Here is a 52,558-nt window from a genome sequence, read left to right as displayed (position 1 = left end):
TCACCGCCCCCGACGGCGCGACCGCCAGCGGCAAGTTCAACTGATCCACCCGTTCGATCCCGACCCAAGAAGGAAACGCACCATGGCCACCTCGACCACCACGACCCTGTTCGCCGCCCTCGTCTCCCTCGGGCTCGCCGGTCCGGCCATCGCCCAAGCCACGCACGACCACGGTTCCATGCCGGGCATGGGTGCCGGGGACTCGATGAAGCCCGACCCGAAGGACAACGCCTCGACCAAGGAATTCAAGGCTGCCGACATGACGATGATGAAGGACATGGACGTGGCCTACACGGGCGACACGGACGTCGACTTCCGCACGCACATGATCCCGCACCACAAGGGTGCGATGGCCATGGCCGAGGTGGCGCTGAGGCACGCCAAGGACCCGGCGACCAAGGCGATGGCCCAGAAAATCATCGATGACCAGAAGAAGGAGGTTGCAGATATGGAGGCATGGCTGAAGAAGAATGCCAAGTGACCGCATGCAAAAATAGGGATCAATTATCGTTGAGTTCTATTTCGACGGAATAATTGAACCTTAGTCGGAGTGCTTGGTTGTGATACTAACAAGATCAGGTGTCTAATGTGCTTGATATTGTTAGTCAATGACATCATTTTGCCAATTGATGGAGTGGATATCATGCACAACATGTCGAGCGAGATGCAGTCGTGCATCGATGAGTGCCTACGCTGTTATCAAACCTGCCTCGGGATGGCCTCAAACCACTGCCTGCCGGCCGGGGGCAAGCACGTTGAGCCGGAGCATCTTCGCCTGATGCTGGCCTGCGCGGAGATCTGTCGGACCTCCGCCCACTTCATGCTGCTCGGGACCCCCGAGCACAGGCACACCTGCCGGGCCTGCGCGGAGGTCTGCGAGGCCTGCGCGAAGAGTTGCGAGCAGGTGGGCGACATGCAGGACTGCGTCGAGCAGTGCCGCCGCTGCGCCGAGAGCTGCCGCAAGATGGCGGCCTGAGCCCCGGGGACGGCCTCCGGGGCCGTTCCTCACGTTTCCGAACCACCCAGGAGAAAACGATGAAGCAGATGATGTTGGCCGCGGCCGCGATGCTCGCCCTCTCGCTGACCCCGGCCCTGGCGGCCGGGTGCTGCGGAAAGGGCGCCAAAGGAATGTGCGCCAAGCCGATGGCCTCGATGTCGATGAAAAGCGGGAAGAAGGGCTGCTGCTGCGACGGCATGGGCAAGAAGGTGGCCATGTGATGCGGCGCGCCGGGCGTCGGGAGCGACCGATCCGTTCGCTTCAGCGCTTGGCGACGGCCTTCCTGCGAGGTGTGGGAGGCCGCGCCGGCCCCGGGGACGCGCCCGGACGGCTGGCTGAGACGTCGGCCCCGGTCTCCAGGCTGGCGATGATCGGACAATCCGGCCGACCGTCGCCGTCGCAGGCGTCGGCCAGGGACCGCAGGGCGTCGGCCATCTCGTTTAATTGGCGGGCCCGCTGTTCGAGTTCCTTCACGTGGGCCCTCGCGATGGCCTTCACGTCGGCGTTGCTGCGGTCGGGATCGCTCCAGAGTCCTAGCAGCACCCGGATGCGGTCCAGCGAGAAGCCCAGGTCCCGGGCGTGCCGGACGAAGCCGAGCCGGTGCAGGTCGGCGGTTCCGTAATCGCGATAGCCGCTGTCGCGCCGGTCCGCCGGGGGCACGAGCCCGATGCTTTCGTAGTGCCGGATCATCTTGGCCGAGACCCCGGAGGCCCGGCTCGCCTCGCCGATATTCATCGTAGGAGCCCCTCAGTTGACCTTCCCATAATGGGAAGGTGCAGGAAGGTCCGCAAGCCCAATCGGCCGCTGCCCGCACCCTGCTTCCACTTCGAAGCCCGGACGGCATCCCGGCCAGACAACCCACGGAGTTTCCGATGCAAGCCACCGCGTCCCGCAAGGCGGTCCTGTACCGCATGATGATGCCGCAGCACACGTGTCCGTACGGCCTCAAGGCGAAGGATCTCCTCGAACGCCAGGGCTTCCAGGTGGAAGACCACTGGCTGACCACCCGCGAGGAGACCGACCGCTTCAAGGCCGAGCACGGGGTCAAGTCGACGCCCCAGACCTTCATCAACGGCGAGCGCGTCGGGGGCTTCGACGATCTCAGGCGGCATTTCGGACGGGCCGCCAACGACCCGAACGCGACGACCTATACGCCGGTCGTGGCGGTGTTCTCGATGACGGCGCTGATGGCGCTCGCGGCGAGCTACGCCGTGTACGGCACGCCGCTGACCGTCCGGGCGGCCGAGTGGTTCATCGCCTTCAGCATGTGCGTGTTGGCCCTCCTCAAGCTGCAGGACGTCGAGACCTTTTCCTCAATGTTCCTCGGGTACGACCTGCTGGCCAAGCGCTGGGTGCGTTACGCCTACGCCTACCCGCTCCTGGAGGGCATCGCCGGCGTCCTGATGGTGGCCGGCGCCCTGAACTGGCTGTCGATCCCCGTGGCCCTGTTCATCGGCACCGTCGGCGCGGTCTCGGTGTTCAAGGCGGTCTACGTCGACAAACGCGAGATCAAGTGCGCCTGCGTCGGCGGGTCGAGCAAGGTGCCGCTCGGCTTCGTCTCGCTGACCGAGAACGTGATGATGGTCGCCATGGCGATCTGGATGCTGGCGATGGGGCATTGAGCGGCATGGCCACGATGTTCCCCGCCTGGCTCCATGCGCTCTCCATCCTGGCCCTGCTGCTCGGGGCCGCCTGCTCGATCCTTCTGTCGGTGCAGGTGATCCGGCATCCGCAGCACATGACCGTGATGAACGTGGTCTGGCCGGTCAGCGCCCTGTTCGGCACGGTGGTCGTGGTCTGGGCCTACTTTCGCTATGGCCGCCTCGCGACCATGGAGGCGCATCACCGCGCGATGGAGCGGGACGAGAAGCCTCCGAACATGACGCAAACGCCGTTTCCGGTGATGGTGGGCAAGGGCGCGCTCCACTGCGGCAGCGGCTGCATGCTCGGCGACGTCGCCGCCGAGTGGCTCGCCTTCCTCGTGCCGGCGGTGGCGGTCTGGTTCGGCTGGCACTCGCTCTTCGAGGAGAAGATGTACGCGGTCTGGGTGCTGGACTTCGTGTTCGCCTTCGGGCTTGGGATCGTGTTCCAGTATTACGCCATCGTGCCGATGCGCGGGCTCTCCCCGGGCCAGGGCATCGTCGCAGCCCTCAAGGCCGACACCCTGTCGCTGATCGCCTGGCAGGTCGGCATGTACGGCTTCATGGCGTTCGCCCAATTCGCCGTGTTCCCGCACCTCGCGGGGCAGCCAGCGCCGGTGAACTCGGTCGAGTTCTGGTTCGCCATGCAGGTGGCCATGGTGGCAGGGTTCCTGACCAGCTACCCGGTGAACTGGTGGCTCGTCTCCACCGGGATCAAGGAGCGGATGTGACAGGATTTCGTGCCCCTGACCGCCCTCCAGCATGTGACGCATCCCCAGGTGCCTGCCACCACAAGGGCTAGGTGCGAACGCAGCCCTTCCGTTGGGACGCCGCTTCCGAAACCCGCCCATGAGGATATGCAGGGTCATGCGCCGCTTCCCGCCCGAACGCATCGTGTGTCTGACGGAGGAGACCGTCGAGACCCTCTATCTCCTCGGCGTGGAGGACCGCATCGTCGGAGTCTCCGGCTATGCCGTCCGTCCGCCGCAGGTCCGCCGCGAGAAGCCGCGGGTTTCCGCCTTCACCAGCGCCGACATTCCGAAGGTTCTCGCCCTCGCCCCCGACCTGGTGCTCACCTTTTCGGACCTTCAGGCCGGCATCGTCGCCGACCTCGTCAGGGCCGGCGTTGCCGTGCACGCGTTCAACCACCGCGACGTCGCCGGCATCCTCGCCATGATCCGCACGGTGGGCGCCCTGGTCGACGTCCGCGACAAGGCGGAGGCACTGGTCCGTGGCTACGAGGCCAGACTCGCGCGCGTAGCGGAGCAGGCCAACGAACGGCCGCGGCCGCGGGTCTATTTCGAGGAATGGGACGAGCCCCTGATCTCGGGCATCGGCTGGGTCTCCGAGCTCGTGGCAATCGCCGGCGGCGACGACATCTTCCCGGAGCTTTCCCGGCAGGGGGCCGCCAAGGATCGCATCGTGGCGCCGGAAGCGGTGATCTCGGCTGCGCCCGAAGTCATCCTGGCGTCCTGGTGCGGGAAGAAGGTCGTGCCCTCCCGCATCGCCGGCCGGCCGGGCTGGGCCGCAATCCCCGCCGTCGCGCAGGGTCGCATCGTCGAGATCAAGTCGCCCCTGATCCTGCAGCCCGGACCTGCGGCCCTTACGGATGGCCTGGACGCCATCCTGCAGGCGCTCGGGCATCCGATCCCGCACGCCGAGGCCCCTTGGCAGGTGCCCGTCCCGGCCCCATCGCCGTGGCGCCTGACCGAACGCCATCGCGCCCAGCTTCTCAAGGTCCCGGACGACGGCTGGATCGAGGCCACGCGCCTCGACGCGCGCTCGCTGGAGGTCCTCGTCCGGCGAGGCTGGATACGGCGCGTGCATGCCGACCCGCTCGGACGACCGCGCCATGACGGCTACCGGCGAACCGATGCGGCCAGGATCGCACTGAACGGTACGGTGAGCGCAGCCTGACGCTACGGAACCGGCACGGCCGCCCCGGCGGGCAGTCCTGCCGCATCTCGGATCTACGCCTCAGAAGTGGTGATTGTGCCGACGATGGTGGTGATGATGGTGGCCCCAGTGGTGCTGATGCCGCCGGTAGTGATGATGGTGCCCCCAGCCATGATGGTGGTGTCCCCAGCCATGGTGATGATGGTGGCGCCGGTGATGGTGGTGGCCCCCATGGTGATGGTGGTGGCCCCCATGGTGATGGTGGCCCCAGTGCTGCACGGTCTGCACCGGACTTCCGATGGGGTCGACGAGGCCGGGGCTCGTCGCAAGGGGGGCTGCCTTCGCCGGGGTGAGCTGAAGGGTCACTGCCAAGATCACAGCGCCGATCATCGCAAAAAGACGTCCAACCATTGTCGCCTCCTGGATCACGGAAATGTCTCCGTATTCAGGATGCTAGGCGTCGCAAGCTGAATGTACAGTGACGAAGGGCGACCGGACCTTCAGGTCAGGGTGAAATCTCGGTCCGTCATTGCGTTGCGACCAAACTTGGCCGACGAATACAGAACAGACACACCCGGGTGAGCCGCGTCCAAAGTGAGCCGGTAACCGTCGGCCTTGCAAACCGCCCCCGCCGTCACAAACTGGATGTTGGCTTCGGCCGCGTGTGATAGAGTTCGCGACGTGATGACCCTGACCCGACAAACATGGCGCTGTCTGGCCGCGATCCTGATGATCGTGGCCTTCGTCATGCCGTCGGTGGTCCACGCTCACGTCGGCCATACGCACGGCCCGACGCTGGTGGCGGCAGTCGACGATGGCCAAACGGCGGTCTCCGAGGGCTCGCAGGTCGGCCACGATCATGCCGGGGACACCAACAAGTCCAAGGCGCATGCGGCCTGCTGTGCGGCGTGTGCCTGCCATGGCGGGTTGACGGTTACGGAAGCCGCCGCGGTCGGGCGCGTCTGGCGCTCGCTGCGCCTGGCGCTCGGACCCGCGGATCTCGCACCCCCGAGCCGAGCGCCAGAGGCGCTGCCCGAGCCCCCTCGATCCTTCGCCTGAACCTGGCGCGCTGAGGCGCGCCTGTAGCGGCATGCCGTCTTGAGGGACGGCGGCCGGTGTTTTGGTGCGAAGGAATTCCTGATGATGCGTCGTAATCCGTTGGCCGCTGCCCTGAGCGCGGCGGCGCTGCTGCTTTGCCTATGGGGCGGAGCCGCCCCTGCCCATGAGGGCCACGACCATGGAGAGGAGGCGAAGTCCGCTCCCGCGGTCACCGCTCCCCGCGGCGTATCGAGTTCGGACGCCTTCGAGGTCGTGGTCGTGGCCCGCAACGGCGCGCTGATGGTCTACGTCGACCGCACCGGCAGCAACGAGCCCGTGACCGGGGCCACCGTCCAGGCGGAAACGCCCGAGGGCGCCGTAACCGCGACCGCGACGCCGGACGGGGCCTACCTGGTCGACGCCCATTGGAGCGAGAAGCCGGGCGCCTACGACCTGACCTTCACCGTGACCCTGGCCGACGGCACGAGCGATGTTTTTCCCGTGGAGCTTGAGGTGCCCGAGCCTCCCGCCGCCACGGCAGGTCCGCCCACCGCCTGGACGAGCGGCCTCGCCATCGCCCACGATTTCCAGCACCACCTGACCCAGGCTGATCCGATGGCGTTCGTCATCGGCGGTACCGGCTTCGTGCTCGGCGTCGGCCTCACGCTCCTGCTCGGACGACGCCGCTCGGCACCGGCCGTGGCGGTCCTGGTTCTGGCGGCGGGCGTCGTGTTGGCGCCGAGGGCCAACGCCCACGAGGGCCACGACCACGGGAACGAGCCCAAGACCCTGATGGCGGCGCCGAACGGCGCCAGCCGGGACGTGGCCCAGCGCCTGCCGGACGGCAGCGTATTCATGCCCAAGCCGACCCAGCGCCTCCTGACCATCCGCACGGTGGTGACGGCCACGAGCGCCTTGGCCCGCACCACCGAGATGCCGGGCCGGGTCATCACCGACCCGAATGCGAGCGGAGTCGTGCAGTCTTCCGTCGGCGGGCGCCTGTCGCCGCCGCCCTCGGGGGTGTTCCCGCGGCTGGGCACACCTGTCGCCAAGGGCGACGTGCTCGCCTTCGTCACCCCTCCAATCCAGGCGGTGGACGCCTCGGACATGCGCCAGCGTCAGGGCGAGCTCGACCAGCAGATCGCCATCGTGCAGCGGCGCGTCGAACGCTTCCAGAAGTTGGCCCCGGGCGGTGCGGTCTCGCAGGTCCAGCTCGACGAGGCCAACGCCGAACTGTCCGGGCTTAAGGACAGGCGCACCGCCCTCGACAAGATCCGCCTTCAGCCCGAACCGTTGATCGCACCCGTCTCCGGCGTCATCGCCGAGGCCAACGCCATGGCCGGCCAGATGGCGAGCCCGGGTACGATGGTCTTCCAGATCACCGACCCTGCGAAGCTATGGGTCGAGGCCCTCAGCTTCGAGGCCCTGGCGCCGGCCCAGAACGCCTCGGCTCGGTTGGCCGACGGACGCACCCTGACTCTGAACTACCGCGGCGCCGGATTGGCCGACCGCAGCCAGGCCGTACCCGTTCAATTCGCCATCGAGGGCGAGCAACCCGACCTGCGCACCGGCCAGTTCGTGACGGTGCACGCCAGCAGCAGCGCCCCCCTGCAAGGTCTCGCGCTCCCTCGGGCAAGCGTCGTGCGCTCCGCCAACGGGCAGGCCCTCGTCTACGAACACACGCAGGCGGAACGTTTCGAGCCGCGCGAGGTGCAGGTCGAGCCCCTCGATGCCGCCCGGGTGCTGGTGGTCTCCGGCATTGGGAACGGCAAGCGGGTCGTGACCCAAGGCGCCGAACTCATCAACCAGGTTCGGTGAGGGCAGGCGTATGTTCACGTTCCTCGTCTCGCGGTCCCTCGGGAACCGCACTCTGGTCCTCGCCATCGCGGCGGTGCTGGTGCTCTACGGCGCCTTCACCGTCACCAAGCTGCCGGTCGACGTCTTCCCCGACCTGAACAGGCCCACCGTCACGGTCATGACGGAGGCCGAGGGCCTCGCCCCGCAGGAGGTGGAGCAACTCGTCTCCTTCCCCATCGAGACCCAGATGAACGGCCTTCCTGGGGTGAGCCGCGTGCGCTCGGTCTCGGGCGTCGGCCTGTCGGTGATCTACGTCGAGTTCGACTGGGGCACCGACATCTATCGCAACCGCCAGCAGGTGGGCGAGCGCCTCGCGATGGTGCGGCCCCAGCTTCCGGCCAATGTCAGCCCGATGATGGGCCCGATCTCCTCCATCATGGGGCAGATCGTGATGGTGGCCGTCACCGGCGACACCGTTTCGGCCATGGAGCTGCGCGAGATCGCGGACTTCACGATCCGCCCGCGCCTCCTCTCGATTCCCGGCGTGGCGCAGGTCATCCCGATGGGCGGCGAGGTCCGACAGTTCCGGATCGCACCCCAGCCCACCGCCATGCGGGCGCTGGGCGTCACCTACGAGCAGGTGGAGAAGGCCCTCCAGCAGTTCGGGACCAACACCGGCGGCGGCTTCACCGACCAGTACGCCCGCGAGTACCTGATCCGGAACGTCGCCCGGACCATGAACCTCGACGACCTTCGCAACATGGTCGTGGCGACCGTCGACAAGCGCCCGGTCTATCTTCGCCAGGTCGCGGACGTCTCCTTCGGGGCCAAGACCAAGCGCGGCGACAGCGGCTACATGGGCGCTCCGGCCGTGGTTGTCTCGGTGGAGAAGCAGCCCGGCGTCGACACCGTCCGCCTGACCGAGACCATCGAGGCCGCGCTCAAGGAGATCGGCACGAGCCTGCCCAAGGGCGTCCAGGCGGACCGGCTCATCTTCCGGCAGGCCAACTTCATCGAGACCTCGATCCATAACGTCGAGAAGGTGCTGCTGGAGGCCGTCGCCGTGGTGGCGGTGGTGCTCTTCGCCTTCCTCCTCAACGTGCGCACCACGGTGATCTCGCTGACCGCGATCCCAGTCTCCATCCTGACCACGGCGGTGATCTTCCACTTCCTCGGGCTGTCCATCAACACGATGACGCTCGGCGGCCTTGCCATCGCCATCGGCGAGCTCGTCGACGACGCCGTGGTGGACGTCGAGAACATCTTCCGCAGGCTTCGCGAGAACCGGGCAGTGGGGAACCCGCGTTCCGTGTTCGACGTGGTTGTGTCGGCCTCGCAGGAGGTGCGCTCGGGCATCGTCTACGCCACGATGGTCATCGTCCTGGTGTTCGTGCCGCTGTTCGCCCTGTCGGGCATCGAGGGCCGCCTCTTCGCGCCGCTGGGTCAGGCCTACATCATCTCGATCCTGGCAAGCCTCGTCGTCTCCATCACCCTCACGCCGGTGATGGCCTACTACCTGCTGCCCGGCCTCAAGCGGTTGGACGAGCACGAGAGCGGCCTGGTGCGCGTGCTCAAGCGCTTCAACGGCTGGCTCCTGCTGCGTGCCTTCGCCCATGGGCGGCTCGTGATGGCCACGGTCGCCGCCGCCGTGATCCTCGCCGGCACGGCCGCGGTGTTCCTGCCACGCGCCTTCCTGCCGCCCTTCAACGAGGGCTCGTTCACGGTCACCGCCGCCTTCAGCCCCGGGATATCGCTCTCCGAGAGCGACCGGGTCGGCCTCATCGCCGAGAAGCTGGTCCTTGAGATCCCGGAGGTCCGCTCCGTCGGCCGCCGCACCGGCCGGGCCGAGCTCGACGAACATGCCGAGGGGGTGCATTCCTCCGACCTGGAGATCGACCTTAAGCCCGGCGGCCGGCCCAAGGCCGAACTGGTGGCCGACATCCGGGAGCGCCTGAAGGTGCTGCCGGTCTCCATCAACGTCGGCCAGCCGATCTCGCACCGCCTCGACCACATGCTCTCGGGCGTCCGCGCCGAGATTGCCCTAAAAGTGTTCGGCGAGGACCTCGACACCCTGCGCAGCCTCGCCGAGGATTTGCGGCGGCGCATGGCCAATATCCCGGGCATCGCCGACCTCCAGGTCGAGAAGCTGGTCCGAATCCCGCAATTGGAAATCCGGGTCGACTACACCCGGGCGGCCCTCTACGGCGTCCAGCCGGCGGCGCTCGTCGAGCAACTCAGCCGCCTGTCCAATGGCCAGGTCGTGTCCCGCGTGGTGGACGGCTACCGCCGCTTCGACGTGGTGATGCGGCTGCCCGACACCATGCGCACTACGCAGCGCCTGGGCGACCTCCTGATCGAGACGCCCTCGGGATGGGTCCCCGCCCGCCAGATCGCCGATATCCGCGAGACTGACGGACCGAACCAGATCCTGCGCGAGAATGCCCGCCGCCGGATCGTGGTCCAGGCCAACACCGACGGCAAGACCGACATGACCGGGATCGTGGCGGCCATCCAGCGGGAGATGGCGGCGACCAAGCTACCCAACGGCTACACGACGAACCTGGAAGGGTCGTTCCAGGCGCAGTCCGAGGCGAGCCGAACCATCGGCACGCTCTCGCTCCTGTCGCTGGGGATGATCTTCGCCTTGCTCTACAGCCGGTACCGGTCGGTCGTGTTCACGCTGATCATCCTCGGCAGCATCCCCCTGGCGCTCATCGGTTCGGTGCTGGCCCTTTGGCTGGCGGGTCAGCCCTTGTCGGTCGCGTCGATGATCGGGTTCATCACGCTGACGGGCATCGCCACGCGCAACGGCATCCTGAAGATCAGCCACTACCTCAACCTCGCCCTGCACGAGGGGCTGCCGTTCGGGCGCGACCTGGTCATCCGGGGTACCCTGGAGCGCCTGACGCCGGTACTGATGACGGCGCTCTCGGCGGGCGTGGCCCTGGTCCCGCTGATGATCGGGGCCGAGGAGCCGGGCAAGGAGATCCTGCACCCCGTGGCGGTGACGATCTTCGGCGGCTTGGTCAGCGCCACCCTGCTCGACACGGTGCTGACGCCGCTCCTGTTCCTCACCTTCGGACGGAAAGCCTTGGAGCGGTTGCGAACCGCCTCCGTCCGCAGCCCCGCCGCCCCGGCCGGTATCGAGCCCCGTCCGGTCGAGGCGTTCTAGTCACCTGGCACGACTGCTTATCTGAACCCTCAAGGAGACGTCCCATGCGCAAGACCTTTCCGATCCTCGCCGCCCTCCTGATGTCCTCGACCCTGGCGACCGCCGCGGCCGCCCAGGTACCCTCGGCGGCAAAGGTCGGTCCCAACGGCGGTCAAATCACCGTGGCCGACGGCCACCCCATCGAGTTCGTCGGCACGGATAAGGAGATGGTGTTCTTCCTGAAGGACGAGGAAGGTAAGCCCCTCGACACCAAGGGGGTTAGCGCCCGTGCAGTCATCCAGTCCGGGGGCAAGACCGAGACCGTCACGCTTAACGCCTCAGCGCCCAACAAGCTGGTCGGGCCCCTGAGCGCCCCGTTAGGAGCGGGCGCCAAGGTGGTGCTGTCGACCAAGGTCCATGGCCACAGCCTGCAGGCACGCTTCTCGAAGTAGGCCTCACGCCTGGCAGTCGGGAGGGCCCGCCAAGCACACCGATGCACCCACGATGACCGCGTCGGTCGAGCGGGGCGACCCTGCATCGGCGTAAGGTTGCCGGAAACGAGAAGGGGCCCCGAAGGGCCCCTGGAAGATCACATGCGGTGGTGGCGATGGCCGTGACCGTGGCGCATCATGTGGCCGCGGTGATGGTGGTGATGGCGCATGCCGTGACCGCGATGGTGGTGATGGCGCATGCCATGGCCGCGGTGGCCGTGGCTGTCGTGCATGCGGACGTCGACGATGTTGGTCTGGGCATCGACGGCACCGACCATGCCGGGGGCGGCGGAGGCGGGGGCGGCGATGCCGATGGCGCCGAGCGCGGCCAGGGCGGCGACGGCGAACAGGGACTTCCTCATGGGGGCTTCCTCGTTGGTTGTTGGTGGCTCGTCCTGGCGCCGAGCCGGACCGGCGAACGGCCCGGCCGATCGGGAGCGACGAGGAACGGCTCCGCTTCGAAGAGGGTTCCGAGGATGCGCAGTCTCCCGATGGGCATGGATAAGGAAGGCTTGTCCCGCTAACCGCCAAATCAACGGTGTTCATCCTCAAGGCGGCCCGGGTTTGGAAGGAGTCGCCATGCGCATGCGACCGTGTTACCTATTGGGTAACGGAGTGCGGAGCATTACCTTGCAGGTAACGGATTGGTGCGATGCAGATCCGTTTCCGGTCTAAGCGCCTCGGGAAGGCGCTGTCGGACCCGAAGGAAATGGCGAAGGCCTACGGGGACAGAGCGAAACCGATACGGAGGCGGTTGGACGTTTTGGGGCAGGCAGCCTGCCTCTCGGACGTCCCGACGGAGCCACCCGACCGCCGGCATCAACTCGGCGGTAACCGGGACGGCCAACTCTCGGTCACGATCAAGGACAACTGGCGTATCGTCTTCGTGCCCGACCACGACCCGTTGCCCTGCCTGCCTGACGGCGGCCTCGACACGGGTCAGGTCACGGCGGTCGAGATCATCGAAATCGTCGACTACCATGGCAACTGAACGGCGGAGACCAAGGGGATGACGACGCAGGAAGCCTGGACGCCGCAATGGGCGACCCATCCCGGCGAACACCTCGAAGAGTACATCCAGGAGCGCGGCTGGTCCCAGGCCGAGTTCGCCCGCATTGCCGACATGACGCCCAAGCTCGTCAGCACGATCATTAACGGCTCCAACCCGGTCACTCCCGAGACTGCACTGAAGCTGGAGCACGTGCTCGGCCTCAAGGCCTACATCTGGACCGGCCTCCAGGCGAACTGGGACCTGTTTCAGGCACGGCTGCGGGAGCAGGAGGCGGCCGTGCGAGAGGCCGAATGGCTCAAGGGGTTCCCTATCCGGGAACTGAAGGCCTGCGGTCGCCTTCCCCAGACCAACGACCTCGGCAGGATCATGGACGGGCTGCTGAGCCTCCTCGGGATCGGGGGACCCCACGCCTACGAGGCGAAGCTCGGTTCCCTGGCCGTGCACCACCGCAAGGCGAGGACCGGCACCACCTCGCCTCACCACATGCTGTGCTGGCTGATGCTGGGCGAGGAGAAGGCGCGCCGGCTCAGCCTGCCTGCCTACGATCCGGGGCGGTTCAAGCAGGGATGCGCAGAGATCCGTTCGCTGACCGTGGCAAGGCCTGAGACCTTCGAGCCGCGCATGCTCGAAATCTGCCATGCGTCCGGCGTCGCCCTGGTGTTCCAGAAGCCCCTAAGCAAGACCTGCGTCTTCGGGTCGGCGCGGTGGCTGAACGACGAGCGTCCCCTGATCCAGATGTCGCTGCGCATGAAGAGCAACGACCATTTCTGGTGGACCTTTTTCCACGAGGCAGCGCACATCAGCCTGCATCGAGGAATGAATTTCGTCGACGACAAGAACGGCGAAGACAACGACGTCGAGGCCGAGGCGGATGCCTGGGCCGAGGAGATGCTGGTCGGGCGCGAGCGGATCGACGCTTTCGCCACCACGTGCCCGCGGACGAAACAGGAGGTGGTGGCCTTCGCCGACGAGGTCGGGCTTCATCCGGGCATCGTGCTCGGGATGCTGCAGCATCGTCGCGTCGTTCCCTTCAGCCACATGAACGACCTCAAGGCGCGCCTGGGATGGGCGGACGAGGTCGCCGCGGCCTGACGAACGCGGGGCATCAGCGAGGCCCCTCGGTCATGTCGTCGCCTGTCCCCGACGTTGCATCACTTCCGCCCGTCCCCAGCCGCGGCGAAGGTCTCAAGCAGGCGCCGACGTTCCGCCTCCGTCACGCCGGTCCCCGGAAGCTTGGGTGCCGCCGTGCTCCGCACTGGCTCACGCTTTCCGACGGTGGCGCCCGGCCCCTGAGCGGGCATCGCGACTTCGCGCGGCCCTGCCGCCAGGGCTTCGGGGCGGCTAACCTCGCCAAGACCGTATCCGGCCGCCATCATGGTCTCGCGGAATGCCCGGTGCTGACCGCCGTCCTCGTACACCAGGCGGACGGCCGGCGTTCCGTTCGCCACCAGGGCAGCGACCTGCCGCTCGTCGTCCGCCTGCTTCCGTGCGACCGCGTCGGCGGTGGGGCCGTCGCCGTTCGCATCGAAGACGTAGCGCCCGCCCGATACCTCGACGACCGGTTCGGCCTTCGTGACCTCGAACCGGTCGGCGCCTTCCTTGATGTTCTTCCAGAAGGCCATGTTCGGGTCCACCCGGTGTCGGGCCAGGTTCTCCGGGGTCATGCGGAACGGGTAGGACTGGAACTGGACGGCACGCTGGCCGCCAGCGAACGCCTCGCGAACCACGGCATAGAGCTCCGAGATCGCCTCGTCCGTCATCGCGAAGCAGCCCTGGGACGAGCAGGAGCCGTGGACCATCAGGTGCGTACCGGTGCGTCCCAGGGAGCGGTCGTACGCGTTCGGGTAGCCGAGGTTGAACGAGAGGTAGAGGCTGGAATTCGGGTTCATGGATTCCGGCGTGATCGCGTAGAAGCCCTCCGGGGCCTGTCGGTCGCCCTCACGTGTCTTGGGCCCGAGCTGACCTGACCACCGGCACATCGGATACGTCTTCAGCAAGATGTACCTGCCGTCTGCGCCACGCTTCCAGAGCTCGATCTCGGACTCCTTCTTGTAGGCTCGCATCAGGATCGGGTCGCTGGGAGACACCCCCACCGTCGACATCAGCGCCAGGGTCGCCGGCGGGATCGGCGCGAAGTGGCGTGTGGAGCCCGCGTACCGTCCATCCTGGCAGACGGACAGCGCCAGCAGGAGCGCCAACCCAAGCATGATCTTCTTCAGCATGTCGGCCTCGACGGTATCGGTGTCCGAGCCTGGGCCCGGGAGGGGCATGACGGGTTGCCGTGGCCACGGTTCGGCGGGATCGGGGCTATCATGAGGTCAATCCTCCGGCATCTGAATGCCGCCGGCGCGCTCGGAAGCCGTCGACGAGCAGCAGGACGACGCCCAGGGAGATCCAGGCATCCGCCAGGTTGAAGGTGAACCAGCGCATGCCGCCCGTGTGCAAGTCGAGGTAGTCGGTGACGGCCCCGTCCACGAACCGGTCGATGAGATTTCCCGCGGCGCCGCCGGCCATCATGGCGAGCCCGAGGCGTTCGAGCCCGCTTCCCGCCGCCACCGCCCAGACGGCAATGAGGCAGGTGAGCGTGCCCTGGATGCCGAGGAGAAGGGTCAGGGACGATGGATCGCGTGCCGGGAACAGGCTGAAGCTGATGCCGTGGTTGAACGACATGGTCAGGTCGACGAAGGGCAGGAAGCCCCGGACACTACCCTCGTCCAGCCAAGCCTCGGCCGCCGCCTTCGCGGCAAGGTCGATGGCAGCGGCGGCCACCATGACGGCTCCCACCACTGCGATACGGCGGGCTCGTCCGTGCGGTCGGGACCCCATCATGCCCTTAGGAGGCGGAGCGCGTTGGCCGTCACCAGGACGGTCGCGCCGGTATCCGCCAGGATGGCAGGCCAAAGCCCGGTGACGCCCGCAAGTGTGGTGACGAGGAACACCGCCTTCAGCCCAAGCGAGATGGCCACGTTCTGGTGGATGTTGCCGAGCGTCGCCCGGGATAGCGCGACGAGCGCCGCCACGTCGGCCACCCGGTCGTTGAGGACAGCGGCATCAGCCGTCTCCAGCGCCGCGTCGGTGCCGCCGCCCATGGCGATGCCGACGTTGGCAGCTGCAAGCGCGGGGGCGTCGTTGATGCCGTCGCCGACCATGGCGACGGTGCCAAGCTCCTTCAGGGCCCCAATCTCGGCGAGCTTGTCCGCAGGGAGGAGATCCGCCCGGACCGATAGCCCCAGGCCCTTGGCGATGGCCTCGCCCGTGCGCCTGTTGTCGCCCGTCAGCATCACGCATTCGACGCCGAGCCCGCGCAGGGACGCGATGCCGACGGCCGCGTCCTTACGGGGCTCGTCCCGGACCGCGATGGCACCGAGGGCCTCGCCGTCCCTGACCACGATGACGGCGGTCTTGCCCGCCTCCTCCAGGGCCTGCACCGTCGCTTCCGCTTCCGGCGAGAGGCTGGCCAGCGTCGCGGCGTGGCGCGGGGATGCCACCACGACCGTGCGACCGGCGACCGTGGCCTGGACGGCCTTGCCGGGAACCGCGCGGGCATCGCGCACTGGGCGCAGAGGGATGCCGTCCGCCTCCGTACGTTCGAGGATCGCACGAGCGATGGGGTGGCTCGACCCAGCCTCCACAGCCGCCGCCAGACCAAGCATGGCGCGGTCCGTCATGTCGGGGGCGAACGGCAGGACATCCGTGACGAGCGGCTGACCGACCGTCAGCGTCCCCGTCTTGTCGAAGGCGACCGTACGCACCCGACCGATGGTCTCCAGGGCAGCGCCGCCCTTCACCAGGAGTCCGCGGCGCGCACCGGCGGCCAGCCCCGAGGCGATGGCGGCGGGGGTCGAGAGCACCAGGGCGCAGGGGCAGGCGATGAGAAGCAGCGCCAGCCCGCGATAGATCCAGGTGCCCCAGTCGGCTCCAAGCAGCAGCGGCGGACCGAGCGCCGCCAGGGCGGCGATGGCAAAGGCGACCGGGGTGTATACGGCGCTGAAGCGGTCGATGAACCGGGCGGTTGGCGACTTCGACGCCTGCGCCTCCTCGACCATGTGGAGGATGCGGGCGACGGTGTTGTCGGACGGCATCCGGGTGACCCTGACCTGCAGGGCACCGTCAGCGTTGACGCTGCCGGCGTAGACCGCGTCACCGACCTCCTTCGGCCGAGGCACGGATTCACCCGTGATGGGGGACTCGTCGAGGCTCGATGAGCCGTCCGTGACCTCGCCGTCGGCGGGGACCCGGTCGCCGGGACGGACCAGCACGGTCTGGCCGATCAGCAAGGCGGCGGCCGGTACCTCGCGCACGACGCCGTCCTCCTCGATGAGGCGCGCCGTCTTCGGCACCAGTCCAACCAGCGCCTTGATGCCGGCCCGGGACCGGCCAGCCGCGAAGCCTTCGAGCATCTCGCCAACGGTGAAGAGGAGGACCACGACAGCGGCTTCCTCCGCGGCATGGATGGCCAGAGCTCCTACGGTCGCAACCGACATCAGCATCTCGATGGAGAACGGCGAGCCGTTGCGCGCCGCGGCGATGGCCCGGCGTCCGTAGAAGGCGAGCCCAAGGAGCGCGCCGGGCCAGTAGGCGTACTCGCCGACCAACTCCGGACGGACCCGGTCGATCAGGAAGCCCAAGGCGAACAGGATTGCGATGGCCAGGGCGAGCAGCCCCTTGCGACTTCGCCAGACCGGCGGCTCCGCCTTCTCGTCCTCAATGGCGGGGATCTCGGCCCCGGTCGCGTGCGCGCGTGCAAGGTCCGCGGCCGTGGGTAGGGTGGCGACGCCGTAACCAAGCCCGGTGATCCTCTCCTCCAGGACCGCCCGGGGCGTGGCGGCCTCGTTGAGGGTGAGGTCGAGGACCTGGGCCGTGTAGTTCACGCGTACGTCCCCGACGCCCGGCAGCCGGGTCACGGCCGTCTCGATCTTGGACGCGCAGCTTGGGCAATCCATGCCCTTCACGCGGTAGCGCAGGGCGGCTGTGGGGATATCCTCGATGGTTCCTGTCCCAGGCATGGCACGCTCCGTTGGCCCGGGCGTCGCGCCAGGCGGTGGGACGCCCTATATGCACCCTGTAGCAACTACAGGGTCAAGGCCGTGGCGAACGCATCCCCCATGACCATCGGCGACCTCGCTGCGGCGACCGATACAAGCGTCGAGACGGTTCGCTGGTACGAGAAGGTCAAGCTCCTGCCGGCCCCGGCCCGGTCGGCGGGCAACTACCGTCTTTACGGTCGTGAGCACCTACGCCGCCTGAGCTTCATCCGGCGTGGGCGGGATCTGGGCTTCACGGTCGATCAGATCCGGGAGCTCCTTGCCCTTGCCGATGACAGAGACCGATCCTGCGCCGAGGTCGACACCATCGCCCGCTCTCATCTCGCCCAGGTCGAGCGCAAGCTCTCCGACCTGACCCGGCTCGCCCAGGAATTGCGCGACGTCATCGGTCAGTGCGGGTGTGGCTCGGTCGCCGACTGTCGCATCATCGAAGCCTTGTCCCCCCATGGCGAGCCGTCCTGAGGATGGGTCGGCGCCATCGGCATCAGGTGGAAGTGCGTCTTCCCGCCGATGTTGCAGAGGCAGTAGAGCAGATAGACGCAGGCCGGGATTGCGATGAGGGCCAGTCCGAAAGTCCGGCTGGCCGCCCGCCGGACATGGGGCCTGACGCGCCGTCGGCGACGTGCGCCCCCGCCCCAGTCGGGGATGGTTCGGGCGACTTTCTTACTCATTCCGACCCTCCTACTCGGCGGCGCGGAGATGTGGTTGGACCGACATGGGCTGATCCTTTCTTTCGGGGGCGACCGCACCGGCGAACCTGGCATAGAGGGCCGGCAGGACGACGAGGGTCAGCAGGGTCGCCGAGATAAGGCCGCCGATGACTACGGTCGCCAGGGGACGCTGGATCTCGGCACCGGTTTCGGTCGCCAAAGCCATCGGCACGAACCCGAGGGACGCCACCAGGGCGGTCATCGCCACCGGACGTAGCCGGGTCATGGCGCCCTCCATGATGGCCTCGCGCCGCGGACGACCCTCGGCGATGAGTTGCTTGACGTACGTCAGCATCACCAGGCCGTTAAGCACTGCCACCCCGGACAGGGCGATGAACCCGACGGCAGCTGGCACGGAGAACGGCATCCCGCGCAGCCACAGGGCCGCGATGCCGCCGGTCAGCGCCAGGGGCACGGCGCTGAACACCAGCAGGGCGTCGCGGGCCGAGTTCAGGGCCGAGAACAGCAGCAGGAAGATCAGGAAGAAGCATACGGGAACGACCACCATCAGGCGCTGTCGGGCGGAAGCAAGGTTCTCGAACTGCCCGCCCCAGGTCACGTAATACCCGGTGGGTAGCGATATATCGGACGCGACCTTGGCCTGTGCCTCGGCGACGAGCGAGCCGATATCGCGACCGCGCACGTTGGCGGTGACCACGACCCGACGCCGCCCGTTCTCCCGCGAGATTTGGTTCGGGCCCTCCGTCACCGAGAAGCTCGCCACCTGCTTCAGGAGAACGGACGCGGTGCGCCCGTTCGGCCCGGGAGGCAACGGGACCGGGATGTTCTCCAGGGCCTCGCGGTCCTCGCGCACCTTGTCGTTCAGGCGCACTACGATGGGGAAGCGCCGGTCGCCCTCGAAGACGGCGCCGGACTCGCGGCCGCCGATGGCCGCCCCAATGACCTCCTGGATGGCCGAGGTGCTCAAGCCGAGGCGCGCGGCTTCCCGCTTGTTGATCTTGATGTCCAGGAACGGCAGTCCTGCCGTCTGCTCGACCTTCACGTCATCGGCACCCTCGACACCCCGCAGGATCGCGGCGACTTGGTTCGCGGCCGCGGTCATCGGGCCAAGCTCGTCGCCGAAGACCTTCACGGCGAGGTCGCCTCGCGTACCGGCCAAGAGTTCGTTGAAACGAAGCTGGATCGGCTGGGAGAACTCGTAGACGTTGCCTGCAAGGCCCCCCAATTCCTTCTCGATCTCCTCCTGCAGCTCGGCCTTCGGCAGGCCGGGGTCTGGCCATTCGGCCTGCGGCTTGAGGATGACGAAGGTGTCCGACGAGCTCGGCGGCATCGGGTCCGAGGCGACCTCCGCGGTGCCGGTTTTGGAGAAGACGTAGGCGACCTGGGGGAATCGTCCGATGGCTTGCTCGATCTTCAACTGCATCGCCTGGGACTGGCTCAGCGAGGTCGAGGGGATGCGCTGGGCGTTGAGCGCGATGCTCTTCTCGTCGAGCTGCGGGATGAACTCTTGGCCCAGCCCCTTGAACAGGAACCCGGCGCCCACGAGCAGGACGAGCGCGACCGCAACGAACAGCATGGGCACGCGCAGGGCGGCCCCGAGGACCGGGCGGTAAGCGGCCTTGATCGCACGGACGAAGAGGTTGTCGGTCTCAGTGACCTTGCCGGTGATGACGATGGCGATCATCGCCGGTACGAAGGTCAGCGACAGGACGAAGGCCGCGATCAGGGCGATGATGACGGTGAGCGCCATCGGCTCGAACATCTTACCCTCGACCCCTGTGAAGGTCAGGAGCGGCACGTAGACGAGGATGATGATGGCCTGCCCGTACAGGGACGGCTTGATCATTTCCTCGGCCGAGGCCCGGACGGTGGCGAGGCGCTCATTCAGGTCGAGCTTGCGCCCGAGTTGGGCCTGCCTCTCGGCTACGTGCCTCAAGGCGTTCTCCGCGATAATGACGGCGCCGTCGACGATGAGGCCGAAGTCGAGGGCGCCGAGGCTCATCAGGTTGGCGCTGATGCGCCCCTGGACCATGCCGGTCATGGTCATCAGCATCGCCACCGGGATGACCAGGGCCGTGACGATGGCCGCGCGGATGTTGCCGAGCAGCAGGAACAGTACGACGATGACGAGGGCGGCGCCCTCGGCCAGGTTCTTCGCCACCGTCCGGATGGTGGCCTCGACGAGGACGGTGCGGTTAAGGACGGTCCGGACCTCGACGCCGGGCGGTAGCGTACGCCGTATCTCGCCCATGCGGGCGTCGACGGCGGCGGCCACGGTACGGCTGTTCTCGCCGATGAGCATCAGGGCGGTGCCGATGACGACCTCCTGCCCGTCCTCGCTGCCCGAACCGGTTCGTAGGTCGCGTCCGATGCGGACCTCGGCGATGTCGGAGATGCGCACGGGCACGCCGCCGCGCGTGGTCACGACAACCGAACCGATGTCCTCCATGCTCTCAAGGCGCCCCGCGGCGCGTACGACGTAGCCCTCGCCGTTGTCCTCCAGGTAGCGCGCGCCCTGATTTGCGTTGTTGGCCTCCAGTGCCCGGCCGATGTCGACAAACGACAGGTCAAGGGCCGTCAGTCGCATCGGGTCCGGCTGGACGTGGTACTGCTTCTCGAAGCCGCCGATGCCGTCGACGCCGGCCACACCAGGGACGGTCCTCACCTGGGGACGGATGATCCAATCCTGGACCGTTCGCAGGTAGGCCGTGCGTTCGAGCTCCGTTGAGAGCCTCTGGCCCTCGGGGGTCAGGTAGCTCCCGTCGGATTGCCAACCGGGCTTGCCCACGCGGGCGAGCTTGCGCTCCCCGGGCTTCGCGTAATGCACCGACCACATGTAGATCTCGCCGAGGCCCGTGGAGATCGGCCCCATGCGCGGCTCGGTCCCGGACGGCATCGCGGCCTCGGCCTCCCGCAGGCGCTCGGCGACCTGCTGGCGAGCGAAGTAGACGTCGGTCGCCTCCGAGAAGACGGCGGTGACCTGGGAGAACCCGTTCCGGGAGAGCGAGCGGGTGTATTCCAGGCCCTTGATGCCCGCGAGCGAGGTCTCGATGGCGAACGTGACCTGCCGCTCGATGTCCGAGGGGCTCAGGGACGGCGCCGTCGTGTTGATCTGAACTTGGTTGTTGGTGATGTCGGGAACGGCGTCGATGGGCAGTTTGGTCAGCGAGAACGCGCCGAAACCGGCCGCCAGGAGCGACAGGAGCACCACGAGGTAACGTTGCCGGACGGAGAAGTTGAGTACGGAGGAAATCATGACCGTTTCTTCCGCTCAATCGTCGTCGCCGGCTTCGGCCTTGCCGAGCTCGGCCTTGAGGACGAAGGAGTTGGCCACCGCCACCTCGTCGCCGGGCTCCAGCCCGGACAGGATCTCGTAGGCGTCGTCGTCCGCCTTCCCGATGGTCACCTCCCGCTTCGAGAAGCCCTCCTCGGTCCGGACGAACACGACCTTCTCAGCCCCAATGTTCTGGATGGCTGACTTCGGCAGGCGAACCTCGACCTTGTCCTGTGCGATCTCGATCTCGGTCGTGACGAAGGTGCCCGGGCGCCAGGCCATGTCCTTGTTGGGCAGGGCGACGATGACCCGGGCCGAGCGCGTCTCGGGGTTGAGGATCGGGCTGACGAAGACGACCTTGCCCTCGGGGCGTGGGGTCTCCTCGCCGCCGACGATGGTCACCCTGGCTCCCTCGCGGACCTTCGATAGCTCGGTGGTGGGAACGGAAATCTCGATCCACAGCGAGGAGAGGTCGGCGACCGTGTAGACGTCGGCCGGGTCGCCCTCGCTGCCCACCTTCGTGCCGACGTCGACCTTGCGTTCCACGATCCGACCGGCGAGGGGCGAGCGCAGTTCGTAACGGCGCAGGGTCGACAGGTTCGGGGTGGTCTCGTCCTTCTTGGCCGCGGCGGCGACCTCGGTCGCGTTCAGCCCCAAGGCCGACAGCTTCTGGCGGGAGAGGTCGATGCGCAGGGTTGCCTCGGAGTAGGCGGCCCTCGCGTTCAGGAACGCCGATTCCGCCGAGATCCGCTTGTCCCAGAGAGCCTTCTGGCGGTCGAAGTTGGTCTTCTCCAAGTCCGCCTTGACCGTCGCGGTGAGGAAGTCGCTTTTTGCCTCGGCGACCTCGCGGCTGTCGAGGACGGCGACGACCTCGCCCTTGGCGACGTCCTCGCCGAGGCGCTTGCGCATCTCCGCAACGGTGCCGGCGACCCGCGCAGGCACGCGGGCGATGCGGTCGGCGTCCTGGGCGATGGTGCCGGGCACGAGAAGGTGACGCGAGAGGACGCCGCCCTCGACCTTGGCCAGCTTGATGTCCTGCCGCTCGGCCTGCTCGGCGGTCATCCTGATCTTGCCCTCGCCCTCCTCGTCGTGGCCGTGCGCCCCGCCCTCGGCGTGTTTGTGGCCTCCGGGCTCGGGATTGCCTTCGTCGTCCGAATGCTTCCGCTCGCCGGCAGGCTTGGGCTCGCCGGCAGGCTTGGGCTCGCCGGCAGGCTTGGGCTCGCCCTTGGCGTGCTCTTGGTCGTCGTCATCATCCGCCTTGGAGGCCGGTGGCCTGGTCAAAGCCACATGGGTCGCCGGCGTCTTGCCCGCGGTCGAGAGGCCGGCTGCGGCCAGCGCCCCCTGCACGGTCTCGGACACGCGGGGGAAAGCACCGCCGATGGCGATGCCGAGGGCCAGGAAGGCCACGGACAGGAATGCACGCATGGGAAGGAGGGCCGTTCACCTGGGACCCGGACGCCGCGTCGGGCGATCTGGTAGGTCCGTTGCTTGTCACGCTTGGTCTGCAGACCGGCCTCCGCTGGGAGGGCCGGCCGGGCACGCGCCACGGGCGTGGCGGTCCCGCCTCAGGCGCGAGGGGGCCTTGGAAGCCTGCCGGACGAAATGGAGGCGAGGGCCACGTCCACAGTGGCGTAGGATGGACGCCCGGTCGCGGCGGACGGGAGCCAGGCAGAACCTTCCGGGGTGACCGCGAGGTGGCAGCCGCAGGTGGCGTGGCAGGCTGGGCAGCCGTCGGGCTGGCCCGACGTTGCCTGTGCCGTGTAGGCCGACAGCGAGGCTTCCGTGCCGGGAAGGCGCTGGGCCTCGGCGGACGGGACGGCTCCGGGGACGACGAGCGCCAGGACCAGGACGAACGACAGCGCGCGGACGGCGGTCACCCACCAGCCGCGCATCGCCTCGTAGGCCCTGATCGGGGATACTGCGCTCATGGCCGCCTTATGAACCATTCCGGGCCACCCGTACATGCCGGATGGCCCGCGAAAGGGGGCAAGCCTCAATAGTCGTGATGGTGGTGGTGGTGGTAACGACGCTCGTAGTAGACTGGCCGCTCCTCGTAGTGGCGGCGATGGCGATGCACGACGATGTCGTCATGGTCTCCGTGGTGGTAGCGGTCGACATGGACGTCGCGGCCGCGCCTGTCGAAGTCGCCGCCGTAATACTGGGCGGACGCCGCGGCGGGGGCGAGGATCAGGGTCGCGGCGAGTAGGGCTAAAACGCGGGCTCGCATGGCTCTTTCCTCTGCAGGTGATGCCAGCAGCATGTCGTCGGCGACTTGAACGAGACCTGAAGTCTCCGTTCACCCATCAGGCGGACGGGACAGGGAAGCCCGGGTATCAAGGGGATGTCCCCGTAATGCCCGGGCTCGTCCATGGTCAGTGGCGCTCGATGACCGTGGTGCGGCGCTCACCGCCGTGGTGGTCGTCGTGATGGTCGTCGTGGTGATGATGCTCGCGCACGACCTCTCGGTGCTCATGGCGGTCGCCGTGGTGGCCGTCGCCGTGACGCTCCCCATGGCTGTCGCCATGGACGCGGACGCCGCCCGGACCGACATCGATGTGCTGTGCCACGGCAACGGCCGGCGTGAGGGCCAGGGTCGCGATGGCCGCGAATGCGAACAGTTTGCGCTTCATCTTGGTGCTCCCAGAAACATTGTATGGGCAGCAACGCATCTCCCTCGAAAACCGATCCGAGATGATTTCATGACCACAAACGTATCGACCTGTCGGGACTATGTTGGGCCCAATGGAATTGGGGGGGTCATTGTAGCGTTAAGCTGGTGTTCATCATAGCGAAGGCGTCCGGTATCTAGTTTGGCGGACGAACGGGGCCGGACGGCTACTTGCCCGGCGTGCCGCCGTCATCTTCCCACTGGGCCCTGACATCGGCGGCCGTGGCCGTGAGGTGAACGCGCTCGTCGACATGGTCGACCCAGGCCAGGGGAAGCAGGTGGTGCCGACCATGGGCGGCCGGGTCCGTCCGCGTCAGCTTGATGAGCTGGTCGCCCTCCATGTGGTCGACCGTTCCAACATGGAGCCCGTCCGCGGACAGGACCTCCATGTGCGCCGTGATGTCCGTCGGCTCGACCATGCCCGCTCTCCTCCCGTGAACCAGGACCTGCAAACGAACCTTCCGGCCGATGGTTCGTAATCCGGCTGGTATCTATGGAACGTCTCAGAGCCCGTCCGATAAGGGGCTGAGGCAGGGTTGAGTGGCCGGGATGGCAGTGATTCCAAGAGGGTGCTGAAACCTGACCTGGATCTGCCATGTGGACCCCGACCACCCGGCGGCAGCATAGCCGTGCGGGCCTGCGCTATGAAACCGACCTGACAGATGCCGAGTGGGCGGTGATCGCACCTCTGATGCCGGAGCCGGCGCCATGTGGCCGCCCGCCAGTCTGGACGACGCGGGAGGTCCTGAACGCCATCTTCTACGTGCTGCGAGGCGGTATCGCCTGGCGGCTGATCCCGAAGGACCTGCCTCCACGCAGCACGACGTTCGGCTACTTCGCGCGCTGGCGCGACGACGGGTTGTTCGGCCGGATCAACCACACGCTCGTCATGGCCGACCGCGAGCGGGCTGGTCGGCATGCCTCACCCACCGCCGCGGTACTCGACAGCCAGAGCGTGAAGACCACCGAGAGCGGTGGCCCCCGGGGCTACGACGCCGGAAAGAAGATCAAAGGCCGCAAGCGTCAGGCCCTGGTCGACACGGACGGGCGCGCGCTCGTGCTCGATCCGCAGGCCGCCGACGTACAGGATCGCGATGGGGCCGGACCGGTGCTGCGCCTGTCGCGGCGGACCTTCCCGTTCATCGCCAAGGCCTTCGCCGATGCAGGCTATGCGGGCGACAGGCCCGCGACTGCAACGATCATCACCGTCCACATCGTGCGCAAACCCAAGGATCAAGTCGGCTTTGCCGTGCACCCGCGCAGATGGGTGGTCGAACGCTTCTTTGGCTGGATCAGCCGCAACCGCCGCCTTTGAAAAGACCCGGAGGCGACCCTCGCCTCGGCCCAAGCCTTCCTCTACGCCGCTGCCGTCATGATCCTCGTTCGACGGCTGGGACGCGCCTCATGACTTATCGGACGGACTCTCAGACCACTTCGGCGGGGGCCAGGGAGCAGGACGTTCCCGAGCCGGTCTCGACCTGAAGGGTGATGGGTCCGATCCCGAAGCGCTCCAGCATCCCGTTGGCGGCTTCCATCAGGAAGGCGTCGCCGGGATGCTCGCCGGCCGTGACGAGGTGCGCGGTGACGCAGACCTCCGTGGTGCTCATCTGCCAGATATGGAGGCCGTGCAGCTTTGTGACCCCTGGCAGGGCTTCGAGGTGGCTTCGTACCGCCGAGGGATCGATGCCGGTGGGCACCGCGGCCAGAGACATCGCGAGGCTCTCGTGCCGGAGTCCCTAGGTGCTCCACACGATGACTGCGGCGATGCCGAGGCTCACGACGGGGTCGAGCCAGGTCCAGCCGGTGTAGAGGATCACCAGGCCGGCGAGCACCACGCCAGCGGAAACGGCGAAGTCCGCAGCCATGCCGGGCCGTGCATGGCCCGATCTAGGTGACGGGCTGGCGGGTCAGAATGGCGCTTCCTGCGCTTCCCGGGAGGCTTGGCGAAAGGATTGATAAAGCCCATCCGTGACTCCTGGGCATGATTGCCCGCGAATGAGGCGGCCAAGTGCGAGGTTGCCTAATATTCATGCAGTTCGTTATATCGAACGGATTTTCTGGGATGGGCCGCTGGGGAGGCTCGGGACGCTATTCCGGATGCCGAATAGGTATTTGCCGTCGTCATCGACGAACGAACCGACAGGCCCCCTGGCGATGGCTGTCCATTGTTGAGTGCATCCCATCACCTAGGTCTGTCTCCTGGGGCGAAGAGGCCTTTCCGGGGCCCGTCAAAGCTTAGGTCTGGCAGATTTCCGGAGTCGGTGGGATCATTCCTGGGTCGCGTCGGGTCGTGCTGCCCCGCTGCGACGTCACTGGACCGTCGCCGCCTTGTTCCACTTCCCTACCATCGCTCCCGCACGCCTCGATCCGTTCGCACCGATGCTGCGTCCAGAGGCCGAGCTCGTTGCCATGCGCGGCGAGTACCAGACCCGAGTCAACGCCTCCCCCCGCGCAGCCCACGCCCGCGTGCTCCACCCCGACCTGCCCGGCGTCAAGGGTAAGGTCAGCCTCATGCGGGTGTCCCAGGGCAGCGACGGTGAGCATCGGTGGGAGACGCGTGTCGTCACCGTCTCCGAGCTCGCCACCTCGGACGCCCTGCTTTGGGCGACGCATCTTTCGATGCAGAGGTTCCATGGCGCCCGGGGTTCGACCTCGCTCGTCCAGTTGCAGTCACTGATCGCGGACTGCGACTGCCACGACCAGGCCGAGTTCCGTGGGCTCGACCCGGAGGAGATGGCAGGCATCCTGATCGAGCGCCTGCGCGCCGCCGGGAAGCCGCTTCCCAGCTACATCTTGTTCAGCGGACGAGGCCTGCATCTCGTGTGGCTTCATCAGCCGCTCATGGCGGCAAAGGGGGTCACCGGACGGCATCGGGCGGTCCAGCGGTGGATGCTCGGTCCCGCCGGCGGCAAGGCGGCTGAGGTCGTACGGACATCCGGCGGAACCCGTCGGCAGGACCCCGAGGTCGTGGCCCACGAGGAGCAGATGGCGGCGGTCTGGCGCGGGACCGGCCTCGACCGCGCCGCGACGGACACGGCCCGCGTCCTGCGCCTGGCCGGGAGCTACAATGGCAAGAGCGGCAAGGTCGCCCGGCTGGTCTGGCCGGCGAGTTGGGCGGACGTCGAGCGGCACGACTTCGAGGATCTCGCCTCGGCGTTCCTCCCCTTCACCCGCGATGAGATGGCCGCCCTCCAGGCCGAGCGCCAGGCGGAGTACGAGATCCGCGAGGCCGGTCGCCAGGCCCGCCGCGCCGAGGCCGAGGCCGCCGGCCTTCCCGTCGACGAGGATCGGCAGCCGACCCGCCGGATTTCCGGCGGATACTGGCCGGGCATCGTCCAGGCCCTCGACGCCGTGCGCATCATGTGGGGCGGGACCCCGGATGTCGGGAAGCGAGACCTGTGGGCGTTCCTGAGCGCCTGCGCCCTCGCCCAGGCCGAGGGCGGGACCGCCGCCTCGTGGGCGGAGCGTCTGGCCGGTCCCGCGGGCCTGCCCGAGGGCGAGCTCCGGACCAGCCTCGGCGCCCTGGAGCGGGTTCTGCGGCGCCATGAGAACGGCGAGACCCGTGACCACGAGGGTGTCGAGCGTCCGGTCATGTACGAATACTCCAAGTCGAAGATGCTGAGCCTGCTCGGCCTGTCCGACGTCTCCGATGACGTCCTGCGCGCAGCCGGTGCCGGGGCCCTTCTCCTGGGTGGCGTGGTGCGGTCGGAGAGGCAGCGTTCGGCGGATCGCCGGGCCGAGGCCGGCGCCACGCCCCTCGCCGTCACGGTATCCGCCAGACTCGCCGACGGTCGCGAGGCCCTCGCCCTGCAGGCGGCCGGCAGGTCCATGCGCGAGATCGTCCAGGCGTTCGTCGGGCGCCGGGGCGAGACAAGCCTGCGCCGGGCCATGGCCGAGGCCGCCGAGGTTCCCGCCGAGACCGTGGCCGAGACCGTGACGGAGGCCGCCGTCGAAACCGCTTGCGAGACCTCGGAGGACGGGTCCGTCTCCTCTCCTCACGGTTCGACCACTTCTATAGTGGCAGTGCCGGGGCCCTTGCCCCCCTCGGGCGAACCGACCGCCTCGGACCCCCCCCTCGACGCCATTCCGGCCCGTCCCGCTGCCATCTCGATCCTGTCCCAGACCCTCGATCCCCAGGGAAGCCCGAGAATGGCATCCGGGACAGGGATGGACGCGGGTAGCGGACCTCGCAGCGGAGGTGCCGTGGCGGCCTTCCCTGGGCTCCGTTCCGCCCCGCGCGCCTCGTCCATCCCGGTCCCGCTACCCGACTTCCTGGCCCGTCTCCTGGATGCCGGAACCTCCACCGTCGCCCTCGTATCCGCTTGAAACGCCAGGGATAACGGGAGTATAATCGCCCTCGCCGACAGGTCCTAGATGCAGCACATCTCAGGGGAGCCCCGCCCGACCGAAAGGTTTGGCGGGGCTTCGTCGTTCTGGTTCCCTCGATCAGGGACCATCGGGCCAATGACCTGCCGCCCGGTCCCTATCCGAATAGGGCCCGCTGCCTGACGCTCTCCCTGCCACCAGGGACCGTCACCGTGTCATTGAACTACCGCTCACTGTTCATCTACCTGCCCCGCGTCCGCCGCATCTGGGCCGCGTGACGCCATGGAGCAACGCCGCAATCCTACCGGCATCTTGGCTCGCGTCACCGACCACGCCGTCCGCCGGTATGCCGAGCGCGCCCTGGGCGTGACCGTCGCGGGCGACGACGACGGGGCGGCCATGACGGCGCTGCGGACGCGCTCCGTCAACGTCGGCCGCATCCGCCGGCACCTCGCCATCCTCGGCGGCCTGGGGGTCGCCAACGCGGCCGGGGCCGTCGTCGCCGAGGGGCTCAAGCTGGTCCTCGTGGACGGGGCCGTCGTCACCGTCCTCGCGACGAAGGTGCGCGTCGACATGGCGCCGGCCGGTCCCTCCTCGCCCGTCCCGCGCCGCCAGCGGACGTGCCTCGACGCGGAGTACGCGCCATGACCAACCAGCCCTTCCCCTTCGATGCCTGCAAGGATCTCCCGGCCTGCAGGGCCGGCATGGCGCCCCTGATCGCCCCGGGGATGACATGGAGCGAGGTCCACTGCGGCCGGTGCGGCAAGACCGGCATCGTCGTGCATGCCGACCATGTGCCCGTCCCGGCGCCCGAGCCCGCCCCCGAGGTCGAGGCGCCTTCCGAGCCCGAGACCGAGTCTGTGGCCGAGGCCGAGGCACCCCGGGCTTCCGGCAAGGGGAGCGGTCGATGACCCGGTACGGCTTGCCTTTCCAGGGGCACCACGAGCGGCGCGAGGCCGAGTGGGTCGGCGCCCTCGTCCTCTTCGGCGTCGCGGTCGCCCTGCTGCTGCCGGGCGCCACGTTCTTGCGTCCGACGTTCGACGCCTGGTCCGCCATCGCCCCCGAGGGCACCTGGGGCGCCACGCTCCTCGGCGTCGCCCTTATCCGGATGATCGGCCTCTGGGTGAACGGGTCGAAGCGCCACTCACCCTCGCTCCAGTTCGTCACCGCCACCGTCGGCGCCTGCGTCTGGTCCGGGATGGCATTCCTCCTGGCCCGTGACGGGTACCCCGGCTGGAACACGGGCTGCGGAGCCTACGGCATCCTCGCCCTCGTCGACACCTACTGCGCGCTCCGGGCCATCTGGGACCAGGGCCGCAACGACGCGCGCGCGCATCATTTCGAGGGCTGCCCGTGACTGAGTGGCTCACCACGTTCATCGGCCTGCCGGCCAACGCCCTCAAGGCCATCGGGACCATCGCCGTAGGCGGCCTCCTCGCGGGCGGAACGTACGTCGTCAGCCGCATCAAGGAGGCGCGCCGGCCGGTCGATCAGGTTCCCGGCCTTCCGCGCATCGCCCTCGACCCGGTCGACCGGGACCTCGGCTTCAGCCTGATCCGGACCGGCACCGACCTGACCCGGGCGCTCCACGACCACGGCGAGATCCTGCGCGCGGCATTCCCGCTCCCCCCGGCGCCTCCCCCGGCGCCGACCCGAACCCGCATCCGGAGGTCCTCGCCGTGAGGAAGCCCAAGCTCGTCTCCAACGCCAAGACCGTTGCCAAGCGGTCCTGGTCCTTCCGGCTCAACGCCGTCAGGGCCGTCCTCGGGGCGGTGGAGCTCGGCATGTCCGTATTCTCGGCAAGCCCCCCCGATCACGCCGGCGGTATTCGCGACCGTCTACGCCGCCGTCAACCTCGGCGGCATGGCCGCCCGGCTGGTCGCCCAGACCTGCCTCTCCGGAGAGGACGCCTGATGTTCGCCTGGCTCAACCGCAAGCCGGCCATCGCCGGCGCGTCCGCGATCCCGGACGTCCGCGCCGACGTCCGCAAGCCCGGACGCGGACCGTCCCGCACGAAGCGGAACGCCACCCTCGGCGCCGCCTGCATCAGCGTGGTCGGCACCTTCGAGGGCCTGCGCCAGACGGCCTATCCCGATCCGGCCACGCGCGGGAAGCCTTGGACCGTCTGCTACGGCGAGACGGCCGGGGTGAAGCCGGGCGACAGCTACTCGGTGGCCGAGTGCAAGGCGATGCTGGCGACGTCGCTGGAGAAGTACGCCGTGGCCGTCGAGGGGTGCGTCACGTCCGCGATCACGGACGGCGCGTACGCCGCCTACGTGAGCCTCGCCTACAACATCGGCACGAACGGGTTCTGCAAGAGCTCGGTCGCCCGCCTCGCGAACGCCGGCCAGCCTCGCGCCGCCTGCGACGCCATCCTCCGCTTCAACCGCGCCGGCGGCGTCGTCTCCCCGGCCTGACCCGCCGGCGCGAAGCCGAGCGCGCCCTCTGCCTGAAGGGGATCTGATCATGTCGACGTTCGCAATTGTCCTGCTCGCCGCCCTCGCCCTAATGGCATAGCTTGCCCTCCTCGAAGCCGCGAAGGAGGCGCTCGCCATCCGGGCGAAGGCCGCGGCCTGCCCGTGCCGGGACATCCACTCCCTGACGCTGACCCCGGGTTCGACCTTCGAGCTCCCGGCCGGGACGGTGCTCTCGTCGGGGACCGATGCCGACCGCAGGGGCGTGTCCATCACCGAAGTGCCGATCCAGGTCTCAGGCAATCCGAACTTCACCTACATGTTCTCCACCGAGGGCACCGTTGAGGTCAGGAAGGCATTCGCGGATGTCGCCTCCAGCCTGAACCCGAAGAAGGGGCACTGACCGTGTCCCAGACTCCCGCCACCGTCCGAGAGACCCTGACCGAGGAGCGCGTCCGCTTCATCCTCGGCGGCGACGGGACGCTGGGCGAGCCCTGGCCGACCGGGCGCACAATCCGGCTCCGGACCGTCGAGATCGCTGGCCGGCTGCCCGAGGTCCTCTCCATCGAGATCCAGGACGTCCCGGGCGGTGACTGGGCGCGCCAGGCCGTCCCGGTCGCGTCCGAATCGGGCGTTGTCCGATGATCGGCCTCGCGCTCGCCCTGGTGTGGACGGTCCCCGGCATCGCGGCGCTTGTCTCCATGGGGGCGGCCGCCCTGGCGTTCGCCTACCTGCCGCGCCTGGCGGTGCCCCTCATCTGCCTCGCGGTCATCCTCTACGGCGTCGCCTTCGTGTCCCGAATTCGGGACGAGATCGACACCGCCCGCCGGGACCTGGCGACGGCGAAGGCCACCGTCGAGACGCAGAAGCTCTCCATCGCCGCGCTGGAGCGGACCTCGGCCGCCGCGGCGACGCGGGCCAAGGCCAACGCGGCCGCCCGTGTCCGGATCGGGAACGCTCCGGCCTCGGACGACGGGCCCGTGGCACCGGTCCTCGGGCAGACGCTGCAGAGGTTCCGATGACCCGCCTCGTCCTCCTCGTGTTGATCGCCGCCTCGCTCTCCGGATGCCATGCCGGGAAGCCGAACATGTCCGGCTTCCCGGACTCGTTGCTCACATGCTCGGGCGCGCCCCGTTGGAAGGGCGGCACCCAGCGCGACGTCGCCGGGTTCGTCGAGGATCTAGGCGACGCCCACGCCGACTGCGCCGGCAAGCTCGGCGAGGTCAGGGGCATCGTCCGCGGGGGGAAGCGATGACGGTCCCCGCCGCCCCGGCGCCCCTCGTCGGTTCCGACGTCCACCGGGCCCTGAGGGGCGAACCCGTCCCCGGGGCCGTCCCGCCCCAGGCCGTCGCCGCCGCCGTCCGTGGCGCCGCGTCCCGCCATCCCCGGAGGCACCTGTGAGCGTGACCGTGGCATTCGTCGTGGGCATGCTGATCGGGCTGTGCCTGGCCGACCCGCCCCGTCGGCCGCCGTGGAGAGCGGCATGACCCCGGCCGCCCTCGCAGTCGTCGAGGCCGCCCGCGAGCTCGTCCGAACCCGGCGCTGGTTCCTTGACCTCCCGCCGGACCGGCCCCTGCCTGCCCGCCTGGAGGACACCCTCGACCGGGCCGTGCGTGCCCTCGACGCCGAGGAGGCCGACCGTGCCCGAGGCTGACCCCTGCCGCCGGGCCCTGACTCCCGTCGAGGAGGCCAACCTGTTCGCCGGGGACGCGCTGCGGGCCGCGCACGCCGTAATGTCCGGGAAACCGGACACTCGCGAGGGGACCGCCTACCTCGCCGTTTACGTGATCCTCGCCGCGGCCGCCCTCGGGCAGGGATGCGTTCCCGACCCGGCGGAAGGGGACGCGCACGGCGCGTAGCCTTGGAGGTACTCAGATTGTGAGGAGGGGCGGTTGAGGCGACACCCTTGGCGTCAATCCCCGCCGCCGATTTTTCGGCGAATTCCCTATTCGTTGGTAAACGAATCGGTACTTTGGGGTGTGACCCGCTGAAGGGTTGGCCACCGGCGAGTGCGGGAAACACCCGACGGCGGCCTAACGTCAGACCGGAGCACACCGTGTCCAACGCCGTCACGAGAGTTAACACGAGCCAGCCCCCCCGTCCCGTGGTCGCCATCATCGACGGCACGGCGAGGGCGGACACCCACGACATCGCGGCCTACTTCTCCAAGGCCCACAAGTCGGTACTGGTCGCGGTTCGCACCGCCCTGGCCCGCAGCCCCGAAATGCTTGGGCACGAAATCGTGCCGACGTTCGAGGCGGTCGCAACGGGCAACGGCGCCAAGCGGGACGTCATGTCCTACCGTCTCGACCGGGACGCATTCGCCCTCGTCGTCTTCGGGTTCACCGGCGAGCGGGCGCACCAGTGGAAGCGCGACTACATCGCCGCATTCAACGCCATGGAGAAGGAGCTCAGCCGCCGCTCCGCCTCGGCGCCGGTGCAGATCGACGTCCGGGACATCGGTCAGATGCAGACCATCGCCCTGCAGCTGCTCCAGTTGACCCAGGAGCGGGCGGCCGAGCTCGTAGTCGCCAAGGGCGAGATCGAGGCGGCCAAGCCGATGATCGACGCCTACCTCGCCTTCCTCGACGACGACGGCCTCTGCCACCTCTCGACGGCGGCTCGCGTGATCGGGGCGCCGGAGAAGCTCTTCTTCGCCTGGCTCCGCGACAAGCGGTACTGCTTCGACGCCGACGGATTCTTACAGCCCCGGGCGGACCTCAGGAAAGACGGGCACCTCAAGGTCAAGCTGAAGCCCAACGGCTACCATGGCACGAGCCCCCAGACGATGGTGACCCGGAGCGGGCTGGCTTGGCTCCGCCAGCGGTGGGCCATCGGTCCCGGTAAGACCATCGCCCTCCAGGCCGCCGTCGCCGCCAAGCAGGGCTCGTTCCCCGGCCTCTGAGGCCGTGCAAGTAAAGCGAACCTAATTCTCCCCCGCTTCCGATAGGCCGGCCCGCCCCCAGCGCGGCCGGCCCCGTGCCCCTCGATCCAGGAGGCCCGCCGTGGCCGAAGTCACCACCGACACCGACACCGACCTCATCCCCGCCCAGTCCCAGCCGTCCGGCGGGAATGGCGGCCCCGTCCTCGATGAGGCGCCTTCCTACGCCGCCCTTGCCCGCATCGGCCGGGCGATCCACGGCCAACATTGGGAAGGCAAGATCGCCGACCGCATCGGCGAGAACCCGCGTAAACTTTCACGCTGGCGCATCGGCGAGGGCGCGCCCAGCGCCGGGACGATGGCGTGGGCGAGGGAGATGGCGCTGCGCACGGCGGCCGACGTCCTGGCCGCGGCCGGCGAGCAGGATCTCGCCGACGGCGTCCGCGCCCGCCATCAGGCGATCCGCCACCGGGCCGCCGAGCAAGGCAAGGTGGCATTCGCGGCCGCAATGGCCGCCCGGGGCGCGGCCTCAGTCCCCGGTTGAGATCTGCCCCAGGCCCGAGGCGCAGCGGGCGTCCGTGAACTCGGACGTGAGGTCGAGGGCGTCGGACCCCGGTTCCTGGCCGATCAGGAAGGACAGCCTCGTCCCGTCCGGGAAGGCGGCCGCCCCGCCGATGGCCGGCATCCGCCCCCGCCCAGCGGTTCCCCTTGCGACGTGGCGCGACGTCTCCCGTCCCGTCCGGGCGTCGTGCTCCCCGCAGGCCACCGTCACCGTCCAGCCGGCATGCCCGTCCGGGACGGCGTCGACGTAGGTGTAACGCGTCCGACCCGGCCCCGCGGGAGTCTGTACGGCATAGTAGAAGCGGTCCCCGGCGCGGGGCCACTGGTCGCCCGTCGAGTAGGGAGGCGGGGCGGATCTCGGACCTGTCTGGGCTGATGCCGCTGAGAAGACCGCCAGCGCGGCCGCGAGGATGACGACCCGTCTCATGCTGCCAGGACCTCCGCCCGTGCCTGGGCCGCCTCGGCCGCCCGGGCACGCTCGGCGCCGGCCTTCGTCCTGTGTTGCTCGCCCCGCCAGTACCACCGGCTGAAAAACCAGCCGCGGATCTCGACGGGCGTCCTCAGGACCTCCGCCTCCGCCCGAACCGCATACTCCTCCCGCGTCAGGGCGCGTTCGCACAGGGGCACGCCCTCCCGCCGGGCCTTCTCGTCATGTGCCTCGTAGTAGACCCGCCGGATGCCGACCTCGGCCGTCCCGTCTCTGAAGATGCGCCCCGTCTCGGCGACGAGGGGATGCCCGGGGCAGGCCTTCTCCAGCGCCGCGACGAGCGCATGGACCTGGGCCGTCCGGCCGCGCAACGCGGCGTTCCCGATGCAGATCTGCCGGTTGCACTCCTCGATGGTCCCGGTCGCTTGAGCCTTGATCAGCCGGACGTCCCGGGCGTAGCCCATGGCCATCCCCATCGACTCGTAGTCGAGCCCCCGTCCCTGCAGCATGTCGGCCTCCTCGCGCGCGTTCTAAATACCCCGCATCCTAACTCGGACCGCCTGAACGCGAACCCCACGCCGGCCTCGACGCACCGACTTTCTTCGAGGCATGGTAATTAAATCGATCCCACTCTCTTGCACCGGATTGGGGCTGAAATTATGTTCTGATCGTTCCCGTCCGCATATCATTTGATTCCCACCATTAGAGGCACCCGACATGGCCACTAAGACTTTCATCCCCGCCGCGGACGAGTACCTCACCAGGGCCGAGGCCATCGCCCAGATCCGCCAGATGGACATCACGTGCGCTCCGCTCGGCATGGACCAGTACCGGCTCGACTATCGCAGCAACGATCCCCGCCGTGTCCTCGGTGACGAGGGGACCGCATACTTCGCGGACAGCATTCGCGAGGCCTACGACGTCGCCCTGTTCATGCGCGACCGCCCGCTTATCATCGACGCCGGCGTGCACATCGCCATGCATCGCGAGGCCCTTGCCGCGCACGTCAAGCGCTGAGCGGAACGCCGGGGCCACGCGCCTCGGCCCTCCTCCGGACGCCCCGAGGGACGTCTCGATGAGGGCCGCCACACCCGCCCGATCCCTGCGGGCACTACCAGGACCACCGCCATGTCCGCCAAGACCTACAACGTCGCCGCCCTGCGCGAGAACCTGATCGCCAACCTCGGCGAACTGGAGATGCTGACCCCCGGCCTGCCGTTCGACGCCGCGGAACTGTCTAAGGCCACCAAGGCCTGCATCAAGGCGCTCGCCGATGGCTCCGATCTGCACCTGGGCGACGCGGCCCACTGCATCGAGCTTCTGTCCCGCTACCGGGGCACCTGCGAGGTGCTGGCGGCGAGCGAGGACGGTACCCGATACGGCAGCGCGGCGACCGTCGCCAACGGCGCCATGGTCAACGCCTACCCCCTCGTCGACGCCCGTCGAGCCGCCTGATCAGGAGCCCGCGGTGCCCATCGTCTACCGCCGCTCCACCCCGCCTGCTCAGCAGCCTCTTCCCGAGGGCGCCATTCTAGTGCCCCTCGACGACCCATCCGTCACTGAGAACGGCGCGCTCCTCAACCGCGAGCGCGCCCTCGTGCAGCTACGCCGCGCCAGACTCCAGATCGGCCTCGCAACACCGAAGGGATCGACCGATGTCCTCAACTAGAGAACAGCAAGCGCGCCGGTGGCTCGTGTCCTACGTGGGGCCGCGCGCATACGGCGAGAGGTGGATCGCCCCCTTGGCGGCGGCCCTGTCACAGGCCACGGGCCGCTCGGTCCGAGGGCCTCAGATATCGCACTGGATCGCCGAGATCCGCCCGGTCCCTGAATGGGTCGAGGCCGCCCTGCTGACTGTCCTCAATGCGCGTATCTCGGAGCTCCTCGCCAATGCCGGCGAGCTTCGGAAGGTCGCCAACGGCCTCGAAAGGCGGGCCGCTGCGCGCATCGCGGCGGATGCCGAGCTCGTGCCGGATGCGGAGCCTGAGCCCGAGGAAAACAACGCCCCCTCGATGGGGATGTGACGCCGTGATCATCCCCAGGTGGCTCCCCATTCCCAAGCGCAAGCGCCTTCCGCCGCTCTTCGGACCGCCTCGCGAGCGCAAAGTCGACCCCCGGCAGGTCGACCTGGTCGCGTACTTGGAGGCGCATCCGCCGGCCGCGGCGCCCCCACCGGCCGGACTGAGGGCGCTCCGGCCGTCCCTCAATATCGATGACGTGCCGGAGCATGAGATCCCCCAGCGTCCGGCACCTCGGACGTCGGGCGCCCGATGGCGGCCGAAGATGCCCGTCATCGCGCAGATCGTGCTGCTCGCCAAAGTGACCTTCGGCCAGAACTGGATCGTACGCGCCGCTGACGCCTTGGGTGTTTCCGAGCGCACTCTCCTGCGGTGGCGTGCGCTCGGGAACCCGGAGGACAAGCCTCGGCCGTCGCCGGACCATCTCGAATACATGCGCGACGCCGCCGAAGCGCATGAGTCCGAGATGTCGGACGCCCTGCGGATCGCGGGGCGCCTGCCACCGGCGAAGGAGCCCCTAAAGGCGCCCAACGCCCCACATGTCCGTCGTGGCCAGGCCATTGCCGAGGCGCTTGCGCTCCATATCAAGGAGCGCCAGGCGGCGCTGATCGAACGCTCGAAGGCGACGCGCAAGGGCCCGCAAGTCGACGAGCCCTAGGCCCTGGAGACGACGGATCGCAGGCAGCGGATCTCCTCGCCCTGCATTTCGACCGCCGTCGTCAGGGATTGCAGGGCCTCGATCAGATCCTCCAGACCCGGCCCCTCCGGCTCCCCCGACGGAGCCAAAGCCGACAGGATCGCCTGCAGCAGTCGCTCCTGCGCGGACAGCCTTTCCATGATCTCGTCCATCGGCCTGTTCTCCTGCCTGCGTGAGGGACACGTCTTCGAGGCGCGCCCGGACGGCGGCCGCCGGAACTCTTTGGCCGTCGGCAGCCTTGCTCGCCGCTCCGATCAGCCGGGTGAGCAAGCGCGCCTGGCCAGCCTCGTCGAAGACGACAGGCCCGGATCTCCCGGCATGGAGCCGGAGGCCCCGCTCGCGCAGCGCGTCCCGGAGGCCTTCGCCATCCTCCGATGCGTGCCAGGCGGAAAGGGCGGCCGCCCGGACAGACGCCAGCGCGATGCCGGTGCGCTCCTCAATGAGGCGCTCCTGCGGGCTGAGGGGCGCCACAGGGCGCTCGATGTCGAGCATTCCGGCGGCCTCAAGCCAGTCGGCGACGTCGGCGCGTCCCTCCTCGCGGAGGGCCCGGGCGATTGCGCGGGCATGCTTGGAGGGAACGGGCGCCAGCCCGTACTCGTACTCGACGATTCGAGAGACCTTCTCCCTCCTCGCGTAGTCCCATGCCAGGTCGACGACGCCCCCGTCCCGGCGGACGAGGCCGTACACGCGGTGTTCGTGCTCCCTTCCGTATTTGACATGGACGGCCCCGCAATAGGGCTGCGACGCGAGGCGGAATTCCCTCTCGAAGAGAGCCCACCACCTCCGGCGCGCGCCCGCGTTGTCCGAGATTTCGATCTCGGGGTCCACGTGCGCGTGATAGATCGGCTGGTCGGTGCGGCCCCCCAAGCTTAAAGCGACGAGCTCTCTGATCTGGCCGATCAAGTCGGGCGAACCAAGGCCCCGCGGGGCGAGGAAGATGACCTCGTCGTTCTCGGCCTTGAGCAGGTGCTTGGCGAGGGCGTCTCCGAGCCCCTTGCCGCGCATGGCGCCGCTGATCACGCGCGCCTCCCGAAGAGGCTGTCGATGGCCCGACCGATCTCGCGTCCGGTGTTCAGGACGGCGACGGCGATGGACGCGCCCTGAAAAGCCGCACGAGTTGCCTGTGAGTCGCCAGGGAGCTCGAATGACGGGCGACCGTATCCGGCGGCTGCAAGGGCGGCCGCGAGACGCCGGGCCTCGCGACGGCGGACGTGAGCCGGAAGGCGACCGCCATGGCGAAGCTCCCGGTCCAGCGTGTTGCGCACGCTCATGGCGCCCTCCGCTCGAAGCCGATCACGACCGGAACGAGGACCTGCCGCGCCCGCTCCAAGGCCTCGACGGCCTCGGAGGTTCTCCCGGCTTGCGCCGACAGCGTGGCCTCGCCGATCTCGCGGATGACCCCTGCCAGGGCCGCCTGGTCCTCCGGTGCGACCCGGACGCGCCGGCCTGAGGCTGCATCCTCGGGGCTCTCGACGCCGAGGGCATCGAGGGCGACTTGCCGGAGCCATGCGCTGTCCGAGGAACCGGACGCCGTGGCCGCCTCGGCGACGCGGGCTCTCAGGTCTGGCGTCAGGCGGATGCCCAACACCTGCCCAAGGGCGGTCCGCACCGTCGGCGTCGGAGGAAGCCGCCTTGCCGGAGGCCTCTTGGCTGAGGGGTCCACGGGGCGGAGCCACTGGGAAGCCACCGCCGGGACGGGGGTGCTGGGGGCACACTGTTGTGCACCCATGGCTGGCTCAACTCTACTTTCCGTCTGACTGCACAACGTGTCGTGCGCAACGTCGATAGTGGTCATGGCGGAATACTTCTTCACTTGGGGCCAGCGGGGACGGACGGGGCTTCCTCCGCCTTTGCGACCTCGGCCGAGGGGAGGCGAACCACGTTCGCGCCTCCTTTCCCGGTGGCGCCCCCCGCACTCTCCGACCGCCTCTTGAGCAGGGCGGCGGCGGCGGCGGCCTTCCGGGCGATGACGGCTTCGACTTCGGCGGGGATGCGCAACGCGTCCGGCGGGGCGATCCCAGCCTCCTGAGCCTCGGCACGCTGGCGGTCTCGGGCAATAGCGGTCGATTCCCAGAGTTCGACGTCATCCAGCATCGCCCGTCTCAGGCGGACGCGGTAAACGGCGTCGTTCTGGTGTTCGAGCGCCGGGCTGATGCTTGGGAGGGGCTGCCGCTCCCGGAGGCACAGTGCGACGTACGAATGGAGATCTGGCCCGAGGGCGAGCTCGACTTCGGCGCGGGTGACGCCGGGCAGGCCGACATCGGACGGTGCGCAACAGGCCTCGTGCTGCAAGTAGCGCACGGCGCGACCCGCGGGGATCTTGCGGACCAGGCCAGTCGTCCTGACGCCCATCTGATGCGCCGTCTCGCGTGCCGCCCCGGGCTGCACAACGAGCCGGGTAGCCTGCGCAACGGGCTGCACAACGGGCTGCGCAACGCGGGGAGACGGGGTGCGGTGGATCGCATGCCTCCGTCCGCCGGGACCGGGACCAGTCGCTGTCGCACTGGTCACCTTGGGGGCTGGCAGAACGGCATGACGGCGCCCGGTCGGGCCGGGGCCGACACGGGCGGGATGGGACGTCGCCGGCGCGAAGCCGAAGAGCGCGAGGAGGGAGACGAGCAGGCTCTGGAACACGGTGTCGATCTCCATGGCGAGCGGGGGGTCGTTGCGCCGCCATTAGGATGAAAGCACTCGGCCTTCCCGCTCGCCTGGTCGCAGCGTCCTAAATCGACCGCACCGCCTGATTCATTTCGCCACAGCCAAGCTTGCCCCTCTCGAAACGCGTGCTGACGTCGTGCGCACAGGTGCTGACATCCTCGCGGGACGCGCTCAACGCCCTGTCGGGGATCACGAAATCCTCGATTATCAATGCACGGAAGGGCCGCGGCCCTGGTGGCTCGCGTCTCCGGGCGGGACGATCTCCAGGTGTTCAACAGGGGATCGATTCGGTCATGGATTACCGGCTTACGGACTGGGAGCAGTTGAAGGATCAGGACGCCGTCGTCCGGCACTTGGTGCATTCGGACGACGAGGACATGGATGAGGTCATCGCGACCTTCGCCCAGTCCGACCTCGGGGCGAGGATCGCCGACGCGGCGCTGGCGCTGGCCAACGGCGACGTCGCCCTGACGGACCGCATCCCGGCGGACGAGCGCACCATCGATCTCATCGTCAACGGGCAGCCCTTCCAAGTTTCCTGGAGATATGCCGACGACGTCGGCGCCGTCACGGCCCGCGCGTTGAGGATGGCAAAGTACCGGGCCTACCTGCCCTGGGAGGCGAAGGACGAGCATGGTGTCGTCCTCGCCGCGACGGACGGACCGGCCCGCATCCGACACATAGCTCTCAGGGCGGGGACGGCATCATGAAGGCGGAGGATCGGCTAGCCGACCTGCGCTCGATGACCGACCTCCAGGTGGTCGAGGCAGCTTTCGAGGCAAACCAGGTCAGAAACTCCTGGCCTCCGGCGCCGGCCCTGCAGGTGCTACGCGATGCCGGTTTTGCCAGGGGCGCCGACCTGGAGGCGATCTACCAGGCCGGGTTCGACGCGGCCCCGGTCGAGGGGATCTTCCGAACCGACGTCGACCCGGACCGGATGCGGGCCAACATCGCGAGTCTGGTTGGAGGCGCGTCATGAAGGCGGAGGCGGGCATGATCGAACGCCCCTACAACCCGATCCTGGACGGGGATGTCTACCTGCCGCCCTTGTTCCGCGACCTCTACCCGGGCGTATCGGAAGGTCCCGGCATCCGGATCTACACCGAGACGCGCTTCCGCCTCACGCCGTCCCGACAGGCGATGATCGTCCCCGCGGTAACGCTCCAGCCCATGCCGGTTGAACTCTTCGCGCGGTTCGTCGAACTCGCCAAGCGCCCCCCGGGGCTGTCCCGCCGGGCGCGCCGTCGGCACCGGGGAGAGCGTGCATCGATCCTGAAGGAGCTTGCCCGATGAGGGGGAGGATGACGCTCGAAGCCATCCGAGCCGCGAACAAGCTGAGGATGCTGGCCCGTCTCGAAGCGCTCCGCACCGGCGCGAAGGTGGATCAGACACCCCTGCTGCGGGTGCCCGCGAAGACCGTTCGGCACGCTCCGGGCCCGAACCGGCGCAGGGTCCCGACGGGATCGGAGGCCCACTGCTTTCACCTGCGCGACCGCCTGAACCCAGCATGAGGCGCCGGGGCGAGGATACCTCCGAGGCCGGCCTCGCCCTGGGCAAGGCCGCGTCTCAGAGCCGGGCGGCCCGTCGGAACCTGGCGGCCGCCCTCGATCTGGCGGACGATGCGCGGGCCCGGGCGGCCATCGAGGCCATGATGTCGGACGTCGAGCGCGTCGCCAGGCGGGCAGACTCGATGCGGCTGCGCCTGATCGCCAAAGCGGCGTCCGCGATCACGGACGTCAGGGACGGGGCGTAGGCGGCGGGTTCCTGATCGACCCGCCGTCCTCGGGGTGGACGCACGGGACGTCGCCCCGCCAGAAATGGCAGTGCCTCGCCAAGTTGTCGAGCATGGCCACGCACCAGTCGCGCGTCGTGCAGTTCGTCCGCGTTCCCGCGGCGACGTCCCGGCACCGCTGCTCCACGACCATGGACGAACGCCGCCCGATCGCCTTCCGACAGATGGGCCGGGCCTTCAGCGGCGAGTGCGCCTGGGCGTAGGCGCGCGCCTTCCCGTAGGCCGCCAGATATTCGGCGGTCGTGTGTTGGACGGGGTACTCGGGCGCGGCCGCGGCCGGCGTCGCGAGGAGGATGAGGATGATGGCGCTGCGCATGGCGGTCTCCAATTGATGATCGGTACCAGGTCTTCGCGGGGCGCGAATCGGGCGCCCCGCGGATTTCGGGAGACGGCTAGGCCGCCTCCGCCATCTCGGCCTGGAGGGAGGTCAGGAACCCCGCCGCCCGGGAGGCCGCGCTCGCCGCGGTGAAGATCGCCTTCGGGTCGCTCCGGAGAAGCTTGAGCCAGGATGCCAGGTAGCTGGCGTGGGTCGGGTGCGGCTCGGCCTCCAGGCCCATCTCGGCCAGCAGGAACGCGCTTCCGAGTTCGGCGATGAGTTCCTCGGCGGCGTAGGCCTGCGTCTTAAACCTTCCGGTCAGGTCCCGGTCGAGGCGGCCCTTGGCCCCGGACCAGTGGACGAGCTCGTGGGCGGCGGTGCTCGCGTACCCCTGCGAGGTGGCGAACCGTTCCCGGCGGGGGAGGACGATCCGGTCCTCGGAGGGCTGGTAGAAGGCGGCGTCCCCGCCGTGCGTGATCCGTGCGCCGGTGCGCTGGACGAACCCGTCGAACACGTCCGGGATGGTCCACTCGCTCGCCGGGTGGGGCTCTCCGGCCTCGGGCGCGCCCTCCACCTGGGAGGCGTTGAAGGCGTAGCTGGCCCGGGCCACGAACCGCTTCCGGTCCTCGCCGTCGGCGGCCTCGTACTCCTTGAAGAAGACCACCAGGGTGCTGCGCTCGCCTCGCTTCACCTGGGTCCCGAGCTCCGCCCATTGCTTGTAGGTGGCCCAGCGGTCGTCCGAATAACCGGCGGCCTGCGCGCCGACCCAGAGGCTGAGGGTGTTGATCCCGCGGTAGGCCTTCCCGGTCAGGGCGTTGCGGGGGAGGCCTCCGCCGGTGCGGTGCCAGGGGCAGGTCCACTGTCCGGCCTCGCCGGCCTCCATGGTCGCGATAATCTTGTCGGTGACTGCGTGGTGGACGTCGAAGGCCATGGTGCTCTCCCGTTGGCCGCCCAGCGCGGCCTCGTGGGGAGGCCTGGAGACGGCCGGGAGCGACCCGCACCGAAGGCGGGAACGGAGTGGACGACGGCGTAGCCGTTGCGGGGAATAGCGACGGCCCGTCGTATGACCCCCCAATCGAGAGGCCGTGCGGAGCCGACAGGGGGAGGTCCTGGCCCGTCCCGTCGCATTCGAGCGGTCCTGCTCATCGGTCGGTGACCACGCCGGCGGGTCGAGCTTGGCCGTTCGCCTCTCGGTAATCCCCGCCCGGCATCCTGCCCCAATCATCAGAATGGGAGGAGCCACCATGATCCGGATCGACGACAAGCTCACCGCCGCGGAGACCAAGGAATACATAGACCGCGCCAACGCCAGCATGGACAAGGCCATGGCGGCCAAGGCCGATCCGACGAAGTGGCTGAAGTCCGCATTCTCGGACGCGGACATGACGTACGCGGTCTGGCCGGATTCGCGGGCCAAGTTCCAGGTCGGCGTCGCCGTCGTGAACGGGAAGGCGGTGCTCGCTCAATCCCGGGACACGGGGCGGACGATTGACGCCAGGTCGACGTACGTCCGGTGCACGTCCCAAGCCGAGGCTCAGGCCATGTGCGAGGTCCACGGCGACGACAAGCGGGCCGCGGCCTGATCGAACTCAGGCGTCCGGGATCTCGGGCGCCTGCGCTGACGTGCGGTACATGCCGGTGCCTGGGAACCGCTCCTGCAGCGCGACGGGATTGGACTGGCGGATGCGGCGGTCCACGTCGACGAATGCCCGGATCGCCCTGATCTCGGCCTCCAGGGCGTTCAGTTGCCGGTTCGCTCCGGTGTACGGCACCGTGACGTCGGCGGTCCATCTCCGCATCTGAAGGAGCAAGGCCTTACGGGCCTCGTCGATGCCGGGCATCTCCAGCGCGTCTAGTGGTCCTAATCTGACGCTTGGTACCCACCTGCGAAGTCCGCAACGGGTCGGTAGCCGAATGACCGCGTTGGGTGGGAAGCAGCTTGGCTGCTTTCGGTCGCAAGACGTTCTTAAGCGGACCTAAGATGACCTGCCGACTCCGGATGGACGGTCCAACCCATCGCAGGGTCGAAGTTCGTTGAAGTCGGATGCCGACATCATCAGAGGCGATGCGACCGGCACGAAAGCGCTCTGCCTCGGGAGACAGCGTGATTCACGATTGCAAAGCCCCGGTCACGCGACATCTCGTGCTGGTCCGGCATGGCCAGAGCGTAGCCAACCGATCCGGCCTGTTCACGGGATTGCTGGACTCGCCCTTGACCGAGCAGGGCCGGATGGAAGCCGAGGCAGCCGGGCGGCGTTTGGCCGAGCGCAGCTGGCGCTTTTCCGCTGCCTTCACCTCGACGCTGACGCGGGCCGTCGTGAGCGGCCGGCTTATTCTCGATGCGCTCGGGCAACCCGGATTGGTCCCCCAACGCTTCGCCGCGCTCGACGAGCGAGACTACGGCGACCTCAGCGGGCTCGACAAGATCGCCGCCGATGCGCGCTGGGGGGCGGAGCGGATCGAGACCTGGCGCCGCTCCTACGCCGAGGCGCCGCCGAACGGTGAGAGCCTGCGCGATACCGTCGCCCGCATCGTCCCATGCTACCTCCGAACCATCCTGCCGGCGGTCATGGGCGGAGACGTGCTCGTCGTTGCCCACGGCAATTGCCTGCGGGCGCTTGTCATGGCGCTTGAAGACCTGAGCCCCGCGGAGGTCGAGTACCTCGAACTCGCGACGGGCTCCGTCAGGATCTATGAGCTTGCTGCGGACACGACGATCACGGCCCGCTGGATCGACGGATGAATCCGCCTGTCGGCCCCCCACAATGCGTCTCCGCAAACTCTGAAGGGGGCCTGATCATCTATTTCAGTGATGAAAAGCATCCAATCATTCCGTTGGAGTGAATGAACGGGACCTGGGATCCTCCGGCATCACTTCGGAGCCATCCATGTCCGCGCCCAGACTTTTCTCCCACTCTCGTTCGACGCGTGCCTTGGCCGGCACGAGAGCCATCCTTCCGGGACTGGGCCTCTGTGTGGCGGTCACCGCCGCAGCGATCGGCTTCGAAGCCGTCGAGACGCACCTGTTCGGTCGCGCTTGGCTCGAAGCCTTGGTGCTGGCGATCCTGCTCGGGAGCGCGATCCGCACCGCCTGGACCCCGTCGCAGCGTTTCTTTCCCGGCATCGCCTTCGGGGCCAAGACCGTGCTGGAGATCGCGGTCGTACTGCTCGGCGCGTCGCTCAGCCTCGCGACGATCCTCGCCGCCGGACCGGGCCTGCTCTTCGGCATCGCGGGCGTCGTCGTCGTGGCGATCCTGTCGAGTTACGGCATCGGCCGAGCGCTCGGGCTGCATCCGCGCATGGCGATCCTCGTGGCCTGCGGGAACTCGATCTGCGGCAACTCGGCGATCGCGGCCACGGCACCGGTGATCGGCGCCGATGGCGAGGACGTCGCCGCCTCCATCGCCTTCACCGCGGTGCTGGGCGTGCTGGTGGTGCTCGGCCTGCCGCTGCTGGTGCCGCTGCTCGGTCTGTCGCCGATGCAGTACGGCGTGCTCGCCGGCCTCACCGTCTACGCTGTTCCGCAGGTCCTCGCCGCCACCGCGCCGGTCGCGGCGCTCAGCGTCCAGGTCGGAACCCTGGTGAAGCTCGTCCGGGTGCTGATGCTAGGCCCGGTCGTCCTGATGCTCTCGCTCGGCGCAAGCCGGCTGCGCGAGGAGACCGACGAGGCCGCCCCCGGCGTCACCGCCGGCGACCGCCCTGCTCGCGCCGGCCTCGCGATCCACCGCCTGGTGCCGTGGTTCATCCTCGCCTTCCTGGCGCTCGCGGGCCTTCGCTCGGCCGGGCTGGTCCCGCAGGTCGCGCTCGCGCCGATGTCGGAGACTGCCAACGTGATGACCGTGGTTTCGATGGCGGCGCTCGGTCTCGGGGTCGATGTGCGCAGCGTCGCTAAGGCCGGAGCACGGGTGACCCTGGCGGTGGTCGCCTCGCTCGTCGCACTCGGCGCCGTCAGCCTCGGTCTGATCCGCGTGCTGGGCCTCGCTTGAACCGATCGGATGCGCCCGAGGCCGGGTCAGGCCCCGGCGAGGCAGGGCGAGACGAAGAGCTCCCCGCGATAGGCCCCGCGCAACGTGCGCACGGACACGATCAGCCAGAGTAGGGTCAGCAGGCCGACGAGGCCCGCTCCGAGCCAGGCGAACCCGCTGAGTGCCGTCGCTTCGCCGATCCGCAGGGTGGCCAGGGCATAGACGCCGAGCGGGAAGATGTAGCCCCACCAGCCGAGGTTGAACGGAACGCCGGCGCGTAGGTAGCGCACGGTGACGGCGAGCGAGAGCAGAAACCACCAGGCGCCGTAGCCCCAGAGGATCAGCGCGCCGATCAGGCCCGTGATCCTGAGGATCTCGGGCGCGCCGGCAAAACCGCCTGCCGCGAGGATCGGGCCACCGGCCTGCCCCAGCACGAGCAGGCCGAGCGCCCCGGTTCCGAGCGGACCGAGGGAGAGCCAGCTCGATGCGGCCATCTCACGCGGTGGCAAGTTGTGCAGCGCCATGCGCAGCACCAGGATCGCCAGGATGCTCAGCGCCAGCGGGACCGAGACGCCCCAGAGTACGAAGCTCGTGACGATGACGGCGAGTTGTTGGCTCTCGCCGCTCAAGGCTGGAGCGAGCAGGCCACCGGAGACGGCGACGACCTCGGCTGTCACCACTGGCAGCAGCCATACGGCCGTCATCTGGTCGATGCGGTGCTCCTGACGGGTGAACATCAGGTAGGGGATCGCGACAGCACAGATCAGAGCGAGCGCCACGTCGAACCACCACAGCGGCAGTGCGATTCGGACGGTCTCTGCGCCGAGATAGGGCGGACCGAATATCAGCAGCCCGTTCAGAAGCGTCGCCAGTGCCATCGGGATCGCCCCGAAGAACATCGACACCGTCGAGTGTCCGAAGATCCGTCGGGCGCCGTCGAAGTAGAAGATCCAGCGCGCGCCGTAGACTAGGCAGAAGGTGGCGAAAAGCACGACGGAGGCGAGCCAGAGCCCGAGCGGCACAGGGGCCAGCAGGGCATGCGTCTCCGGCAGACGGTCGAGGGCCAAGGCGACCACGCCAGTGCCCATCACCACGGTGAACCAGTTCGGCGTGAATTGTCGGATCACGTCCCGCGGATGCTGGAGGCGCGAGAGCGGCTTTAGGCCTGTGCTGATCGCCAGCAGACTGGATTCGGACACGGGGCGCTCTCAGGGCTCGGAGGGTCAACGCACCGGCTCTAGCACGACCCCGCATCGCGCGCCGCCGCGATAGACAGCAGCTCGCAAGTGGTGCTTAATCATCGAAACAATAGATTAAAACTAGCTAATCAAACCATTAGTATGAATGGTTGTCGGCCGCTACCTTCTTGTCATCACGAACCGACGTGACGACCCCACCAGAAGGATATCGACCATGACCCGTACGATCGCTGCCGTCGCCCTCGCCGCCTCCGCCCTTTTCGGCATGACGGGCCTCTCGCAGGCCCAGGGCCTCCGCGCTCCGCAGGCCCGCTCCATCACCAGCCCATCCGCACCGATCTACGGCGACGCCGATGGCGCCAACGCCAAGAACCCGGCGCTCCCGGCCTACGCCCGTGGCCGCGGCCAGGAGACCGGCGGCCCGGCGCGGGAACTGATCGGACGCTGACAGCGCCCCCTTGGCCGCCGGGCATCCGTCCGGCGGCGCGTGAAGCCTTCGACCACCCGAATGGCAGGGAGATCCATCATGACCCGACCCACCTTCGAGACCACCGACGAGGCCCGGCAGGGCGAGACCAGCGGTCACATGCGCTGGGTCCTGTTCTGGACGGTCGCCCTGACCGTCGCCGCCGTGGGCACCGTCTGGCTGACGATCATCTGACCCGCCCGCCCGCCATTGATCGGAGATCGGAAATCTTCGGATGATCGCAATCGGAGATCGTTGAAATCTCAAACAATCATTGGATGGAATAATCGTCTCGCTGTAGCATCTCCTTTACGGGGAAGACGCCTCTTTGCCGGGATGACATGGATCGATGACCAGAGTTTCCGGCGGCGAGACCGAACCGTCCCGACCGACGCCAATGCCGTCCGCCGACGGCGACACCGAGATCTAGCGACCGGCCGACGCGGCCCAACAAACGATTCCAGGGAGACATCATGCGCCATCTGCACGAACCGTTGAACCGCCGCCTCGTCCTGGGTGGCCTAGGGGTCGGCAGCCTCGCCGCCGCGATGCCGGCCTGGGCCGCGGGCTCGGTGAAGCTTCCGCTGCCCGGCGGCCCGGACGAGCGGGCGCTAACCACCGCCTTTCCGGGCAAGGCCGAGATGATCCTTCAGCGCACCCATCCGCCGCTGCTGGAGACGCCGTTCTCGGTGTTCGACGAGGGCGTGTTCACGCCCAACGACCGCTTCTACGTCCGTTGGCACTGGGCCTCGATCCCGACCGAAGTCGATGCCGGCACCTTCCGGCTCAAGGTCCACGGCCACGTCGAGAAGGAACTCTCGCTCTCGCTCGACGCCATCGCCGGCCTGCCGCGCTTCGAGATCGCCGCGGTGAACCAGTGCTCGGGCAATTCGCGCGGGCTGTTCGAGCCGCGGGTGCCCGGCGCGCAATGGGCCAACGGCTCGATGGGCAACGCCCGCTGGACCGGGGTGCGCCTGAAGGACGTGCTCGAAAAGGCCGGGGTGAAGGCCGGTGCCGTGCAGGTGCGCTTCAACGGCCTCGACGAGCCGGTCGTCGACGACGCGCCCGACTTCAAGAAGTCGCTCGATCTCGACCACGCCAACAATGGTGAGGTGATGATCGCCTACGCGATGAACGGCGAGCAGCTCCCGTTGCTCAACGGTTTCCCCCTCCGCCTCGTGGTGCCGGGCTGGTACTCGACCTACTGGGTCAAGATGCTGTCCGACATCGAGGTGCTGGACAAGCCCGACGACGGGTACTGGATGAAGACCGCCTACCGCATCCCGGACGTGCCGGGCGCCAACATCAAGCCCGGCCAGACCGGCTTCAAGACGGTGCCGATCAACAGGATGGTGCCACGCTCCTTCGTCACCAATTTGACCGAAGGTGCAAAGGTGGCGGCTGGAACGCCGGTGGCCATCCGCGGCATCGCTTTCGGCGGCGATTGCGGGGTAAAGGCGGTCGAGTTCTCCGGAGACGGCGGGGCGACGTGGTTTCCGGCGCAACTCGGCGCCGACGAGGGCCCCTACAGCTTCCGCCGCTTCGACGGCAGCCTGCCGGCGCTGGCCGCCGGCACCCATGCGGTCAAGGTCCGCTGCACCAATACCAACGGCGTCGCCCAGGGCATGGACCAGGTCTGGAACGCCAACGGCTTCATGCAGAACGGCATCGAGACCGTATCCTTCCAGGCCGCTTGAGGAGACCAGCCATGAACCCGATCCATCCGGCGGCCCTGATTGCCGCGCTCGCCCTGTCTCCCCTGGTGGCGCTCGCGGCGCCTGCACCAGAGCCGATGCGCTTCACCTCACAATCCATCGCGATGCCAACCTCCGACCGGATCTTCCCGGACGGGCAGGGGGTTGAGGTGGTCAACAACAACTGCCTCGCCTGCCACTCGGCCGGGATGGTGCTGACCCAACCCAAGCTCTCGAAGGCGCAGTGGACCGAGACCGTGAACAAGATGGTCCACGTCTACAAGGCGCCCGTCGATCAGGCCGACGTGCAGACCATCGTCGACTACCTCACGGCGTTGAAGCCGGCGCCCTGAACCCCTGTATCCCGAGGCCGCCGCGTTTTTTTCGCCGGCCTCGGGGAATAGACCGCGCCCTCCGGCATCTCCCCAGGGCGATGCACGGCCAAACCGGTCTCGCATCACGCAATCCGATTTCGAACCAGCCCTCACGGCCGGCCCCTGGCCGCCGAACGAGCGCGCATGCCCGAGAGACACGCTTCATGACCCATATCCGCACCAGCCTGCGCGCCCTCGTCGCCGGAGCCGCCTTGCTCCTCGCCCAGGGCCAGCCCGGGTTCGCCGCCGGTTTCGACGGGGCGATCAAGAACAACGCGCTGGCGCTGAACGCCGCCGGTACGGTCGCCGCTGTGTCGAACAGCGAAGAGAGCGCCGTCATCGTCTACGACGTCGCCAAGGGCACGGTGCTGCGCCGCCTCGACGGCTTCGTGACCCCGCGCAACATCGTGTTCGCGCCGGACGGCGCCCGCTTCTACGTCTCCGACAGCGGCACCGGCCGGATCACGGTCTACGAGACCGCCACCGGCAAGGAAGCCGGCGTTCTCGCCGCGGGCCCCGGCGCGTTCGGCACGGTGCTCTCGGCCGACGGGACCAAGCTCTACGTCAATAACGAGGCCGCGAGCACGCTGACCGTGTTCGACACCAAGACCATGCTCGCCGAGGCTGTGATCCCCGGCTTCGCGCAGCCGCGCCAGGGCGTGAAGTTGTCGCCGGACGGCAAGACCGTGTTCGTGACGAACTTCCTCGGCGACAAGATCACGTTGGTCGATACCGCCACCAACAAGATCACCGGCGAGATCGCCGGGTTCGACAAGCTGCGCGCCATCTCGATCACCAAGGACGGTAAGACGCTGTTTGCCGCCAACAGCGGCCGCAACACCATCGGCGTGGTCGATGTCGCCGCTCGTAAGGTCACCTCCGAGGTGGCAGTGGGCAAGGACCCCTACGGCGCCGCGCTGACCCCGGACGGGCACTTCGTCTATTCGGGCAACCTCAAGGACAACTCGCTCTCGGTGATCGACACCGGCACCCTCAAGGTCGTCGCCACGGTGACCGGCCTGAACGAGCCGCGCCAAGCGATCGCGTTCTCGGCCGACAACGCCCACGCCTACGTCCTCAACCGCGACCTTAGCGTCGCCGTGGTGGACCGGGCGAAGAACGCGGTCATCTCGACCATGAAGCCCTGAGGCAACGCGCGCCGGGTGCCTTCTCGGCTCCCGGCGCGTTCTCGTCGTCGACACGTCACGAACGCAGGACAAAGACCCCATGCTCGGCCTGTTCCAGCGCAAGGACCGCCTCATCGTCCACGGAAAGGCGCCCTACAACGCCGAGCCGCCGCTCGATCGCCTGCGCGCGGCCTTCCTGACTGATCAGGCCGACTTCTACGTCCGCAGCCACGGTGACATCCCGGACCTCGACGCCGACAGCTACCGCCTGATTATCGACGGGATGGTCGCGACGTCGCTCGACCTCTCGCTCGCCGATCTCAAGGAACGCTTCGCGCCCGTCACCGTCACGGCGGTGATGCAATGCGCCGGCAACCGCCGGGCCGACATGCTGGCAGTGGCGCCGGTCTCCGGCGACCCGTGGGCGCCCGGCGCCATCGGCAACGCGGAATGGACCGGGGTGCGCCTCGCCGAGGTGCTGCGCGCGGCCGGCCTCGACGCGGGGGGCGCACGTCACGTCGCCTTCGAGAGCCACGACCGGATCGCCCATACGGACACGCGCTTCGGCGCCTCGATCCCGCTCGCCAAGGCTCTCGCCCCCGAGACGCTGCTCGCCTTCGCGATGAACGGCGAGCCTCTCGCCCCCGAGCACGGTCACCCGCTGCGTGTTGTGGTGCCGGGCTTTGCCGGCATCCGCAGCCCGAAGTGGCTCGCCCGCATCACGGTGCAGGATCACCCCTCCAACAACCCGATGCAGGCCGACGACTACAAGCTGTTTCCGCCCGACGTGACCGCCGAGACCGCGGACCCCGCCCACGGCATCACCATCGAGGCGATGCCGCTCAACAGCGCGATCTGCGAGCCCGCCCGCGGCGCGGCGTTGAAGGCCGGCCGGCACGCGATCCGCGGCTACGCCATCGCCAGTGACCGCGCGGTCGCCCGCGTCGATGTCTCGACGGATGGCGGTCGCAGCTGGGCGCAGGCCCGGATCGACCGCGACGCCGACGCACCCTACGCCTGGACGTTCTGGGAGATCGAGCGCGAGCTGACGACCGGCGAGCACGAACTCGCGGTACGGGCCTGGGATTCCGCCGGCCAGACCCAGCCTGCGGCGCCGGACGACACCTGGAACTACAAGGGCTACCTCAGCGCCGCCTGGCACCGGGTGCGGGTCACGGTGGCCTGACCGTCACGCCCAGAGCAGGGCGGTGGCAGCGAGGCCCGAGATCGCAATCAGCAGGGCCGCGATCCCGACGGTGAGGAGGCGCGGCATCATCGGGATCTCGGCATGGGCGAGTCGCGCCCGGATCGCTCGGTCCCGCCATGCGGCGCCGGCGAACGAGGCGAGCGCACAGGCGATCAGCGTGAGCGACAGCACCTTCAGTGGCCAGACCGCCAGCACCTCTCGCAGGAAGCGCTGCGCGGCTAGGCCGACGCCGAGGAAGGCGAGCCCGGTGCGAAGCCACGCCACGAAGGTGCGCTCGGCTGCCAGCACCGTGCGGTCCTCGGCGAGCCTGACCCGCGGGTCGTCGGGGGGAACGGGTTTCGCGGGCTCGCTCATTCGGCATCCGCCGTTGCGATCAAATCGAGCAGCGCGTCGGCGGCCCGGCTGCGGTAGCGCTCCTTGTGGCGCAGTACCCGGAACGGCCGGCTCGGTAAGTCGAACGCCGCCCGTACCAGGGTCCCGGCTCGAAGCGCTGCGGCGACCACGGTCTCGGACAGCACGGCGGCCCCGCCCCCGGCCTCGACGGCGGCGCGGACCGCCTCGTTCGAGGGCAATTCGAGTGTGACTTGGAGTTGAGCCGCAGCGAGGCCGGCGTCCGTCAGCGCCGCCTCGAAAGCCGAGCGGGTTCCCGATCCCGCCTCGCGCAGCACCCAATTGGCCGTTGCGAGCTCCTTGGGTTCGAGGGCAGTAGCCCCGGCGAAGGGATGGCCAGGAGCGACTACGAGGACAAGCTGGTCT

At 68.5% G+C, this 52,558-nt stretch carries 69 protein-coding genes and 3 pseudogenes (2 of these 72 running past the window's edge); 47 read left to right on the top strand and 25 right to left on the bottom strand.

Translation table 11 applies throughout. The annotated features are described in order from the left end of the window. From J2W78_RS11435 to J2W78_RS11420, 4 genes are all read left to right on the top strand, one after another. A protein-coding gene (locus J2W78_RS11435) for a hypothetical protein (RefSeq protein ID WP_103711577.1) crosses the window boundary here: on the top strand, nt 1–44 show its 3' end. It extends 322 nt beyond the left edge of the window; 44 of the gene's 366 nt are visible here — the last part of the coding sequence; its start codon lies off the left edge, out of view; it ends in the stop codon at nt 42–44. 38 nt (nt 45–82) lie between these two features. After that, complete coding sequence (locus tag J2W78_RS11430) at nt 83–481, top strand: DUF305 domain-containing protein (RefSeq protein ID WP_103711578.1); 399 nt, start codon at nt 83–85, stop codon at nt 479–481. A 162-nt stretch (nt 482–643) separates the two neighbouring features. Then, nucleotides 644–976: a four-helix bundle copper-binding protein gene (locus J2W78_RS11425; protein WP_103711599.1), complete on the top strand. Its 333-nt coding sequence runs from the start codon at nt 644–646 to the stop codon at nt 974–976. 59 nt (nt 977–1,035) lie between these two features. Then, nucleotides 1,036–1,218 (top strand): hypothetical protein, encoded by a 183-nt coding sequence (locus J2W78_RS11420; RefSeq protein ID WP_103711579.1) that lies wholly within the window; start codon nt 1,036–1,038, stop codon nt 1,216–1,218. Nucleotides 1,219–1,258: 40 nt separating this feature from the next. Here the strand turns inward: J2W78_RS11420 and cueR are convergent, their stop codons facing one another. Next, a complete protein-coding gene (gene cueR / locus J2W78_RS11415) occupies nt 1,259–1,732 on the bottom strand; it encodes a Cu(I)-responsive transcriptional regulator (protein ID WP_103711580.1) in 474 nt (157 codons plus the stop codon). Between the two features lie 137 nt (nt 1,733–1,869). Between cueR and J2W78_RS11410 the strand changes: the two genes are divergently transcribed. The 3 genes and pseudogenes from J2W78_RS11410 to J2W78_RS11400 form a co-directional block, all read left to right on the top strand. Next, entirely contained in the window at nt 1,870–2,619 is a 750-nt protein-coding gene (locus tag J2W78_RS11410; RefSeq protein WP_103711581.1) for a glutaredoxin family protein, read from the top strand. Between the two features lie 14 nt (nt 2,620–2,633). After that, on the top strand, nt 2,634–3,368 hold the full coding sequence (locus tag J2W78_RS11405; RefSeq protein WP_103711600.1) for a DUF4396 domain-containing protein: 735 nt from the start codon (nt 2,634–2,636) through the stop codon (nt 3,366–3,368). Between the two features lie 136 nt (nt 3,369–3,504). Beyond that, nucleotides 3,505–4,278: pseudogene (locus J2W78_RS11400) on the top strand (cobalamin-binding protein); the annotation flags it as partial. Nucleotides 4,279–4,607: 329 nt separating this feature from the next. Here J2W78_RS11400 and J2W78_RS11395 read toward each other — a convergent pair. Beyond that, complete coding sequence (locus J2W78_RS11395; RefSeq protein ID WP_181017409.1) at nt 4,608–4,787, bottom strand: hypothetical protein; 180 nt, start codon at nt 4,785–4,787, stop codon at nt 4,608–4,610. A gap of 430 nt (nt 4,788–5,217) precedes the next feature. Between J2W78_RS11395 and J2W78_RS11390 the strand changes: the two genes are divergently transcribed. The 4 genes from J2W78_RS11390 to J2W78_RS11375 all read left to right on the top strand — a co-directional run bounded on the left by J2W78_RS11390 (nt 5,218) and on the right by J2W78_RS11375 (nt 10,971). Further along, nucleotides 5,218–5,592, top strand: coding sequence for a DUF2946 family protein (locus tag J2W78_RS11390; protein WP_103711583.1), 375 nt, complete (start codon nt 5,218–5,220; stop codon nt 5,590–5,592). An 81-nt stretch (nt 5,593–5,673) separates the two neighbouring features. After that, complete coding sequence (locus J2W78_RS11385) at nt 5,674–7,389, top strand: efflux RND transporter periplasmic adaptor subunit (RefSeq protein ID WP_245436443.1); 1,716 nt, start codon at nt 5,674–5,676, stop codon at nt 7,387–7,389. A gap of 10 nt (nt 7,390–7,399) precedes the next feature. After that, nucleotides 7,400–10,540, top strand: coding sequence for an efflux RND transporter permease subunit (locus J2W78_RS11380; protein ID WP_103711584.1), 3,141 nt, complete (start codon nt 7,400–7,402; stop codon nt 10,538–10,540). A 44-nt stretch (nt 10,541–10,584) separates the two neighbouring features. Continuing rightward, entirely contained in the window at nt 10,585–10,971 is a 387-nt protein-coding gene (locus tag J2W78_RS11375) for a hypothetical protein (RefSeq protein WP_245436445.1), read from the top strand. 137 nt (nt 10,972–11,108) lie between these two features. Here J2W78_RS11375 and J2W78_RS11370 read toward each other — a convergent pair whose 3' ends face one another. Continuing rightward, nucleotides 11,109–11,372: a hypothetical protein gene (locus tag J2W78_RS11370; RefSeq protein ID WP_253370573.1), complete on the bottom strand. Its 264-nt coding sequence runs from the start codon at nt 11,370–11,372 to the stop codon at nt 11,109–11,111. Nucleotides 11,373–11,764: 392 nt separating this feature from the next. Between J2W78_RS11370 and J2W78_RS11365 the strand changes: the two genes are divergently transcribed. Together J2W78_RS11365 and J2W78_RS11360 are read left to right on the top strand one after the other, a co-directional pair. After that, the gene (locus J2W78_RS11365) at nt 11,765–12,001 is read left to right on the top strand and encodes a type II toxin-antitoxin system RelE/ParE family toxin (RefSeq protein ID WP_245436447.1); all 237 of its coding nucleotides are present in this window, start codon (nt 11,765–11,767) and stop codon (nt 11,999–12,001) included. An 18-nt stretch (nt 12,002–12,019) separates the two neighbouring features. Next, a complete protein-coding gene (locus J2W78_RS11360) occupies nt 12,020–13,114 on the top strand; it encodes a HigA family addiction module antitoxin (protein WP_103711587.1) in 1,095 nt (364 codons plus the stop codon). 59 nt (nt 13,115–13,173) lie between these two features. Here J2W78_RS11360 and J2W78_RS11355 read toward each other — a convergent pair whose 3' ends face one another. The 3 genes from J2W78_RS11355 to J2W78_RS11345 form a co-directional block, all read right to left on the bottom strand. Next, a complete protein-coding gene (locus J2W78_RS11355) occupies nt 13,174–14,244 on the bottom strand; it encodes a L,D-transpeptidase family protein (RefSeq protein ID WP_103711603.1) in 1,071 nt (356 codons plus the stop codon). A gap of 88 nt (nt 14,245–14,332) precedes the next feature. After that, nucleotides 14,333–14,794, bottom strand: coding sequence for a signal peptidase II (gene lspA, locus J2W78_RS11350; protein ID WP_245436449.1), 462 nt, complete (start codon nt 14,792–14,794; stop codon nt 14,333–14,335). Between the two features lie 53 nt (nt 14,795–14,847). Next, nucleotides 14,848–17,028 (bottom strand): heavy metal translocating P-type ATPase, encoded by a 2,181-nt coding sequence (locus tag J2W78_RS11345; protein WP_103711589.1) that lies wholly within the window; start codon nt 17,026–17,028, stop codon nt 14,848–14,850. Nucleotides 17,029–17,127: 99 nt separating this feature from the next. Here J2W78_RS11345 and J2W78_RS11340 point away from each other — a divergent pair, with 99 nt between their 5' ends. Beyond that, a complete protein-coding gene (locus tag J2W78_RS11340) occupies nt 17,128–17,529 on the top strand; it encodes a MerR family transcriptional regulator (RefSeq protein WP_056378774.1) in 402 nt (133 codons plus the stop codon). 219 nt (nt 17,530–17,748) lie between these two features. Here the strand turns inward: J2W78_RS11340 and J2W78_RS11335 are convergent, their stop codons facing one another. From J2W78_RS11335 to J2W78_RS11310, 6 genes are all read right to left on the bottom strand, one after another. Further along, nucleotides 17,749–20,994 (bottom strand): efflux RND transporter permease subunit, encoded by a 3,246-nt coding sequence (locus tag J2W78_RS11335; RefSeq protein WP_103711590.1) that lies wholly within the window; start codon nt 20,992–20,994, stop codon nt 17,749–17,751. 15 nt (nt 20,995–21,009) lie between these two features. Then, on the bottom strand, nt 21,010–22,437 hold the full coding sequence (locus J2W78_RS11330) for an efflux RND transporter periplasmic adaptor subunit (protein WP_103711591.1): 1,428 nt from the start codon (nt 22,435–22,437) through the stop codon (nt 21,010–21,012). 140 nt (nt 22,438–22,577) lie between these two features. Continuing rightward, entirely contained in the window at nt 22,578–22,940 is a 363-nt protein-coding gene (locus J2W78_RS11325; RefSeq protein ID WP_245436450.1) for a hypothetical protein, read from the bottom strand. Between the two features lie 65 nt (nt 22,941–23,005). Continuing rightward, nucleotides 23,006–23,239: a hypothetical protein gene (locus J2W78_RS11320; protein ID WP_103711592.1), complete on the bottom strand. Its 234-nt coding sequence runs from the start codon at nt 23,237–23,239 to the stop codon at nt 23,006–23,008. 145 nt (nt 23,240–23,384) lie between these two features. Beyond that, the gene (locus J2W78_RS11315; protein WP_103711593.1) at nt 23,385–23,642 is read right to left on the bottom strand and encodes a hypothetical protein; all 258 of its coding nucleotides are present in this window, start codon (nt 23,640–23,642) and stop codon (nt 23,385–23,387) included. 205 nt (nt 23,643–23,847) lie between these two features. Beyond that, nucleotides 23,848–24,099, bottom strand: a complete 252-nt coding sequence (locus J2W78_RS11310) for a DUF2171 domain-containing protein (protein ID WP_210202096.1) — start codon at nt 24,097–24,099, stop codon at nt 23,848–23,850. A 176-nt stretch (nt 24,100–24,275) separates the two neighbouring features. Between J2W78_RS11310 and J2W78_RS11305 the strand changes: the two are divergent. Beyond that, nucleotides 24,276–25,088, top strand: a pseudogene (locus J2W78_RS11305) (IS5 family transposase). 16 nt (nt 25,089–25,104) lie between these two features. Here J2W78_RS11305 and J2W78_RS11300 read toward each other — a convergent pair. Then, nucleotides 25,105–25,545, bottom strand: a pseudogene (locus J2W78_RS11300) (cation diffusion facilitator family transporter); the annotation flags it as partial. A 463-nt stretch (nt 25,546–26,008) separates the two neighbouring features. On the opposite strand from J2W78_RS11300, the gene J2W78_RS11295 reads away from it, so the two are divergent. The 14 genes from J2W78_RS11295 (at nt 26,009) to J2W78_RS11230 (ending at nt 33,845) form a co-directional block, all read left to right on the top strand. Continuing rightward, the gene (locus J2W78_RS11295; protein ID WP_181017417.1) at nt 26,009–28,006 is read left to right on the top strand and encodes a hypothetical protein; all 1,998 of its coding nucleotides are present in this window, start codon (nt 26,009–26,011) and stop codon (nt 28,004–28,006) included. Between the two features lie 282 nt (nt 28,007–28,288). Further along, nucleotides 28,289–28,654, top strand: a complete 366-nt coding sequence (locus J2W78_RS11290) for a hypothetical protein (protein ID WP_103711669.1) — start codon at nt 28,289–28,291, stop codon at nt 28,652–28,654. Next, nucleotides 28,651–28,917, top strand: a complete 267-nt coding sequence (locus tag J2W78_RS11285; RefSeq protein WP_103711668.1) for a hypothetical protein — start codon at nt 28,651–28,653, stop codon at nt 28,915–28,917. Before J2W78_RS11290 ends, J2W78_RS11285 begins: the two co-directional genes overlap by 4 nt. Further along, on the top strand, nt 28,914–29,363 hold the full coding sequence (locus tag J2W78_RS11280) for a hypothetical protein (RefSeq protein ID WP_103711667.1): 450 nt from the start codon (nt 28,914–28,916) through the stop codon (nt 29,361–29,363). Before J2W78_RS11285 ends, J2W78_RS11280 begins: the two co-directional genes overlap by 4 nt. Next, on the top strand, nt 29,360–29,689 hold the full coding sequence (locus J2W78_RS11275) for a hypothetical protein (protein ID WP_103711666.1): 330 nt from the start codon (nt 29,360–29,362) through the stop codon (nt 29,687–29,689). The genes J2W78_RS11280 and J2W78_RS11275 overlap by 4 nt, the downstream gene beginning before the upstream one ends. A 230-nt stretch (nt 29,690–29,919) precedes the next feature. Beyond that, nucleotides 29,920–30,423, top strand: coding sequence for a lysozyme (locus J2W78_RS11270; RefSeq protein ID WP_437178551.1), 504 nt, complete (start codon nt 29,920–29,922; stop codon nt 30,421–30,423). Between the two features lie 262 nt (nt 30,424–30,685). Further along, nucleotides 30,686–30,823 carry a hypothetical protein gene (locus tag J2W78_RS11265; protein ID WP_181017416.1) on the top strand — a complete coding sequence of 46 codons (138 nt, stop codon included), beginning with the start codon at nt 30,686–30,688 and terminating at the stop codon, nt 30,821–30,823. A 2-nt stretch (nt 30,824–30,825) separates the two neighbouring features. Continuing rightward, complete coding sequence (locus J2W78_RS11260; protein WP_103711665.1) at nt 30,826–31,065, top strand: hypothetical protein; 240 nt, start codon at nt 30,826–30,828, stop codon at nt 31,063–31,065. After that, nucleotides 31,062–31,442, top strand: a complete 381-nt coding sequence (locus J2W78_RS11255; protein WP_103711664.1) for a hypothetical protein — start codon at nt 31,062–31,064, stop codon at nt 31,440–31,442. Before J2W78_RS11260 ends, J2W78_RS11255 begins: the two co-directional genes overlap by 4 nt. Then, entirely contained in the window at nt 31,439–31,675 is a 237-nt protein-coding gene (locus tag J2W78_RS11250; RefSeq protein WP_103711663.1) for a hypothetical protein, read from the top strand. Before J2W78_RS11255 ends, J2W78_RS11250 begins: the two co-directional genes overlap by 4 nt. A gap of 228 nt (nt 31,676–31,903) precedes the next feature. Continuing rightward, nucleotides 31,904–32,074, top strand: coding sequence for a hypothetical protein (locus J2W78_RS11245; protein WP_181017415.1), 171 nt, complete (start codon nt 31,904–31,906; stop codon nt 32,072–32,074). Further along, nucleotides 32,061–32,279 (top strand): hypothetical protein, encoded by a 219-nt coding sequence (locus tag J2W78_RS11240; RefSeq protein WP_103711662.1) that lies wholly within the window; start codon nt 32,061–32,063, stop codon nt 32,277–32,279. The genes J2W78_RS11245 and J2W78_RS11240 overlap by 14 nt, the downstream gene beginning before the upstream one ends. Before the next feature lie 197 nt (nt 32,280–32,476). Beyond that, on the top strand, nt 32,477–33,325 hold the full coding sequence (locus tag J2W78_RS11235) for a Rha family transcriptional regulator (RefSeq protein WP_103711661.1): 849 nt from the start codon (nt 32,477–32,479) through the stop codon (nt 33,323–33,325). Between the two features lie 100 nt (nt 33,326–33,425). Then, entirely contained in the window at nt 33,426–33,845 is a 420-nt protein-coding gene (locus J2W78_RS11230; RefSeq protein ID WP_103711660.1) for a hypothetical protein, read from the top strand. Here the strand turns inward: J2W78_RS11230 and J2W78_RS11225 are convergent. Then, complete coding sequence (locus tag J2W78_RS11225; RefSeq protein ID WP_103711659.1) at nt 33,831–34,289, bottom strand: hypothetical protein; 459 nt, start codon at nt 34,287–34,289, stop codon at nt 33,831–33,833. The two genes, J2W78_RS11230 and J2W78_RS11225, sit on opposite strands and share 15 nt — an antisense overlap. Further along, nucleotides 34,286–34,798, bottom strand: coding sequence for a hypothetical protein (locus J2W78_RS11220; protein WP_103711658.1), 513 nt, complete (start codon nt 34,796–34,798; stop codon nt 34,286–34,288). The genes J2W78_RS11225 and J2W78_RS11220 overlap by 4 nt, the downstream gene beginning before the upstream one ends. Nucleotides 34,799–35,006: 208 nt before the next feature. Between J2W78_RS11220 and J2W78_RS11215 the strand changes: the two genes are divergently transcribed. From J2W78_RS11215 to J2W78_RS11200, 4 genes are all read left to right on the top strand, one after another. After that, on the top strand, nt 35,007–35,306 hold the full coding sequence (locus tag J2W78_RS11215; protein ID WP_103711657.1) for a hypothetical protein: 300 nt from the start codon (nt 35,007–35,009) through the stop codon (nt 35,304–35,306). A gap of 111 nt (nt 35,307–35,417) precedes the next feature. After that, the gene (locus tag J2W78_RS11210) at nt 35,418–35,744 is read left to right on the top strand and encodes a hypothetical protein (RefSeq protein WP_103711656.1); all 327 of its coding nucleotides are present in this window, start codon (nt 35,418–35,420) and stop codon (nt 35,742–35,744) included. Nucleotides 35,745–35,757: 13 nt separating this feature from the next. Continuing rightward, on the top strand, nt 35,758–35,958 hold the full coding sequence (locus J2W78_RS11205; RefSeq protein WP_146056448.1) for a hypothetical protein: 201 nt from the start codon (nt 35,758–35,760) through the stop codon (nt 35,956–35,958). A 73-nt stretch (nt 35,959–36,031) separates the two neighbouring features. After that, nucleotides 36,032–36,313, top strand: coding sequence for a hypothetical protein (locus J2W78_RS11200; RefSeq protein WP_103711655.1), 282 nt, complete (start codon nt 36,032–36,034; stop codon nt 36,311–36,313). A 511-nt stretch (nt 36,314–36,824) separates the two neighbouring features. On the opposite strand, the gene J2W78_RS11195 is transcribed toward J2W78_RS11200, so the two are convergent. From J2W78_RS11195 to J2W78_RS11180, 4 genes are all read right to left on the bottom strand, one after another. Beyond that, nucleotides 36,825–38,024 (bottom strand): hypothetical protein, encoded by a 1,200-nt coding sequence (locus J2W78_RS11195; protein ID WP_253370571.1) that lies wholly within the window; start codon nt 38,022–38,024, stop codon nt 36,825–36,827. Beyond that, nucleotides 38,021–38,275, bottom strand: coding sequence for a hypothetical protein (locus tag J2W78_RS11190; RefSeq protein ID WP_103711651.1), 255 nt, complete (start codon nt 38,273–38,275; stop codon nt 38,021–38,023). Before J2W78_RS11190 ends, J2W78_RS11195 begins: the two co-directional genes overlap by 4 nt. Next, nucleotides 38,272–38,613: a hypothetical protein gene (locus J2W78_RS11185; RefSeq protein ID WP_245436457.1), complete on the bottom strand. Its 342-nt coding sequence runs from the start codon at nt 38,611–38,613 to the stop codon at nt 38,272–38,274. Before J2W78_RS11185 ends, J2W78_RS11190 begins: the two co-directional genes overlap by 4 nt. Before the next feature lie 200 nt (nt 38,614–38,813). Next, a complete protein-coding gene (locus J2W78_RS11180; RefSeq protein ID WP_103711649.1) occupies nt 38,814–39,653 on the bottom strand; it encodes a hypothetical protein in 840 nt (279 codons plus the stop codon). Nucleotides 39,654–39,955: 302 nt separating this feature from the next. Here J2W78_RS11180 and J2W78_RS11175 point away from each other — a divergent pair, with 302 nt between their 5' ends. From J2W78_RS11175 to J2W78_RS11155, 5 genes are read left to right on the top strand one after another with little or no spacing between them, the layout of a single operon-like run. Further along, nucleotides 39,956–40,372, top strand: a complete 417-nt coding sequence (locus J2W78_RS11175; RefSeq protein WP_103711648.1) for a hypothetical protein — start codon at nt 39,956–39,958, stop codon at nt 40,370–40,372. A 32-nt stretch (nt 40,373–40,404) separates the two neighbouring features. Then, nucleotides 40,405–40,641, top strand: a complete 237-nt coding sequence (locus tag J2W78_RS11170) for a hypothetical protein (RefSeq protein WP_181017414.1) — start codon at nt 40,405–40,407, stop codon at nt 40,639–40,641. Continuing rightward, on the top strand, nt 40,638–40,955 hold the full coding sequence (locus tag J2W78_RS11165; RefSeq protein ID WP_103711646.1) for a hypothetical protein: 318 nt from the start codon (nt 40,638–40,640) through the stop codon (nt 40,953–40,955). The genes J2W78_RS11170 and J2W78_RS11165 overlap by 4 nt, the downstream gene beginning before the upstream one ends. An 8-nt stretch (nt 40,956–40,963) precedes the next feature. Further along, the gene (locus tag J2W78_RS11160; RefSeq protein WP_103711645.1) at nt 40,964–41,173 is read left to right on the top strand and encodes a hypothetical protein; all 210 of its coding nucleotides are present in this window, start codon (nt 40,964–40,966) and stop codon (nt 41,171–41,173) included. Beyond that, nucleotides 41,170–41,415: a hypothetical protein gene (locus J2W78_RS11155; RefSeq protein WP_103711644.1), complete on the top strand. Its 246-nt coding sequence runs from the start codon at nt 41,170–41,172 to the stop codon at nt 41,413–41,415. Before J2W78_RS11160 ends, J2W78_RS11155 begins: the two co-directional genes overlap by 4 nt. Here the strand turns inward: J2W78_RS11155 and J2W78_RS11150 are convergent. Both J2W78_RS11150 and J2W78_RS11145 read right to left on the bottom strand, forming a co-directional pair. Next, nucleotides 41,399–41,770 carry a hypothetical protein gene (locus J2W78_RS11150; protein ID WP_146056445.1) on the bottom strand — a complete coding sequence of 124 codons (372 nt, stop codon included), beginning with the start codon at nt 41,768–41,770 and terminating at the stop codon, nt 41,399–41,401. The genes J2W78_RS11155 and J2W78_RS11150 overlap by 17 nt on opposite strands. Nucleotides 41,771–41,846: 76 nt before the next feature. Further along, the gene (locus J2W78_RS11145; protein ID WP_103711642.1) at nt 41,847–42,701 is read right to left on the bottom strand and encodes an ArdC family protein; all 855 of its coding nucleotides are present in this window, start codon (nt 42,699–42,701) and stop codon (nt 41,847–41,849) included. Between the two features lie 313 nt (nt 42,702–43,014). Between J2W78_RS11145 and J2W78_RS11140 the strand changes: the two genes are divergently transcribed. Then, the gene (locus J2W78_RS11140) at nt 43,015–43,353 is read left to right on the top strand and encodes a hypothetical protein (protein ID WP_103711641.1); all 339 of its coding nucleotides are present in this window, start codon (nt 43,015–43,017) and stop codon (nt 43,351–43,353) included. 6 nt (nt 43,354–43,359) lie between these two features. Here J2W78_RS11140 and J2W78_RS11135 read toward each other — a convergent pair whose 3' ends face one another. Beyond that, nucleotides 43,360–43,611 carry a hypothetical protein gene (locus J2W78_RS11135; RefSeq protein WP_103711640.1) on the bottom strand — a complete coding sequence of 84 codons (252 nt, stop codon included), beginning with the start codon at nt 43,609–43,611 and terminating at the stop codon, nt 43,360–43,362. 263 nt (nt 43,612–43,874) lie between these two features. Between J2W78_RS11135 and J2W78_RS11130 the strand changes: the two genes are divergently transcribed. Then, a complete protein-coding gene (locus J2W78_RS11130) occupies nt 43,875–44,513 on the top strand; it encodes a 2,3-bisphosphoglycerate-dependent phosphoglycerate mutase (protein WP_103711639.1) in 639 nt (212 codons plus the stop codon). 145 nt (nt 44,514–44,658) lie between these two features. Further along, entirely contained in the window at nt 44,659–45,756 is a 1,098-nt protein-coding gene (locus J2W78_RS11125) for a YeiH family protein (RefSeq protein WP_056186060.1), read from the top strand. Between the two features lie 26 nt (nt 45,757–45,782). Here the strand turns inward: J2W78_RS11125 and J2W78_RS11120 are convergent, their stop codons facing one another. Then, nucleotides 45,783–46,934: a TDT family transporter gene (locus tag J2W78_RS11120; protein WP_103711638.1), complete on the bottom strand. Its 1,152-nt coding sequence runs from the start codon at nt 46,932–46,934 to the stop codon at nt 45,783–45,785. 214 nt (nt 46,935–47,148) lie between these two features. Here J2W78_RS11120 and J2W78_RS11115 point away from each other — a divergent pair, with 214 nt between their 5' ends. The 6 genes from J2W78_RS11115 (at nt 47,149) to J2W78_RS11095 (ending at nt 51,781) form a co-directional block, all read left to right on the top strand. After that, nucleotides 47,149–47,382, top strand: a complete 234-nt coding sequence (locus tag J2W78_RS11115; protein ID WP_103711637.1) for a hypothetical protein — start codon at nt 47,149–47,151, stop codon at nt 47,380–47,382. A 78-nt stretch (nt 47,383–47,460) separates the two neighbouring features. Beyond that, nucleotides 47,461–47,595: a hypothetical protein gene (locus tag J2W78_RS24730; protein ID WP_274533822.1), complete on the top strand. Its 135-nt coding sequence runs from the start codon at nt 47,461–47,463 to the stop codon at nt 47,593–47,595. Nucleotides 47,596–47,873: 278 nt separating this feature from the next. Continuing rightward, nucleotides 47,874–49,097, top strand: a complete 1,224-nt coding sequence (locus tag J2W78_RS11110) for a molybdopterin-dependent oxidoreductase (protein ID WP_103711636.1) — start codon at nt 47,874–47,876, stop codon at nt 49,095–49,097. Between the two features lie 11 nt (nt 49,098–49,108). Next, complete coding sequence (locus J2W78_RS11105) at nt 49,109–49,447, top strand: c-type cytochrome (protein WP_103711635.1); 339 nt, start codon at nt 49,109–49,111, stop codon at nt 49,445–49,447. A 185-nt stretch (nt 49,448–49,632) separates the two neighbouring features. Next, nucleotides 49,633–50,616 (top strand): beta-propeller fold lactonase family protein, encoded by a 984-nt coding sequence (locus tag J2W78_RS11100; RefSeq protein ID WP_103711634.1) that lies wholly within the window; start codon nt 49,633–49,635, stop codon nt 50,614–50,616. Between the two features lie 79 nt (nt 50,617–50,695). Then, the gene (locus J2W78_RS11095; protein ID WP_103711633.1) at nt 50,696–51,781 is read left to right on the top strand and encodes a sulfite oxidase; all 1,086 of its coding nucleotides are present in this window, start codon (nt 50,696–50,698) and stop codon (nt 51,779–51,781) included. 3 nt (nt 51,782–51,784) lie between these two features. Here the strand turns inward: J2W78_RS11095 and J2W78_RS11090 are convergent, their stop codons facing one another. Both J2W78_RS11090 and J2W78_RS11085 read right to left on the bottom strand, forming a co-directional pair. Further along, the gene (locus J2W78_RS11090; RefSeq protein WP_103711632.1) at nt 51,785–52,156 is read right to left on the bottom strand and encodes a YidH family protein; all 372 of its coding nucleotides are present in this window, start codon (nt 52,154–52,156) and stop codon (nt 51,785–51,787) included. Further along, a protein-coding gene (locus J2W78_RS11085) for a LysR substrate-binding domain-containing protein (protein ID WP_103711631.1) crosses the window boundary here: on the bottom strand, nt 52,153–52,558 show its end. Its footprint extends 485 nt past the window's final position; the window shows 406 of its 891 coding nt (coding positions 486–891); its start codon lies beyond the right edge, outside the window; the stop codon is at nt 52,153–52,155. Before J2W78_RS11085 ends, J2W78_RS11090 begins: the two co-directional genes overlap by 4 nt.

This window comes from Methylorubrum extorquens (assembly GCF_024169925.1).
Lineage (GTDB): Bacteria > Pseudomonadota > Alphaproteobacteria > Rhizobiales > Beijerinckiaceae > Methylobacterium > Methylobacterium extorquens_A.
The sequence above is the reverse complement of the archived record's forward strand: the minus strand, read 5'-3'. Positions and strand labels throughout refer to the sequence as shown.

Coding starts and splice junctions, on each gene's coding strand:
- J2W78_RS11430 (WP_103711578.1), top strand. CDS start 83: ATGGCCACCTCGACCACCACGACCCTGTTCGCCGCCCTCGTCTCCCTC.
- J2W78_RS11425 (WP_103711599.1), top strand. CDS start 644: ATGCACAACATGTCGAGCGAGATGCAGTCGTGCATCGATGAGTGCCTA.
- J2W78_RS11420 (WP_103711579.1), top strand. CDS start 1,036: ATGAAGCAGATGATGTTGGCCGCGGCCGCGATGCTCGCCCTCTCGCTG.
- cueR (WP_103711580.1), bottom strand. CDS start 1,732: ATGAATATCGGCGAGGCGAGCCGGGCCTCCGGGGTCTCGGCCAAGATG.
- J2W78_RS11410 (WP_103711581.1), top strand. CDS start 1,870: ATGCAAGCCACCGCGTCCCGCAAGGCGGTCCTGTACCGCATGATGATG.
- J2W78_RS11405 (WP_103711600.1), top strand. CDS start 2,634: ATGTTCCCCGCCTGGCTCCATGCGCTCTCCATCCTGGCCCTGCTGCTC.
- J2W78_RS11395 (WP_181017409.1), bottom strand. CDS start 4,787: ATGGGGGCCACCACCATCACCATGGGGGCCACCACCATCACCGGCGCC.
- J2W78_RS11390 (WP_103711583.1), top strand. CDS start 5,218: ATGACCCTGACCCGACAAACATGGCGCTGTCTGGCCGCGATCCTGATG.
- J2W78_RS11385 (WP_245436443.1), top strand. CDS start 5,674: ATGATGCGTCGTAATCCGTTGGCCGCTGCCCTGAGCGCGGCGGCGCTG.
- J2W78_RS11380 (WP_103711584.1), top strand. CDS start 7,400: ATGTTCACGTTCCTCGTCTCGCGGTCCCTCGGGAACCGCACTCTGGTC.
- J2W78_RS11375 (WP_245436445.1), top strand. CDS start 10,585: ATGCGCAAGACCTTTCCGATCCTCGCCGCCCTCCTGATGTCCTCGACC.
- J2W78_RS11370 (WP_253370573.1), bottom strand. CDS start 11,372: ATGAGGAAGTCCCTGTTCGCCGTCGCCGCCCTGGCCGCGCTCGGCGCC.
- J2W78_RS11360 (WP_103711587.1), top strand. CDS start 12,020: ATGACGACGCAGGAAGCCTGGACGCCGCAATGGGCGACCCATCCCGGC.
- J2W78_RS11355 (WP_103711603.1), bottom strand. CDS start 14,244: ATGCTGAAGAAGATCATGCTTGGGTTGGCGCTCCTGCTGGCGCTGTCC.
- lspA (WP_245436449.1), bottom strand. CDS start 14,794: ATGGTGGCCGCCGCTGCCATCGACCTTGCCGCGAAGGCGGCGGCCGAG.
- J2W78_RS11345 (WP_103711589.1), bottom strand. CDS start 17,028: ATGCCTGGGACAGGAACCATCGAGGATATCCCCACAGCCGCCCTGCGC.
- J2W78_RS11340 (WP_056378774.1), top strand. CDS start 17,128: ATGACCATCGGCGACCTCGCTGCGGCGACCGATACAAGCGTCGAGACG.
- J2W78_RS11335 (WP_103711590.1), bottom strand. CDS start 20,994: ATGATTTCCTCCGTACTCAACTTCTCCGTCCGGCAACGTTACCTCGTG.
- J2W78_RS11330 (WP_103711591.1), bottom strand. CDS start 22,437: ATGCGTGCATTCCTGTCCGTGGCCTTCCTGGCCCTCGGCATCGCCATC.
- J2W78_RS11325 (WP_245436450.1), bottom strand. CDS start 22,940: ATGAGCGCAGTATCCCCGATCAGGGCCTACGAGGCGATGCGCGGCTGG.
- J2W78_RS11320 (WP_103711592.1), bottom strand. CDS start 23,239: ATGCGAGCCCGCGTTTTAGCCCTACTCGCCGCGACCCTGATCCTCGCC.
- J2W78_RS11315 (WP_103711593.1), bottom strand. CDS start 23,642: ATGAAGCGCAAACTGTTCGCATTCGCGGCCATCGCGACCCTGGCCCTC.
- J2W78_RS11310 (WP_210202096.1), bottom strand. CDS start 24,099: ATGGTCGAGCCGACGGACATCACGGCGCACATGGAGGTCCTGTCCGCG.
- J2W78_RS11290 (WP_103711669.1), top strand. CDS start 28,289: ATGGAGCAACGCCGCAATCCTACCGGCATCTTGGCTCGCGTCACCGAC.
- J2W78_RS11285 (WP_103711668.1), top strand. CDS start 28,651: ATGACCAACCAGCCCTTCCCCTTCGATGCCTGCAAGGATCTCCCGGCC.
- J2W78_RS11280 (WP_103711667.1), top strand. CDS start 28,914: ATGACCCGGTACGGCTTGCCTTTCCAGGGGCACCACGAGCGGCGCGAG.
- J2W78_RS11270 (WP_437178551.1), top strand. CDS start 29,920: ATGTTCGCCTGGCTCAACCGCAAGCCGGCCATCGCCGGCGCGTCCGCG.
- J2W78_RS11255 (WP_103711664.1), top strand. CDS start 31,062: ATGATCGGCCTCGCGCTCGCCCTGGTGTGGACGGTCCCCGGCATCGCG.
- J2W78_RS11250 (WP_103711663.1), top strand. CDS start 31,439: ATGACCCGCCTCGTCCTCCTCGTGTTGATCGCCGCCTCGCTCTCCGGA.
- J2W78_RS11245 (WP_181017415.1), top strand. CDS start 31,904: ATGACCCCGGCCGCCCTCGCAGTCGTCGAGGCCGCCCGCGAGCTCGTC.
- J2W78_RS11225 (WP_103711659.1), bottom strand. CDS start 34,289: ATGAGACGGGTCGTCATCCTCGCGGCCGCGCTGGCGGTCTTCTCAGCG.
- J2W78_RS11220 (WP_103711658.1), bottom strand. CDS start 34,798: ATGCTGCAGGGACGGGGGCTCGACTACGAGTCGATGGGGATGGCCATG.
- J2W78_RS11215 (WP_103711657.1), top strand. CDS start 35,007: ATGGCCACTAAGACTTTCATCCCCGCCGCGGACGAGTACCTCACCAGG.
- J2W78_RS11210 (WP_103711656.1), top strand. CDS start 35,418: ATGTCCGCCAAGACCTACAACGTCGCCGCCCTGCGCGAGAACCTGATC.
- J2W78_RS11190 (WP_103711651.1), bottom strand. CDS start 38,275: ATGAGCGTGCGCAACACGCTGGACCGGGAGCTTCGCCATGGCGGTCGC.
- J2W78_RS11180 (WP_103711649.1), bottom strand. CDS start 39,653: ATGGAGATCGACACCGTGTTCCAGAGCCTGCTCGTCTCCCTCCTCGCG.
- J2W78_RS11175 (WP_103711648.1), top strand. CDS start 39,956: ATGGATTACCGGCTTACGGACTGGGAGCAGTTGAAGGATCAGGACGCC.
- J2W78_RS11170 (WP_181017414.1), top strand. CDS start 40,405: ATGACCGACCTCCAGGTGGTCGAGGCAGCTTTCGAGGCAAACCAGGTC.
- J2W78_RS11165 (WP_103711646.1), top strand. CDS start 40,638: ATGAAGGCGGAGGCGGGCATGATCGAACGCCCCTACAACCCGATCCTG.
- J2W78_RS11160 (WP_103711645.1), top strand. CDS start 40,964: ATGACGCTCGAAGCCATCCGAGCCGCGAACAAGCTGAGGATGCTGGCC.
- J2W78_RS11155 (WP_103711644.1), top strand. CDS start 41,170: ATGAGGCGCCGGGGCGAGGATACCTCCGAGGCCGGCCTCGCCCTGGGC.
- J2W78_RS11150 (WP_146056445.1), bottom strand. CDS start 41,770: ATGCGCAGCGCCATCATCCTCATCCTCCTCGCGACGCCGGCCGCGGCC.
- J2W78_RS11145 (WP_103711642.1), bottom strand. CDS start 42,701: ATGGCCTTCGACGTCCACCACGCAGTCACCGACAAGATTATCGCGACC.
- J2W78_RS11140 (WP_103711641.1), top strand. CDS start 43,015: ATGATCCGGATCGACGACAAGCTCACCGCCGCGGAGACCAAGGAATAC.
- J2W78_RS11135 (WP_103711640.1), bottom strand. CDS start 43,611: ATGCCCGGCATCGACGAGGCCCGTAAGGCCTTGCTCCTTCAGATGCGG.
- J2W78_RS11125 (WP_056186060.1), top strand. CDS start 44,659: ATGTCCGCGCCCAGACTTTTCTCCCACTCTCGTTCGACGCGTGCCTTG.
- J2W78_RS11115 (WP_103711637.1), top strand. CDS start 47,149: ATGACCCGTACGATCGCTGCCGTCGCCCTCGCCGCCTCCGCCCTTTTC.
- J2W78_RS24730 (WP_274533822.1), top strand. CDS start 47,461: ATGACCCGACCCACCTTCGAGACCACCGACGAGGCCCGGCAGGGCGAG.
- J2W78_RS11110 (WP_103711636.1), top strand. CDS start 47,874: ATGCGCCATCTGCACGAACCGTTGAACCGCCGCCTCGTCCTGGGTGGC.
- J2W78_RS11105 (WP_103711635.1), top strand. CDS start 49,109: ATGAACCCGATCCATCCGGCGGCCCTGATTGCCGCGCTCGCCCTGTCT.
- J2W78_RS11100 (WP_103711634.1), top strand. CDS start 49,633: ATGACCCATATCCGCACCAGCCTGCGCGCCCTCGTCGCCGGAGCCGCC.
- J2W78_RS11095 (WP_103711633.1), top strand. CDS start 50,696: ATGCTCGGCCTGTTCCAGCGCAAGGACCGCCTCATCGTCCACGGAAAG.
- J2W78_RS11090 (WP_103711632.1), bottom strand. CDS start 52,156: ATGAGCGAGCCCGCGAAACCCGTTCCCCCCGACGACCCGCGGGTCAGG.